The 55700-nt window shown below is 60.8% G+C and carries 56 protein-coding genes and 1 pseudogene (1 of these 57 running past the window's edge); 28 read left to right on the top strand and 29 right to left on the bottom strand.

Annotation, left to right across the window (positions count from 1 at the left end; translation table 11 throughout):
* Positions 1-164, top strand: the end of a protein-coding gene (locus AC0L2C_RS26135) for a glycosyltransferase family 2 protein (RefSeq protein ID WP_473524776.1). Its footprint begins 853 nt before the window's first position; the window shows 164 of its 1017 coding nt (coding positions 854-1017); its start codon lies off the left edge, out of view; its stop codon occupies positions 162-164.
* A complete protein-coding gene (locus AC0L2C_RS26130; protein WP_473524775.1) occupies positions 164-1948 on the top strand; it encodes an ABC transporter ATP-binding protein in 1785 nt (594 codons plus the stop codon). The genes AC0L2C_RS26135 and AC0L2C_RS26130 overlap by 1 nt, the downstream gene beginning before the upstream one ends.
* A 114-nt stretch (positions 1949-2062) precedes the next feature.
* Here AC0L2C_RS26130 and ftsH read toward each other — a convergent pair whose 3' ends face one another.
* The 9 genes and pseudogenes from ftsH to AC0L2C_RS26085 all read right to left on the bottom strand — a co-directional run bounded on the left by ftsH (position 2063) and on the right by AC0L2C_RS26085 (position 11954).
* Entirely contained in the window at positions 2063-3976 is a 1914-nt protein-coding gene (gene ftsH / locus AC0L2C_RS26125; protein WP_473524774.1) for an ATP-dependent zinc metalloprotease FtsH, read from the bottom strand.
* A 170-nt stretch (positions 3977-4146) separates the two neighbouring features.
* The gene (locus AC0L2C_RS26120; RefSeq protein WP_473524773.1) at positions 4147-4560 is read right to left on the bottom strand and encodes a GFA family protein; all 414 of its coding nucleotides are present in this window, start codon (positions 4558-4560) and stop codon (positions 4147-4149) included.
* Positions 4553-5467 (bottom strand): annotated as a pseudogene (locus AC0L2C_RS26115) (NAD(P)-dependent oxidoreductase). Before AC0L2C_RS26115 ends, AC0L2C_RS26120 begins: the two are co-directional and overlap by 8 nt.
* 110 nt (positions 5468-5577) lie before the next feature.
* Positions 5578-7308: an ABC transporter ATP-binding protein gene (locus AC0L2C_RS26110; RefSeq protein WP_473524772.1), complete on the bottom strand. Its 1731-nt coding sequence runs from the start codon at positions 7306-7308 to the stop codon at positions 5578-5580.
* A 44-nt stretch (positions 7309-7352) separates the two neighbouring features.
* Positions 7353-8465, bottom strand: a complete 1113-nt coding sequence (locus AC0L2C_RS26105; protein WP_473524771.1) for a glycosyltransferase family 2 protein — start codon at positions 8463-8465, stop codon at positions 7353-7355.
* Positions 8466-8606: 141 nt separating this feature from the next.
* A complete protein-coding gene (locus AC0L2C_RS26100; protein WP_473524770.1) occupies positions 8607-9563 on the bottom strand; it encodes a glycosyltransferase family 2 protein in 957 nt (318 codons plus the stop codon).
* Positions 9564-9600: 37 nt separating this feature from the next.
* Positions 9601-10557 (bottom strand): glycosyltransferase family A protein, encoded by a 957-nt coding sequence (locus tag AC0L2C_RS26095; RefSeq protein WP_353682544.1) that lies wholly within the window; start codon positions 10555-10557, stop codon positions 9601-9603.
* Positions 10558-10807: 250 nt separating this feature from the next.
* Entirely contained in the window at positions 10808-11581 is a 774-nt protein-coding gene (locus AC0L2C_RS26090) for a class I SAM-dependent methyltransferase (RefSeq protein ID WP_473524769.1), read from the bottom strand.
* A 49-nt stretch (positions 11582-11630) separates the two neighbouring features.
* Positions 11631-11954, bottom strand: a complete 324-nt coding sequence (locus AC0L2C_RS26085; RefSeq protein WP_473524768.1) for a hypothetical protein — start codon at positions 11952-11954, stop codon at positions 11631-11633.
* A 652-nt stretch (positions 11955-12606) separates the two neighbouring features.
* On the opposite strand from AC0L2C_RS26085, the gene AC0L2C_RS26080 reads away from it, so the two are divergent.
* Positions 12607-12819 (top strand): winged helix-turn-helix transcriptional regulator, encoded by a 213-nt coding sequence (locus AC0L2C_RS26080; RefSeq protein WP_473524767.1) that lies wholly within the window; start codon positions 12607-12609, stop codon positions 12817-12819.
* Positions 12758-12946, top strand: a complete 189-nt coding sequence (locus AC0L2C_RS26075; RefSeq protein ID WP_473524766.1) for a winged helix-turn-helix transcriptional regulator — start codon at positions 12758-12760, stop codon at positions 12944-12946. The genes AC0L2C_RS26080 and AC0L2C_RS26075 overlap by 62 nt, the downstream gene beginning before the upstream one ends.
* Before the next feature lie 49 nt (positions 12947-12995).
* Here the strand turns inward: AC0L2C_RS26075 and AC0L2C_RS26070 are convergent, their stop codons facing one another.
* Genes AC0L2C_RS26070 through AC0L2C_RS26055 form a run of 4 tightly spaced genes read right to left on the bottom strand, consistent with a single transcriptional unit; the run spans position 12996 to position 17363 of the window.
* Entirely contained in the window at positions 12996-13820 is an 825-nt protein-coding gene (locus AC0L2C_RS26070) for an ABC transporter permease (protein WP_473524765.1), read from the bottom strand.
* A 2-nt stretch (positions 13821-13822) separates the two neighbouring features.
* On the bottom strand, positions 13823-15103 hold the full coding sequence (locus AC0L2C_RS26065) for an ABC transporter permease (RefSeq protein ID WP_473524764.1): 1281 nt from the start codon (positions 15101-15103) through the stop codon (positions 13823-13825).
* Positions 15104-15108: 5 nt separating this feature from the next.
* Entirely contained in the window at positions 15109-16158 is a 1050-nt protein-coding gene (locus tag AC0L2C_RS26060) for an ABC transporter substrate-binding protein (protein ID WP_473524763.1), read from the bottom strand.
* A gap of 5 nt (positions 16159-16163) precedes the next feature.
* On the bottom strand, positions 16164-17363 hold the full coding sequence (locus AC0L2C_RS26055; RefSeq protein WP_473524762.1) for an ABC transporter ATP-binding protein: 1200 nt from the start codon (positions 17361-17363) through the stop codon (positions 16164-16166).
* A gap of 313 nt (positions 17364-17676) precedes the next feature.
* Between AC0L2C_RS26055 and AC0L2C_RS26050 the strand changes: the two genes are divergently transcribed.
* The 4 genes from AC0L2C_RS26050 to AC0L2C_RS26035 all read left to right on the top strand — a co-directional run bounded on the left by AC0L2C_RS26050 (position 17677) and on the right by AC0L2C_RS26035 (position 22665).
* Positions 17677-19065, top strand: coding sequence for an aminotransferase-like domain-containing protein (locus AC0L2C_RS26050; RefSeq protein WP_473524761.1), 1389 nt, complete (start codon positions 17677-17679; stop codon positions 19063-19065).
* Positions 19066-19107: 42 nt separating this feature from the next.
* Entirely contained in the window at positions 19108-20382 is a 1275-nt protein-coding gene (locus tag AC0L2C_RS26045) for an NAD(P)/FAD-dependent oxidoreductase (protein ID WP_473524760.1), read from the top strand.
* A 266-nt stretch (positions 20383-20648) separates the two neighbouring features.
* A complete protein-coding gene (locus AC0L2C_RS26040; RefSeq protein ID WP_023799140.1) occupies positions 20649-20837 on the top strand; it encodes a hypothetical protein in 189 nt (62 codons plus the stop codon).
* Between the two features lie 457 nt (positions 20838-21294).
* Complete coding sequence (locus AC0L2C_RS26035) at positions 21295-22665, top strand: thiol-disulfide oxidoreductase (RefSeq protein WP_473524759.1); 1371 nt, start codon at positions 21295-21297, stop codon at positions 22663-22665.
* 126 nt (positions 22666-22791) lie between these two features.
* Here AC0L2C_RS26035 and AC0L2C_RS26030 read toward each other — a convergent pair whose 3' ends face one another.
* Positions 22792-23211: a thiol-disulfide oxidoreductase DCC family protein gene (locus tag AC0L2C_RS26030; RefSeq protein WP_473524758.1), complete on the bottom strand. Its 420-nt coding sequence runs from the start codon at positions 23209-23211 to the stop codon at positions 22792-22794.
* Complete coding sequence (locus AC0L2C_RS26025; RefSeq protein ID WP_473524757.1) at positions 23208-23396, bottom strand: hypothetical protein; 189 nt, start codon at positions 23394-23396, stop codon at positions 23208-23210. The genes AC0L2C_RS26030 and AC0L2C_RS26025 overlap by 4 nt, the downstream gene beginning before the upstream one ends.
* 174 nt (positions 23397-23570) lie before the next feature.
* Here AC0L2C_RS26025 and AC0L2C_RS26020 point away from each other — a divergent pair, with 174 nt between their 5' ends.
* The 3 genes from AC0L2C_RS26020 (at position 23571) to AC0L2C_RS26010 (ending at position 25821) form a co-directional block, all read left to right on the top strand.
* Positions 23571-23891 carry a hypothetical protein gene (locus AC0L2C_RS26020; protein ID WP_473524756.1) on the top strand — a complete coding sequence of 107 codons (321 nt, stop codon included), beginning with the start codon at positions 23571-23573 and terminating at the stop codon, positions 23889-23891.
* 210 nt (positions 23892-24101) lie between these two features.
* Positions 24102-24824 carry a class I SAM-dependent methyltransferase gene (locus AC0L2C_RS26015; protein WP_473524755.1) on the top strand — a complete coding sequence of 241 codons (723 nt, stop codon included), beginning with the start codon at positions 24102-24104 and terminating at the stop codon, positions 24822-24824.
* Positions 24825-24828: 4 nt separating this feature from the next.
* Positions 24829-25821 (top strand): polysaccharide deacetylase family protein, encoded by a 993-nt coding sequence (locus AC0L2C_RS26010; RefSeq protein ID WP_473524754.1) that lies wholly within the window; start codon positions 24829-24831, stop codon positions 25819-25821.
* A 1082-nt stretch (positions 25822-26903) separates the two neighbouring features.
* Here the strand turns inward: AC0L2C_RS26010 and AC0L2C_RS26005 are convergent.
* A complete protein-coding gene (locus AC0L2C_RS26005; protein ID WP_473524753.1) occupies positions 26904-27611 on the bottom strand; it encodes a glycosyltransferase family 2 protein in 708 nt (235 codons plus the stop codon).
* 346 nt (positions 27612-27957) lie between these two features.
* On the opposite strand from AC0L2C_RS26005, the gene AC0L2C_RS26000 reads away from it, so the two are divergent.
* Entirely contained in the window at positions 27958-29010 is a 1053-nt protein-coding gene (locus AC0L2C_RS26000; protein ID WP_473524752.1) for an acyltransferase family protein, read from the top strand.
* 91 nt (positions 29011-29101) lie between these two features.
* On the opposite strand, the gene AC0L2C_RS25995 is transcribed toward AC0L2C_RS26000, so the two are convergent.
* Complete coding sequence (locus AC0L2C_RS25995) at positions 29102-30022, bottom strand: VOC family protein (protein WP_473524751.1); 921 nt, start codon at positions 30020-30022, stop codon at positions 29102-29104.
* A gap of 211 nt (positions 30023-30233) precedes the next feature.
* Between AC0L2C_RS25995 and AC0L2C_RS25990 the strand changes: the two genes are divergently transcribed.
* Both AC0L2C_RS25990 and AC0L2C_RS25985 read left to right on the top strand, forming a co-directional pair.
* Entirely contained in the window at positions 30234-31040 is an 807-nt protein-coding gene (locus AC0L2C_RS25990; protein ID WP_473524750.1) for a class I SAM-dependent methyltransferase, read from the top strand.
* Positions 31041-31178: 138 nt separating this feature from the next.
* Positions 31179-31484 (top strand): hypothetical protein, encoded by a 306-nt coding sequence (locus tag AC0L2C_RS25985; protein WP_023799134.1) that lies wholly within the window; start codon positions 31179-31181, stop codon positions 31482-31484.
* A 69-nt stretch (positions 31485-31553) separates the two neighbouring features.
* Here AC0L2C_RS25985 and AC0L2C_RS25980 read toward each other — a convergent pair whose 3' ends face one another.
* Positions 31554-31892: a hypothetical protein gene (locus AC0L2C_RS25980; protein WP_473524749.1), complete on the bottom strand. Its 339-nt coding sequence runs from the start codon at positions 31890-31892 to the stop codon at positions 31554-31556.
* Positions 31893-32068: 176 nt separating this feature from the next.
* Between AC0L2C_RS25980 and AC0L2C_RS25975 the strand changes: the two genes are divergently transcribed.
* Entirely contained in the window at positions 32069-34216 is a 2148-nt protein-coding gene (locus tag AC0L2C_RS25975) for an alpha/beta fold hydrolase (RefSeq protein WP_473524748.1), read from the top strand.
* 117 nt (positions 34217-34333) lie between these two features.
* Here AC0L2C_RS25975 and AC0L2C_RS25970 read toward each other — a convergent pair whose 3' ends face one another.
* Together AC0L2C_RS25970 and AC0L2C_RS25965 are read right to left on the bottom strand one after the other, a co-directional pair.
* Positions 34334-35188: an aldo/keto reductase gene (locus AC0L2C_RS25970; RefSeq protein WP_473524747.1), complete on the bottom strand. Its 855-nt coding sequence runs from the start codon at positions 35186-35188 to the stop codon at positions 34334-34336.
* A 158-nt stretch (positions 35189-35346) separates the two neighbouring features.
* Positions 35347-36357, bottom strand: coding sequence for an Lnb N-terminal periplasmic domain-containing protein (locus tag AC0L2C_RS25965; protein ID WP_473524746.1), 1011 nt, complete (start codon positions 36355-36357; stop codon positions 35347-35349).
* A gap of 404 nt (positions 36358-36761) precedes the next feature.
* On the opposite strand from AC0L2C_RS25965, the gene AC0L2C_RS25960 reads away from it, so the two are divergent.
* Together AC0L2C_RS25960 and AC0L2C_RS25955 are read left to right on the top strand one after the other, a co-directional pair.
* Entirely contained in the window at positions 36762-38012 is a 1251-nt protein-coding gene (locus tag AC0L2C_RS25960) for a PQQ-dependent sugar dehydrogenase (protein ID WP_473524745.1), read from the top strand.
* Entirely contained in the window at positions 37903-38403 is a 501-nt protein-coding gene (locus AC0L2C_RS25955) for a c-type cytochrome (RefSeq protein ID WP_473524744.1), read from the top strand. Before AC0L2C_RS25960 ends, AC0L2C_RS25955 begins: the two co-directional genes overlap by 110 nt.
* Before the next feature lie 44 nt (positions 38404-38447).
* Here AC0L2C_RS25955 and AC0L2C_RS25950 read toward each other — a convergent pair whose 3' ends face one another.
* From AC0L2C_RS25950 to AC0L2C_RS25940, 3 genes are all read right to left on the bottom strand, one after another.
* On the bottom strand, positions 38448-38840 hold the full coding sequence (locus tag AC0L2C_RS25950) for a VOC family protein (protein WP_473524743.1): 393 nt from the start codon (positions 38838-38840) through the stop codon (positions 38448-38450).
* 87 nt (positions 38841-38927) lie between these two features.
* Complete coding sequence (locus AC0L2C_RS25945) at positions 38928-39497, bottom strand: histidine phosphatase family protein (RefSeq protein WP_473524742.1); 570 nt, start codon at positions 39495-39497, stop codon at positions 38928-38930.
* Positions 39498-39594: 97 nt separating this feature from the next.
* Positions 39595-40833 (bottom strand): MFS transporter, encoded by a 1239-nt coding sequence (locus AC0L2C_RS25940; protein ID WP_473524741.1) that lies wholly within the window; start codon positions 40831-40833, stop codon positions 39595-39597.
* 407 nt (positions 40834-41240) lie between these two features.
* Between AC0L2C_RS25940 and AC0L2C_RS25935 the strand changes: the two genes are divergently transcribed.
* The 4 genes from AC0L2C_RS25935 to AC0L2C_RS25920 all read left to right on the top strand — a co-directional run bounded on the left by AC0L2C_RS25935 (position 41241) and on the right by AC0L2C_RS25920 (position 43661).
* Positions 41241-41876 (top strand): ankyrin repeat domain-containing protein, encoded by a 636-nt coding sequence (locus tag AC0L2C_RS25935; RefSeq protein ID WP_473524740.1) that lies wholly within the window; start codon positions 41241-41243, stop codon positions 41874-41876.
* Positions 41877-42024: 148 nt separating this feature from the next.
* Positions 42025-42432, top strand: a complete 408-nt coding sequence (locus AC0L2C_RS25930) for an ArsR/SmtB family transcription factor (protein ID WP_023799123.1) — start codon at positions 42025-42027, stop codon at positions 42430-42432.
* On the top strand, positions 42429-42962 hold the full coding sequence (locus AC0L2C_RS25925) for an SRPBCC family protein (RefSeq protein WP_473524739.1): 534 nt from the start codon (positions 42429-42431) through the stop codon (positions 42960-42962). Before AC0L2C_RS25930 ends, AC0L2C_RS25925 begins: the two co-directional genes overlap by 4 nt.
* A gap of 111 nt (positions 42963-43073) precedes the next feature.
* Positions 43074-43661: a dihydrofolate reductase family protein gene (locus tag AC0L2C_RS25920; RefSeq protein ID WP_473524795.1), complete on the top strand. Its 588-nt coding sequence runs from the start codon at positions 43074-43076 to the stop codon at positions 43659-43661.
* Between the two features lie 69 nt (positions 43662-43730).
* Here the strand turns inward: AC0L2C_RS25920 and AC0L2C_RS25915 are convergent, their stop codons facing one another.
* The 4 genes from AC0L2C_RS25915 to AC0L2C_RS25900 form a co-directional block, all read right to left on the bottom strand.
* Positions 43731-44480, bottom strand: coding sequence for a glucose 1-dehydrogenase (locus AC0L2C_RS25915; RefSeq protein ID WP_473524738.1), 750 nt, complete (start codon positions 44478-44480; stop codon positions 43731-43733).
* Between the two features lie 76 nt (positions 44481-44556).
* Positions 44557-45561: a sugar-binding protein gene (locus tag AC0L2C_RS25910; RefSeq protein WP_473524737.1), complete on the bottom strand. Its 1005-nt coding sequence runs from the start codon at positions 45559-45561 to the stop codon at positions 44557-44559.
* Positions 45562-45614: 53 nt separating this feature from the next.
* Positions 45615-46715, bottom strand: coding sequence for an ABC transporter permease (locus AC0L2C_RS25905; RefSeq protein WP_473524736.1), 1101 nt, complete (start codon positions 46713-46715; stop codon positions 45615-45617).
* 16 nt (positions 46716-46731) lie between these two features.
* Positions 46732-47472 (bottom strand): ATP-binding cassette domain-containing protein, encoded by a 741-nt coding sequence (locus tag AC0L2C_RS25900; RefSeq protein ID WP_023799117.1) that lies wholly within the window; start codon positions 47470-47472, stop codon positions 46732-46734.
* Between the two features lie 193 nt (positions 47473-47665).
* Here AC0L2C_RS25900 and AC0L2C_RS25895 point away from each other — a divergent pair, with 193 nt between their 5' ends.
* The 6 genes from AC0L2C_RS25895 to AC0L2C_RS25870 all read left to right on the top strand — a co-directional run bounded on the left by AC0L2C_RS25895 (position 47666) and on the right by AC0L2C_RS25870 (position 52942).
* Positions 47666-49117, top strand: coding sequence for an FAD-binding oxidoreductase (locus AC0L2C_RS25895; RefSeq protein ID WP_128246958.1), 1452 nt, complete (start codon positions 47666-47668; stop codon positions 49115-49117).
* 11 nt (positions 49118-49128) lie between these two features.
* On the top strand, positions 49129-49857 hold the full coding sequence (locus AC0L2C_RS25890; protein ID WP_128246959.1) for a FadR/GntR family transcriptional regulator: 729 nt from the start codon (positions 49129-49131) through the stop codon (positions 49855-49857).
* A gap of 2 nt (positions 49858-49859) precedes the next feature.
* Positions 49860-50297, top strand: a complete 438-nt coding sequence (locus AC0L2C_RS25885; RefSeq protein WP_473524735.1) for a VOC family protein — start codon at positions 49860-49862, stop codon at positions 50295-50297.
* A gap of 67 nt (positions 50298-50364) precedes the next feature.
* Positions 50365-51411 (top strand): ABC transporter substrate-binding protein, encoded by a 1047-nt coding sequence (locus AC0L2C_RS25880; protein WP_128246961.1) that lies wholly within the window; start codon positions 50365-50367, stop codon positions 51409-51411.
* The gene (locus AC0L2C_RS25875) at positions 51411-52187 is read left to right on the top strand and encodes an ABC transporter ATP-binding protein (protein WP_473524734.1); all 777 of its coding nucleotides are present in this window, start codon (positions 51411-51413) and stop codon (positions 52185-52187) included. The genes AC0L2C_RS25880 and AC0L2C_RS25875 overlap by 1 nt, the downstream gene beginning before the upstream one ends.
* The gene (locus AC0L2C_RS25870) at positions 52184-52942 is read left to right on the top strand and encodes an ABC transporter permease (RefSeq protein WP_287180427.1); all 759 of its coding nucleotides are present in this window, start codon (positions 52184-52186) and stop codon (positions 52940-52942) included. Before AC0L2C_RS25875 ends, AC0L2C_RS25870 begins: the two co-directional genes overlap by 4 nt.
* A gap of 100 nt (positions 52943-53042) precedes the next feature.
* Here the strand turns inward: AC0L2C_RS25870 and AC0L2C_RS25865 are convergent, their stop codons facing one another.
* Positions 53043-53516, bottom strand: a complete 474-nt coding sequence (locus AC0L2C_RS25865) for an SRPBCC family protein (RefSeq protein WP_128246964.1) — start codon at positions 53514-53516, stop codon at positions 53043-53045.
* A gap of 39 nt (positions 53517-53555) precedes the next feature.
* A complete protein-coding gene (locus AC0L2C_RS25860) occupies positions 53556-54425 on the bottom strand; it encodes an SDR family oxidoreductase (RefSeq protein ID WP_091599220.1) in 870 nt (289 codons plus the stop codon).
* A gap of 103 nt (positions 54426-54528) precedes the next feature.
* On the opposite strand from AC0L2C_RS25860, the gene AC0L2C_RS25855 reads away from it, so the two are divergent.
* A complete protein-coding gene (locus AC0L2C_RS25855; protein WP_287238517.1) occupies positions 54529-55419 on the top strand; it encodes a LysR family transcriptional regulator in 891 nt (296 codons plus the stop codon).
* The last annotated feature ends 281 nt before the right edge of the window (positions 55420-55700 follow it).

Raw genomic sequence — 55700 nt, 5'->3', positions numbered from 1 at the left:
AACTCAAGCTGTCGCACTGGCCGATCGTCGTCATGAATCTGCTCGGCGCGGCCAAGTTCGCGGTTCTTTCGTTGGCGAGACGGCCTCAGGCGCCGCAAGTGCGGCAGGATCAACAAGCACAGGATCAGCGGGCAAATGCCGAGGCGAGGGTGAATACGCCGTAATGCGACTGGTACCGCCGAGCCTGCCGATGCTGCGCCGCGCGCTTGGAAGTAAGCAACTGCGGCTGCTTCCTGCCGTGGTGATGCTGGGTCTTGCCGGCGCGGCCCTTGAAGGCTTCGGCATAGGCCTGATCATCCCCTTGCTGGGCATCATCATGGGGCAGGGGGATCAAACCGGAATGGCCGGCTTTTCTGCCGTGTTCCAGCATTTCGGATCCGACCTGAGCGAGCGCGACCGGCTGATCGTCATCTCGGCCGCTATTCTCGCCTCGATCGTCCTGAAGAACGTCTTCGCCTTCGCAAACACGCTGCTGACGACCTTCATCTATGGCAAGGCCAGCCATTCGATCCGCAGCGCACTGTCGGAGCAGTTGCTGCGGGTCGGTTATCCATTCTTCCTGCAGCAAAGTCCCGGACGGCTGCTCAACATCATCTCCAACGAATCCTGGCGGGCATCGGATGCGATCCAGATCATGCTGACGGCCATCGTCAGCGCATCGGCCGCTATCATTCTGCTGGCTTTTCTGCTCCTGCTTTCATGGCAGATGACACTGTTGGTCACGCTGGGGTTGGTCGTCGTTCAGATCGCGCACGCCATGCTGTCAGCCAATTTGAAGGCGCCCAGCCGCAGCGTCGCCTCGCGCAACAGCGATCTTGCATCGCAGATGCTCCACCTCGTGCATGCCGGGCGTCTGATCCGCATTTTCGGACAGGAGAGCCGCGAGAAGGCGACATTCGATCAGGCGTCGGACGCGGTTCGCCGGGCAGCTTTCGTCCTGCTTACCCGTCAGGGCGCATTGCCGCCGCTGACCGAGGTTCTCCACGCGATGCTGTTTCTGGCGGTGGTGATCGGCGCCTGGTTCGTGGGCGTGAGTTTCCCGCTGATCGTCGCGTTCGTCATCCTGCTCTACAGGCTGCAGCCGTATATGCGGGCCTTGCAAATGGCCTGGAGCCAGCTGCAAGGCTTGAGCGGATCGCTTGAAGAGGTGGTCTGGATGCTGGACCCGACCGACAAGCCCGAACCTCCGCGAGGGCACCGACCGTTCCAGGGCTTGGCGCAAGGGGTCAAGTTCGATGACGTGACCTTTACCTATTCCGGCAAGGACCAGCGTGCCGTGGTGCTGCATTCGGCGGCATTCGAGATCCGCAGCGGCCGCTCGACGGCGCTCATCGGCCGCTCAGGCGCAGGCAAGACGACGATCGTCAATCTCCTGTGCCGCTTCGTCGAGCCTGATGCCGGTAGAATTCTCGTCGATGGATCACCCCTCGACCAGATCGATCCCAGCCACTGGCGAAGGCATATCGCACTTGCCAGCCAGGATTTGGAACTGGTGGATGGCACCATTTTTGAGAACATAATCTACGGGCAGGACGCAGCCTCGGCCGGCGACGCCCAGCGTGCTGCAAAGCTGGCCGAAGCGCATGAATTCATTGAACATCTGCCGCAAGGCTACCAGACGGTCGTCGGCTACAGGGGCGTCAATCTTTCAGCGGGACAGCGGCAGCGGATCGCACTGGCGAGAGCATTGGTGCGCGATCCCGATATCCTCATCCTGGACGAAGCCACCAATGCGGTGGACGGACTGTCGGAAGCGGCAATCGTCGAGACCTTGAAGTCGAGGGCAGGCCGCCGCACGACCATAGTGATCAGTCATCATCACAGCACCATCTCATTCTGCGACGACGTGGTGATCCTCAGCGGCGGTCGCGTGAAAAAGCAGGCGCCTTTCGCCGCTCTGGCGACGCTCAGCATGGATGAGCTTTACCAGCATGACTCAATGGATTGATGAGGGATTGCGATTCTGCTTGCCGCGGCCACCTTCCCGCCGCAGGCAGTACCTCTCATGTGGGGCTGCGGCTTTCGGCAGTCGACCCCGGACGACGTCGGGACAGGAAGGCCGTCACTCGGCCCGGCGCGAAAAATTTGTCGCCGCAGCCTTGCCTCGTCGGATCGGTCGCTTTCCCGATTGCGGTTCGGGTGCCTCCGCGCGATCCGGCGCCGCGGCGTTTCCGACGAGCGATGCGAGCTCAGCCTCGCTGAGCGTCTCGATCTCGAGCAGCCTGCGCGCCGTCTTTTCCAGCAGATCCCGTCGCTCGGTGAGGAGCCCGACGGTTCGCGAAAAAGCTGTGTCGACGATGCCGCGAACCTCCTCGTCGATAGCCTCGGCGGTGGCCTCGCCGTAATCGTGCTCGCGCGGACCGCCGGCAAGTGGGTTGGGGCTCAGGAAGGAGCGCTGGTCCTTTTCCAGCGCCACATGGCCGAGCTTTTCCGACATGCCGTAACGCGTCACCATGGCGCGGGCGATATCGGTCACTTTGGCCAGGTCGTCGGCGGCCCCCGTCGACAGATGCCCGAACACGATCCACTCGGCCGCCCTGCCGCCGAGCAGCACCGCCATCTTGTTCTCCAGTTCCTCGCGGGTCATGAGGAAGCGGTCCTCGGTCGGCCGCTGGATCGTGTAGCCCAACGCGCCGACGCCGCGCGGGATGATCGATACCTTGTGCACGGGGTCGACGCCGGGCAGCGCCATGGCTACCAACGCATGGCCCATTTCGTGATAGGCGACGACCTCGCGTTCCCTCGGGTTCAACAGCCGGTTGCGCTTCTCGAGCCCGGCCACGATGCGCTCGACCGCATTGTTGAAATCGTCCATCGTGACGACATCCGCCCTCCGGCGCGTGGCGAGCAGGGTTGCCTCATTGACCAGGTTGGCGAGATCGGCGCCGGTAAAACCCGGCGTCAGCGCGGCGACTTTTTCGGCATCGACATCCGCCGCCAGCTTGGCCTTCTTCATGTGGACTTTAAGGATCTGGACGCGACCTTGCTTGTCCGGGCGATCGACCAGCACCTGCCGATCGAAACGGCCGGCGCGAAGAAGTGCCGGGTCAAGGATTTCCGGGCGGTTCGTCGCGGCGAGCAGCACGACGCCGATTTTCGGATCGAAACCGTCGAGCTCGACCAGGAGTTGATTGAGCGTCTGCTCCTTCTCGTCGTGGCCGCCCATCGTCGGGCCCGCACCGCGGGCGCGGCCCAGCGCGTCGAGTTCGTCGATGAAGATGATCGCCGGGGCCTTGGCGCGTGCCTGCTCGAACAGGTCGCGCACCCGGGCGGCGCCGACGCCGACGAACATCTCGACGAATTCCGAGCCCGAGATCGAGAAGAACGGAACTTTTGCCTCGCCGGCAACGGCTTTCGCCAGCAGTGTCTTGCCGGTGCCGGGCGGTCCGACCAGCAGCACGCCCTTGGGCATGCGCCCTCCAAGACGGCCGTATTCCTGCGGGCTTTTCAGGAAATCCACGATTTCCTGCAACTCGGCCTTGGCCTCATCGACGCCCGCCACGTCGTCGAAGCTGACACCGGTATTGGCCTCGACATAGACCCTGGCCTTGCTCCTGCCGATTTGCATCAAACCGCCCATGCCACCCGCCATTCGTCTCATCAGCAGCATCCACAAGCCAAAGAAGACGAGGATCGGGACGACCCAGGAGAGCAGGTCGCTCAGGAAGGTGCTTTCGATCTGGCCAGTGACGGTGACGCCGTGTTCCTGCAGCTGCCGCGCGAGGTTAGGCTCGACGCGCGTGGTAATGAACAGCGGCTTGCCGTCCTGCGGCTGCTTGAAGCGGCCCTGGATGAAGCGATCGGAAACCTGCACGTCGGCGATCTTGCCGTCGCGCAGCAGGGTTTCAAACTGGCTGTAGGGAATCTGCGCGACATGCTGGGTGGCGGTGTAGACGTATTGGAAGATCATCAGCCCGACGAAGGCGACGATCCAGTACCAGATATTGAACTGCGTCTTCCTGTTGCCCATGTCCATGGCGTGTCCTCCAGCGTCACATCGATGCAGGTCGCCGAACCGCCGCGGCTTCGAAGCGTACCTTGGGAGAACGTCGAGGAGCCCAAAGTGTTGCAAAGGAGGGCTGCGAGGGAAAGCGTATGATGCCGAGCCTGTTGCAACCCAAAGAATCGCGCTTGGTGATCCGCTGCTCAAGCGGCGGCGGCTTCGGGCACGCCCTCCAAGCAAAGCCATCTATGCTTTCTGTGAGGCCAATGGAGCATTATCGGGGGTGGGAATTCCGGGTCCTCCAGGCAGCCGACCGATACCGATAGCGCATCCTTCAGCCCTTCTGCCCGCATCAAGACGACCGAGCCGCATGTGGTGCAGAATGTCTGCTTCAGCCATTGTCCCGACGAGCCGGTTCTGCGCCAGGATCTGGTCTCGCCTTTCTGGCCGACGAGGGCGGAACCGGGGTAGATGGCCCGGTATGAGAACGCCGTTCCGGTGCAGCGCTGGCACTCCATGCAACTGCACGCATAGACGCGTCGCGGCTCGCCGGCGGGGACAAGTTCCACGCTCCGGCATGAGCAGGTCGCGGTTCGTTTCGTGTTGCTGCTATGCATTCGATGGCTCCCCGCTCTGGCGCGGCGAACCATTTCGAAACAGGGGTGCCAGAGATGCAAAATCATCTTCCATGCGCCCCAGCGAAAGTGCCGGTCGAAAGATCATATCCATGGCGCGCGGCATAGCCGCGTCGAGCCCTCGCTCCTCGCATGCCTCAAGCAGATGCTGGAAGGCGCTGTAGTGGGCGCCCAATGACGCCAGGGTCGCGTCGTCGCCGGCAAAACGGCGTGCATTCGTTCTATCCACCAGGTCGAACAGAGCGGCATCGACAACAGGCTTGAATCCGGAAAGATGGCTCCTGAACGTCGCCAGGTCGAGACCTTCGGCCTCGGCGACGGCCATGCCCTGGAGTGCTCCGAAGAGCCCGCCCCACATCTGCGTGAGCAGAGCAGTATCAAGCGCAGAGGCTTGGCCCGGCAGCTCCCCGACATAGCTCGTGGCGCCGCCGAGCGCGAACAGCAGCGGCTTGTGCTTCTCATAGACGTCGCGCGGACCCGAATAAAGCAGTGCGGTTTCGGGTTGGCCGATAAAATCCGGAGTGGCCATGATCGCCCCGTCCAGATAGCCGGCACCATGCCCCTCCACCCAGCGCGCTTCTTCTCGCGCCAGACGCGGCGATCCGGAGGTGAGTTGCACGACGGCTTTGCCGGCCAATGCCGAAGCGATGCCAACCCGCTTCAGCAAAGCGTCGCTGGCGGCATAGTCGAGAACATTGATGATCACGACGTCGGCCGCTCGGATTCAATCCTCCACTGACGGGGCGACCGTCGCGCCAAGGGCCGCCAATGGCTCGCACTTTGCCACGGTTCGATTCCAGACCCACGTTGGGTAGCCGCGGTCGAGCAGCGTTCGAGCAATGGACGAGCCCATTCGGCCCGCGCCGAGCACGCAGACATTCGATGTCATAATTACTTCTCCGATAGGCTGATGACCCTTTCGACGAGGGTCCGTTTTATGTTTGGCGCGCTCGATCGTAAGATATAAATTCTTGCTGCGTTGAAGAACTCCAATACCTGTTAGCGCGAAGCGCCGGCATGCTCCAACTTCCACATGTGGTAGAACGAGCTGTCTTTGTCGCTGAGCAATTCTCTAGGAGACCCCTGTTCAATAACTCGGCCCTGATGCAGAACAATAACGTGATCGGCAGACTGTATCGTGCTGAGGCGGTGTGCGATGATAACGATCGTCCTTTTGCCCCTTAGCTCGTTTATGCTAGTCTCTATTGCTGTTTGCAAAGCAGCGTCTAAGGCGCTTGTCGCCTCATCCAGGATCAAGATTTCTGATTTTTTTCTCAATGCTCGGGCAATAGCGATTCTCTGTCGCTGACCTACTGAAAAACGGTGACCTCGCCTACGGACTGGAGTATCAAGCCCATCCGGAAGGAGGGCAACAAACTCGTGAACCTGCGCTGCCCGCGCGGCATCTTGCACGCTGTCGCGATCCCAATCTTCTGCTCCATAGCTTATCACATCTAAAATAGTGTCCCCAAGAAGTTCAGCGTCCTGCCCGGCAAATGCGATCCGCTCTCTCCAGTCTGTTAACCTAATGGAACGAACATCTACCTCATCGACCGACATCGTACCCCGGGTGGGGTCAAAAAAACGGCACAACAGAGCTGCCACAGTACTTTTTCCAGATCCAGAAGAGCCGACGAATGCAGTCAGACGGTTCTTCACTATTTCAAAACTTGCGTCACAAATAGCTGCCGTGTCGCTACCCACGTAGGTGAAGCTCACGTTCTCAAATCGAATGCTCCTGGCCAGCCCACTGAATGCCCGTGACCCGCTTGATTCCTCCGGCTTTTGAAGCACGTCCCTGATATGATCCAGCGTCGGCAAAGCTCGGGACAATTCGACTCGCACATGATTCAGCATTCGAACGTGAGGCTGCAGTCGGTACAGAAGGACGAGAAAGGCGACTAGCGTACCCGCGGGGATACCCATGCTCCAGGAATAAGCTACGATAACCAAAAGAAGCGGCGCAAAAAGAACTTCCGTAATCGGGCCTATTATCGCGGCAGCTTTTTCCACGTCAACTGACGCTGCACGATCACGCGCTGCTATATTAGCGAATCTTCTAAACTCCCGCTTCTCTCGAGAAAATAGTTTAATTACCTTTAGAGCCTCCAACGATTCGATGAGCCTCGATGAGAGCTCTGCGCTGGTTTCTTTTGCGACAGCGGCTCGACGCCTCACTCTCCTAGTAAGAATGATAGTAACAATACCAATGAGCGTTAAACCGGCTAGGGAGACTACAGTCAGTCGCGGAGACAGAAGAAATAAAATTACGCAAAATGCAGTAATGGAGAACAGGCTAACTAATCCTTTCGCTACTGCAACCACGAACTCACCTGCGAGCCACGTCTCTCCCTGGACGATGTTGAACATTCGGCCAGAACTGCTACTGCTGACAAACTGAAAATCGGCACGAAGCAAACTGTCAAATAGTGACGCACGCAGGTCTAAAACAATCTTTTTGCTGATAATTAGCGCAACAAAAGAATATAAGTATTGAATAGCAGCTTTGCTTGCGAACAGGAACAATACACCAAATAGCAATGATAGCAAAACGGTTGTCTGATTAGCTGCCGGCCAGATATCTGTTGCGCGACCAAGTAAAGGGAATACTACAGCCACATCGGGCGATCGAAACAGGTAGGATATAAGGGGAACGAGTATCGCAACCCCGATGCCCTCAACTGCAGCAGAAGCTACGCCGAGCATGACCAGTGTTGGAAATGCCCACAAGTGTGGTCTCAGAAAGGATCTTAGGAAATATGCGTAGGCGCGGTTCACGATGTCGGTACCACGCCAGCAACGGCCAATCGTGCGGCTACCGCCCGGCGTCGGTCGTGCCTATCCGGAATACGCGGTTCAGTCTGCAATCCCTCCTCCGGCGATATTTCATGAAAATGGCGGATATGCTGTCTCTTGCTTTTGACGGGGTGATCTGAAGACGTCCAGCCGAACCAATCTTTCAGTCGGCGCGAGATCCCTCGCGTCAACGATCGCGCTATTCTCAAATTTAATGCGGATTGAGGATCGATCAATATCGTTCTCGCTAGAAGCGCCAGGCCTTGACGAAACTTCCCTTCACGCAGCGACCGCTCCGCTAGCCAGCTAGCGTTCTCGCCCGCCGCCCAGCGGAAGAGAAAGGCCGGGAGTTCGGGGTGCCGATTGCGTACTTCGCGCAGGACAATCTGCCGCGATTTAAACATTTTGAAGATATTGCTAGACATACTGCCATCCGAGAGGCGGTACCCCATGAGATAGAAATCGGCTATTCGTACCGTATATCGTTCCGAGATGGCGAGAAACGCCCTTGTGTCCTCTGCCCCTTGTGCTCCCCTGGCCCGAAGACTGGGATCAAATCCTCCTATCTCCAGCAGGCATTTCCGCCTTACCAATACCGCGCTGCCCCCGCCCATGAAATTGAACAAAACGAGCAATGGGTAAACGTACCCCTCATAGGGTGGGAAGTGTGGGCTTTTTATAATCGCTCCATCGGAATCGACCTCTCGGTACCTGCAGTAGACTATACCAGTGTCGGCGCCCCCGCGCTGCATGACCTCCATCTGCTTAGAAATCTTTTCACGGTGCCAGAGGTCATCCGCGTCGAGGAAAGCAACGTAATCGCCTTGCGCAGACGCGATCCCCGCGTTCCGGGCGACAGCGACGCCTCCATTCGCCTGATGTATCAATCGCACTCGCTTGTCGCGAGCAGCACACTCACGCACGACACTGGCGGTGGCGTCCGTCGACCCATCATCAACCACGATGATCTCAATTGAGGGCCATGTCTGCTCCGCTGCGCATCGAACAGCGTTTTCTACGAACCCACAGCCATTATGGACCGGTATCACCACGGAGACTAGCGTAGCGGATTCATCACTCAGATTGGCCATGGATCAACCGCACCTGAATCTAGTGGTGTATTTGCTGCCATCTTCGTGACATCAGCGTTCAGGAAATTCAAATCCAAAACCACACTACAATTCACTGGCTTCCCTGCCCTGGTATTGGTTTAGAAGCTCCGACCTAGCAAATCAGTCGCCTGCGAGAGGCGCGGCACCTGACGCCACCTGCTCAGCACGTCGATGGGGTCCCCGGGGATAACCTAGTGATGATGCTATCAGATCGATGTAAGCAGCTGGCGCGTGCTGGCCAGCCCACGCAAGGGTCAGAATTGCGCTCCTGAATTTCCCGCTTCTGTTTAGATCCCGCACGGCTGCCTTGATCATTTGCCTACCGTACAATCTTTTCCAAAAGCCTATGCCGTCTCTATAAGCTGCTTTATAGGATCGGTCGCTGCCGGTGTGCATCTTTTGGCGCCTTAAAACCAACAATGCGCTCCGCAGCATCTTTTGGTAATTACGTGACATGTTATAGTCGTGCTGGCGGTACTCGGCAACTATTTCGCTGTACACTTCGATCGGGTACTTTCGAGCAAGGCGCAGGTAAACGTCATAATCTTCGCAGGCTTCCAATCCCGGATCAAAACCCCCCTCCCGAACCAGGATAGAGCGATCGTAGAGTACTGTACCGTGCATCGCGATGAAATTGCCCCTAAGAAATGCTTTATAAGGATCGCCTTCGTATGCGGGCGACCGTTCCCACAGAGCAACTCTATCCAGCGACACCCCACGGTGCCCGCCACATACAAACGCGTATCCAGCCCGCGTGATGAGTGCCGCCACGCCCAGCTCGACTGCATTGGGCAACAGAATATCATCGGCGTCTAAAAACGTCACGTAGGCACCAGTCGACTTAAGCAACCCGGCGTTGCGCGCTGACGGCAATCCGGCGTTCCTCTGGTGAAGAACAATGGCATGTTCTAACTTGTTCGCTACCTCAAGCGAGTTGTCAGTCGACCCATCGTCAACCACCAGGATCTCGACATTTCGATAGGTTTGCCATCGAGCACTGTGAAAGGCATCTTGCAAAAAGGTGCCGTGGTTGAAGCATGTGATTACAATACTAACGAGTGGATCCCGCTCGCCCACGGTAAGCTTCCTCTCTATCTCTAGACGCACCTCGTATTCACGGCGCGCTCGAGCTCGTCAGACTACTGTACGCGCGGGCCAACCTTCTCGCGACTCGACTCATTACTGGGTGCCGATACCGCCAGAGTGCGCGCTGAAGTTTTCTCCACTCGTTTGATTGCTCCATCCCAACAGATATCATATGACCTTCCAACCAAACGAGAAACTGGTGCCGGTACTTATGAAACTCACCTTCTTGGTGTACGATTTGGCTGCTCGACGTAGACCTCTGTCGGTAATAGTCGCAACAGGCGCTGGAAACGTAAACAGGCGTCGAGGTGTATACCTTCGCCAGGAACACTTGGTCTGTGAATACCCGTTTGAATTCATCGTTCCAACCCCCAATTCGGTCGACAACATCCGATCTCACCAGCACAGAATTCATCGACGGCGACGCGCCTTCGCCCAAAGGGTACAACGCTGAGAGCAGAGCAGGAGGCCGCGCCAAGCTGTTCTGAGGTGCACCGACGAGCACAAACTCATCTTTGTCTTTGTCTTCAGCGCGACCCGTCCACCGATGCCAATATACCGTCGACCCAACCACCATACCGGCTTCTGCTATCATTTCAAAAATTGATAATTGTTGCTCCAGTCGATCTGGAAGCCAAACGTCATCGGCATCCAAGTATGCAATGTACTCGCCTGACGAATGTTCGCGCCCTAGATTGCGCGATGAACTCGCCCCCAGATTTCGATGCCCGAAATGCTCTAAGTATCGAATTTTACCCGGCGACTGCTCCGCGTAACGTTTGGCGACGTCTGTGCTCTCATCTGTAGAACCGTCGTCAATAAGCGCTAACTCCCAATTTGTGTAAGTTTGATCCAACACGCTCTCGACTGCCTCCTGTAAGAAGGAACCTGCGTTTAGAAACGGGGTTATGATCGAGACCAGGGGACGATGCGATTCCACCAAGTACTTCCGTTCCTGTTTGGCAAGTGGCGTTATGCTCGACATTTCCGAAGTGCCTCAATCATGGAGAGGTCCAATATCGGATGCGGGGTAGTATGCCGTTGGCAGTCCAGGAAAAGCAGGCTAAGCATTATAGCAAGTTGATGTGGTCTTCTCAACTAGGCGTGCAGTGGGTGCCAAGGATTGGAGGTGGAGCGAAGCGGAACCGAAGTGTTACCCGCGATACCTCAGGTGACGGCTATCTGAACCCATCCCCCCCGAATAGGAGGCCGCCTGCGAGCAGGTTGGCCAGATATCACTGACGTCTTTGCGGATGCTTTCGGATTGCAACAAGCACCGCGCTGTCGTCCAAGCTACATTCAACAGAACCTACCGCGGCCAGCGCGTTATTGGCATCCACCGAACCCCCACCCGGCCCAGGCCCTCTGATAACGAAGTGTCCTTTCTCACATGTGAAGTCCCACTTGTGCAGCTGCTTGTACGATTCCGTCTTACCTTCGTTTTCAGCATGATAAAGCACGACGAAACCATCATGTTTTGTGACCGAGAGCATTTGTTGTATTGCCTTGAGTGGACTAGCGGTGTGGTCTATACAATTCTGTCCATGAACAATGTCGAAACTGTAATCGCCAAATTGGGTGGTAAGGTTTTCGGCGTCACCAAAGACTGTTCGAACAATAGGTTGAATGCCAAAATCTCTCAGAACTTGATCATATTCTGATGCCAGAAGGTCAGTTGCAGTAATCCTGATCTCTTTCGAAGCATGCACTTTGCCGAGCTTCGTCAACGGGCCAGCCCCCACATCGAGTATGTGAACTGGGTTGGACGTCAACCTGTCGACATATCGCCCAACGTGATCCTGAATTGGTAAATTGGGGTCAAGACGTTCCTTGTAGTCCTCTGGCCAGAATGATCCCTGAGTGGAGAACCAGTGTCTCCAAAACAGAACTTCGTCTTTGAGCTGTTGGGATCGGCTGTCTCCCTCCAGCCAGCGCAGGATATTTCGTCCGAGCCGCCGAGCCCTAGTCAACACCGATGTCGATCTTCTCAGAGACCGTTCTCTAGCCATGACGGGACTCCTCGCGGTGAAGACGGTTTACGGTCCACTCTGGTCGCGTTTAGGCGTTGCTCGCCCTCGCCATGGCGTAAGCCCCTCCGGAAGTCAGGTCAAGTGCAACAAGCAGGTTGGGCATTGCGTTCCGCCATCCGGATCGGGATCCGAGATCGTCAGGTCCGAAAGGTCCCAGTCCTGCGGCCGGAGTGATGTCGACTTCGAGGTCCGGCTGCGGCCTCAGCCCTGCTTCCTCGTAGCTCCGCCCGACCAAGTCGATCGCCTTCTCGCGCAGGCCGGCCTCGACCGGAGCCGTCGGTTCCGGCCACGGTTCCGTCGACTCGCCGCCGCAGATCGCGATCCGGTAGGGTTCGCCGCTGCCCGAGTGCATCAATTGGCTGACGTTGATCTTTAACCATAGTCGCTCGCACGAAAGGCGTGTCGGTCCACTCCGTCCACGAGATCCTTTATCGAAAAGACGACATTGCGACCTCGGCAACCTCGTTCGAAATCTCGCTGCCGCAATGGACTTGATGGCGTAGCAGACGACATTGTCTGCAGGCGCGATGCCCGACACTTGGATTAACGGCCGCCAAACAAGACAAACTGTGCAGCCCTATAAGCTTCCGCTCGACGGCATCTGCTTTTCGATTTCCTTTAATATGTTGGTTGCGCGTGCGATGCGGCTATGCTTGGCCAGAAAGTCCGTCTCCGCCTGCAGCCCAATCTGATCCCGAAACACCTTGTTTTCGTGCAGGCGCTGAAGGGCTTTGACCCAGTCCGACCGGTTGTCTGGGGACACCAGAACGCTGTTAACACTATCCCTCAAAACTTCACGGATAACTGGCAGGTCGGAGGATACCGTCGGTTGCCGTGCGCCATATACTCGAAGATCTTGAGCGGCGACATTCCCTCAGCGATATTTCGACCGCCGCCCTGGCCCTCTACATTTCTGAGATAGGGCGCGAGTACTCAGAACTTCCGTTCGTTCTCTGAGAAGTACGCACCTTGAGAGCTATCGCCATCATGACAGGAGCTGCCAAATGAGGCGCAAGGAACCAGACAGCTGCGGTTTTGCTGCCGCGCTGCAGGCCATCGGCGGAAAGTGGAAAACCTCGCTGCTATGGGAACTGCACCTGCGGCCTTACCGCTTTGCCAAACTGCGCCGCTCGCTGCCTGGCGTCAGCGAAAAAAGTGCTCACGCAACAATTGCGGCAGATGGAAGCCGACGGGCTGATCAGCCGGCGCGCCTATGACGTAGTGCCGCCCCGCGTGGAATACTCGATCACGCCGCTCGGCTTTAGCCTGAACGATGCGGTGACGGCCATGTCGGCGTGGGGCAAGTACCACGAGACATGGAAATCGCACCGTAAAGCGGCCTGACGCGGGCAGCCTATGGAGGCTTTGGCCGACCGCCGCACGACATTCCTAGCTAGTCGATGCGCGGTCGCTGCTTGCCACGGCGGGCCAGAACATTGGCGACGATGAGCAGGATGATCGACAGTGCCATCATCAGCGTCGCGGCGGCGGTGATTGCCGGGCTCAGCTTCTCGCGCAGGCCGATGAACATCTCGAGCGGCATGGTGCGCTGATTGGCGCTGGCCAGGAACTGCACCACGACTACCTCGTCGAACGAGGTGACGAACGCAAAGGCCGCCCCTGACAGCACGCCGGGCAGGATCAGCGGCAGCATCACCCTGAAGAACGACGTAATGGGCCTTGCTCCGGAGATGGCGGCGGCGCGCATCAGATTGCGGTCGAAGCCGGAGAGGCTCGCCCCCACCGTGACGACGACGAACGGACTGGCGAGCGCGGTATGCGCCAGGATTATCCCGGCATAGGTGCTGGCGAGGCCAACGCGCGCATAGAACAGATACGAGCCGACGGCGGTGATCACCACCGGCACGATCAACGGCGACAACAGCAGCGGCATGACGATGCGGCGGCCGGGAAATTTTTCGTCGGAAAGTGCGATCGCCGTCAATGTGCCTAATATCGTTGCGATCAGCGTCGTCCCGAAGGCAACGATCAGGCTGTTGCCGATGGCTGCCTGCCAGCGCTGGGTTCCGAGCACGACCTCGTACCAGCGCGTCGAAATTCCCTCCAGCGGAAAGATGAAAAAGGCGCCGCTGTTGAACGACAAGGGAACGGGAATGAGGATCGGCACGAGGAGGAACAGGATCACCATGCCGCACCATAGCCAGAGCAGCGCGATGCGGATTCTTTCGCCAGTCGTTGGATAGGGAGACAGCAGCATGGCTACACCAGCTTGAGGCGGTCGAGGCCGAGGATGCGGGCGAAGATGCCGAACAGCGCCAGGGTGAAGACGAGCAGGATGAAGCTGAGCGCCGCCGCCATCTCCCAATTCAGTTCGACATTGACATAGCTGGCGATGAAATTGCTGATCAGCTGGTCGCTGGCGCCGCCGATCAGCGCCGGCGTGATGTAATAGCCGAGGCAAAGGATGAAGGTGAGCAGGCAACCGGCCATGACGCCCGGAAAGACCTGTGGAAGGTAGACGCGGCGAAACGCGGTGAACGGTTTTGCGCCGAGCGAATAGGCAGCCTTCATCTGCGAGGGCTGGATGGTGCGCATGACGCTGTAGATCGGCAGCAGGGTGAACGGCAGCTGGATGTGGGTCATGGCGATGATCAGGCCGATGCGGCTGTACATCAAATCGAGCCGGTCGTCGGCGAGACCGAGCCACAGCAGCAGGTCGTTGACCAGGCCGAATTTCTGCAGGAGCACCGTCCAGGCCGCGGTTCGCACCAGGATCGACGTCCAGAACGGCAGCAGCACCGCAACGATGAGGATTGCGGCGAGGCCCTTGGGCACGGAGGCGATGAGATAGGCGAGGGGAAAGCCCAGGACCAGCGTGGCCAGCGTCACGGCTGCGGCGACCAAAAATGTGCGCATGAACACCTGCACGAAGATCGCCTGTTCGGGTGGTACTCTTTCGATGCCGCCATCGGCATTCCAGCGCAGGTCAAGCGCGCTCAGCAGATAGAATGACGTCACGCTATGGGTGCCGCTCTCGATGACCGGCCATGTGCCCGGCGCCAACCAGAACGGCACCGCTTTCATCAACTCCAGCGGCGGCCGGTCGGCAGAATCCAGTTGACGCACCGTCTTGAGCACCTGGCTGCGCGCGCCGGGCAGGCGGGCGTTGAGGCTCTTGGCGAGTTCGTAGGCGGTGCCCTTGGCCTGATTGCTGCGGAGATCGGCGGCAAGGGCCAGGAACGCAGCATCGTCGGGCAGTCCGGTGCCGTTCCAGCCGCGCAATGCCTGGCTGGTCTGCGGCAGTGCGTTGGCAATCGTCGGATCATAGACGGCGCGCGACAGCAACAGGACGATCGGGATGCCGAAGCTCAGAGCCAGCAGCACGAGCAAAGGTGCTGCCAACGTCAGCGATCGCAGGCGATCGCCGAGATCGGCGCGGCGAAGTGCTGCCGCAACCGACTTTGCTGCGCCGGAATCGGCGGCCGACCAGTCGCGGCTTGCCCGCGGCCGGTCCAGTTTCGTGGGCTCGAGCGCCGACATTTTCTCTACTGCGCGAGCCAGGCGTTGAAGCGTTTGACCAGATCCTCGCCATAGTCGCCCCAGAATTCGGTATCGGCGACCAGGTAAGCGCTCATGTGGTCGGGTGCGTTCGGCAATTTCGGCAGGGCGTCCGGCGCGACGAAGGAGGCCGCATCGATGCGCACCGGCCCGTAGGTGATGTAGCTGGCGAGCTTGGCGTTGATTTCCGGCTGGCTGATATAGGCAAGGTATTTGTAGGCCAGATCCGGGTTCTTGGCGCCCTTCGGAATGGCGATCATGTCATATTCGAGGATCTGGTTGTTCCAGACGATCTTGAACGGCGCCCCGTCCTTGTCGATGGCGTTCTGGATACGGCCGTTCCAGGCGGTGGTCATCACCACTTCCTTGGATGCGAGGAGCTGCGGCGGCTGTGCGCCGGCATCCCACCAGACGATGTCCTGCTTGATGGCGTCGAGCTTCTTGAAAGCGCGGTTGACGCCTTCGGGGGTTGCCAGCACCTCGTAGACATCGGCCGCCGCGACCCCGTCGGCCATCAGTGCCCATTCGAGGTTCTGTGCCGGAAACTTGCGCATCGCGCGCTTGCCCGGAAACTTCGTCGTGTCGAAGATGTCGAGGACCGAGGTTGGCGCCTCCTTCAGCACGTTGGGGTCATAGGCAAGGACATCGCCATAGGCGTCGAGACCGACGCCGCAGTCGAGCGCCGAACCTTCGATGAACTTTTCACGGGGGGCGATCCTGGAATAGTCGAGCCGCTCGAGAATGCCGGCGTCGCAACCCTGCAGCACAGTCGCCGTCTCGACAGTCACCAGATCGATCGGCACGTTGCCGGTATCGACCATCGCTTTGACCTTGCCAAGATCGCCAAGATATTCCTGCTCGACGATCTTGATTCCGGTTTCCTTGCTGAACGGCTCGAACCATGCCTTGCGCTGGGCATCCTGCCAGGCGCCGCCGCTGGCCATGATCGAAAGTTCGTCGGCGAAGGCGGCATTTCCCATGGTGATGAATGCTGTGGCTGCCACGAAGGCGAACAGCCGGGCTTTTGTGATCTTCATTGTTCTTATTCCCCTGTTTTCGAGATGGAACCGCCCGTTCCGGCATTGGCCGGAAAGGCACGGCAGTCGGTGGGCGCGCAGGAAACCGTGACCGGCTCCCCGTTGCCTATGGTCGCTTCGGGGCCGACCTTGACGGTCAGCACCTGGCCGCTTTCCAGCCTGGCCAGAAGACGCTGATGGTCCCCGAGATAGATGCGGCCTTCGACCGTGGCGGCTAACGCATTTGCGCCGTTCGAAGCGGGCGCGAGCTTCAACCGTTCCGGGCGGATGGCGACATGGCAGGCCGCGCCTTCGGCGACGCCGATGGCCAGCGCGGCGACCGAACCGCCGCCGTACAGCGCGACGCGGCACTCCTTGCCGGAGACGCGCTCGACCTTGCCTTCCAGCGTGTTGTTCTCGCCGATGAAGCTGGCGACGAACGAGCTCTCCGGCGTGTTGTAGAGATCGTCGGGCAAACCGAGCTGGACAATCCCGCCATTGTTGAACACGGCAACGCGGTCCGACATGGTCAGCGCCTCGCTCTGGTCGTGCGTGACATAGACGATGGTGACGCCGAGCATGGTGTGCAGCTGCTTGATCTCGATCTGCATGTGCTCGCGCAGCTTCTTGTCGAGCGCGCCGAGCGGCTCGTCCATCAGCACCAGGCTTGGCTCGAACACCAGCGCGCGGGCAAGCGCGACACGCTGCTGCTGGCCGCCGGAAAGCTGTGCCGGCCGCCGGTCGCCGAACTGCCGCAGCCGCACCATGTCGAGCGCGCGGCCGACGCGGGATGCCACGTCCGCTTTGGTGGTCTTGCGGACCGAGAGCGGGAAGGCGACGTTCTCCTCGACGCTCATGTGCGGAAACAGCGCGTAGTTCTGGAATACCATGCCGATGTTGCGTTCGTAGGGCGGCAGCCTGTCGACCGACCGGCCTTCAAGCGTGATGACGCCGTTGGTCGGCCGTTCGAAGCCGGCAAGCATGTTGAGCGTCGTCGTCTTGCCCGAACCTGAGGGGCCGAGAAGAGTGAGGAACTCGCCGCGCGCCACGCTGAGGTTCAGCCGTGTCACCGCGAACGTGCGGCCGTCATAGGATTTCTCGACATCGACGAACTCGACAAATCCCCGGCCACCGGTATTGGGGCCACCAGCATTGGGGCTGCCGACGTTGACCTCCGGTGCCGGACCGGCGCTGTCGCGTGACAGGCCTGTCGCTTCGGCGGTCACGGGCGGAATTCCGTTGGGCGCCGGCAATGCCCGCTTGTCGAAACGAGGTGGTGCTTGCCGTCCATGTGCCGGTCTCGCTTGACGCTGGCCGCGCAAAGCGGCAAAACCAAACTTGTATGCTCACACAATCGATCGCTAAAGAACCATAGATGCAGACAAGTTTGCCCGTCAAGCGGCATTCTTCGGTGTTGTGTGAGATTTTTCAGCCCGGATTTTGGAATCAGGCACCGGACAAGCACTATTGTCCGGAGGATTGTCTTATGCTAGATGCGCCGGTAGCCAGAGCCTCAACACATCGAAACCGCCAATCCGCATGCTTCAGGACCTGCAACTCGCCTCGGAGGAAGGCCCAGTCTACCGGCGCCTTGCCGACGCTATTGCCGAACGGATTACCGCCGGCACGCTTGCGGTTGGAGACCGACTGCCGCCGCAGCGCGAGATTGCCCGCGCGCTTGGCATCAACGTCACCACGGTGACGCGGGCGCTGTCGACGCTGCAGCAGCGCGGCCTGCTCGAAGCGCGGCCCGGACGCGGCACCACGGTGGCTGCCCGCAATGGCGGCGAAGGACCCGGTTTCGTGTCGGCGCCAAGCGACGACAGCGGCGTCATCGACCTTTCCGTCAACCGGCCGGCAACCTCGGCCTATCTCGATGCCCTGGCCCTGCTGCTGCCGCGCCTGGCCAAGGACCGGCACTACGCTACGCTTCAGGATTATCACCCGCCCGAGGGGCCGCTGTGGGCGAGGGCGGCGATCGCCGAGTGGATGCAGCCGGTCGCCGGCGCCGGCGATCCCGGTCGGGTGGTGCTGGCGGCGGGCGCCCAGCATGGGCTGGATTGCGTGCTTGGCGCGGTGACCAGGCAGGGCGAGGTCGTGCTCGCCGACGAAGTGACCTATCAGGGCATCAATGCACTGTGCCGGGTGCATGGGCTCGATCTCAGAGGCATCGCCATGGACCTTGGCGGCATGCGGGCGGACGTGTTCGAGGCGGCCTGCGTGCAGCTGCGCCCGCGCGCGGTCTTCCTGGTGCCGACCCTGCACAACCCGACCACCATCACGCTGGGCGAGGAGCGCCGGCACGAGCTGGTGACTGTCGCCCGTCGCCATAATGTCCTTATCATCGAGGATGACGTCTATCGGCCGCTGGCGGACAATCCGCCACCGTCGCTTGCCAGTCTCGAGCCCGAATTGACGGTTCACATCGGCGCCTTGTCGAAATGCCTTGCCCCGGGACTGCGCCTCGGTTTTGTGATCGCGCCACGCGCCATAGCCGGCCAGGTCGCTGGGGCTTTGCGCATAAACTGCTGGAGCATCAGCCCTCTGACCGCGCTGATCGGCGCACGGCTGATAGAAGAGGGCTCGGCGGCGCGTATCATCGAAGCCCAGAAGCAGGAGCTTCGCCAGCGCCAGGCCATCCTCACCGAAATCCTCGGCCGCTACGATGTCCATAGCCACGCCACCTCGACCCATGCCTGGCTGCGCCTGCCGGAGCCGTGGCGGGGCGCGGGTTTCGCTCGCACCTGCCTGGAACGTGGCGTTGCCGTTCTTCCCGGCGATGCCTTCGCGGTCGGGCGCGAGCCGGTACAGCACGGGGTGCGCATCAATGTCGGCGCCGCGCGCTCGCTCGACGATCTGCGCACCGCGCTGAACACCATGGCCGAACTGCTCGCGGCCGGGCATCTGCAACTGCCTGGCTTCGTCTAGACCATGATCCCGAAAAGTGGGGGCCGGTTTTCGGAAAAGATCATGGTCAAACAAGAAGATACGGTCGTGGCAGCAGCGGAAACCGTTGAAATCGCCATTGTCGGCGCCGGCATTGTCGGATTGGCAACGGCACTCCGGCTTGCGGCCGAGGGGCGCGAGGTGCTGCTCATCGATCCCAACGAGCCGGGCTCCGGCGCTTCGTTCGGCAATGCCGGAACGATCGCCGAATATGCCTGTATGCCGGTCGGCAATCCGGCCGTTCTGCGCGCGCTGCCAAAACTGCTGCTCGATCCAGACAGCCCTTTTTCGCTGCGCTGGCCGGCTCTGTTCCAATTGGCGCCGTGGCTGGTCAGTTTTGTCAGAGAGTCGCTTCCGGCGGCCACTCGTGCCAATGCGCTGGCGCTCGCCGGGCTTCTGGCTGAGGCCCTGCCGGCCTGGGAGGAGATGGCGAAAGAGGTCGATATGGCCGACCTGCTGCGCCGCAACGGCTGCCTCTACCTGTATCGTCGCGAGAGCGGTTTCGCCAGGGCGGCCGGTGGCAGGGCGCTGCGCGCCGGGTTTGGCGTGCATCAGGAGGTTCTGACGCCGGCAGAGGTGGCCGCGCTGGAGCCGAGCCTGCCGACGACCGGGGCCCGCGGACTGTACTTCCCGGATTCGATGAATGTCACCGATCCAAAGACGCTGATGCGGCGGCTGCTCGATGCCGCAACCGCCCGCGCCGTGTCGGTGGCACAGGCCGCTATATCAGGGCTGCAGGTCGAGGCGGACGGTGTCAGGCTCAGCGGTTGCGGCCTTCGCGTCAAGGCGAATACGGTGGTGATCGCCGCGGGTGCGCAATCGCGGGCGCTGGCCATGCAGGCAGGCGACGGCATCCCGCTCGAGACCGAACGCGGCTATCATCTCGAATTCCCGACCGAAGCGCCTTTGCTCAATCGTCCGGTCTGTCCCGTCGATCTCGGCTTTTACATGACGCCGATGGCCGGCCGGCTGCGTGTCGCCGGAACCGTCGAACTCGGCGGGCTTGCAGCGCCGGCAAATCCGCGCCGGCTGGCGCTGCTGGATCGCGGTGTCAGGCAGTTCTTCCCCTCACTGGGCCGGCCCTCATCCGAATGGCTCGGGTTCCGGCCGTCGCTGCCCGATTCCCGGCCCGTCATCGGTCGGTCACGTGGCAGCCCCAGGGTGATCCATGCCTTCGGCCATGGTCATCTCGGCCTCACCCTGGCGCCGATCACCGCCCGCTTGGTCGCCGACCTGATTGCTGGACGCGGCGATCCTGACTGCCTCGCGCCCTTTGCGGTGGGCCGCTTCGCTGCTTGACGCTAGGTCGGCTCCGCCGCGGCAGCGTAGCGCGTGAGCATTGGACAGGCAGTTCGGCGACATTCAAGCAGAAACCCGCCCCGGTCTCCGGAGCGGGTCTGTTGCCTGAGGCGGAACTCAACACATGTCCGCAGCCGCAAGGTCACCTCGCGATGCTGAAGATCTGGTTAACCCGCCATATTTGATTCAAATCCAGCTGTGGATGTTCGCCTTTGGGTAAATCGAAATGGGCCATCGTTGTCCAGCGGCGGGCAAAAGGAGAATCCATGACCAGTGACTTTGCCGCAGCCCACCTCCATCTTGAACGAGCCTGTCACTATTTGCGCGGCGATGACGAGACGAGCAGCGCGGCGCGCGCCGCCCTGGACATCCTGATCGATGCAATTGTCGCAGCCCAGTACAAGCGTCCGCCCGCTGACGTGGTGGAATTTCCCAGAACGGCAAAGCAGCGTTAGTCGGCGAAGCGCGGCGCATCCGCAAGATTAATGCGCCGCTTCAAGTTCTTGTTTTCATACATGTCGTTGTGTTGACATGTCGTTGTCTTGATACTGCTGCGCGCCCTCGGGTCAGGCCCGAGGGCATGCCCTTGGGCGACATGCAGTCGCGGGCGAAACAAATGGAGCGGGATGGCCAGTTCAAATTAAACGCATCCCGCTTTGGGTCCGCCGCACCTCTCCCAATGGCTGATGCTCGGCAGCAGGAGCTACCGACGACGGCGGATTGACTCTTACTCTGCGCTCGTGCTGATGTTGCAGTGCAACATAGGGCAGCGGGGGCTAACTGGTGTTTATTGGGCAGCAGCAGTATTCAAGCGCGACGCCGATATGGAACGTTGGTCGCAGCAAGATCACGAAAGTCAGAGGACGGGACGATACATTTGACGGATTGACCGCATTTGCCCCGTTCTGGGCAATGGCGGCGATCTTCAGTATCGCCGGTGATATCTACTCCATGCTTGGCTACAAGGGGCCGCTGTTTGCCGCTCTGAGCTGGTCGGTCGTCCTGTTCAGCCTGCTACTCCTGCTGTACCCGCGGCGAACCGAGTTCTTGATCGGGCTCGTGATGGTATCGCTTGTGCTGTACGCGCTGCGCATGCCGGTCGCTTCGAACAACAAGACGATCACGGCGGTGATGAACGGGGCTATCCTGCTCAGTGCGGCAGTGCTCTATCTGCGGGCCGCCGGCCGCGGCGCCGCGCTGGCCCGGATGGAGCTTTATCAACAGATCCGGATCGTCGCCCGGGCGCTGCTCGCCATCATGTATTTCTACGGCATCTTCCACAAGATCAACACCGATTTCCTCGATCCTTCCGTGAGTTGCGCGGTAGGCCTCTACGCTCCGCTGGCTCGTCCGTTCGGCCTCGAGGACAATCTGTTTGGCCGGTATCTTGCGATCTTCGCCACCTTCGTCATTGAGGCGATCGCGATTGTGTCCCTCTACTGGAAGCGCTATTTCGCCGTGGGGTTCATCCTCGCACTCGTCTTCCATTACGTGATCCCGATCTCGGCCTATTCCTGGTACATGGACTTTTCCAGCCTGGTGTTCGCGCTGTATGTGCTGAGCATCCCCACGCCCGCCAGCGAGGCGCTCTATCGCACCTCGCTGGAGTTTACCAATCCGCTGCGCGAGACGTTCGGCCGGGTCGGGATCTTGCTGCCGGGCGCGGCCGTGATGCTGGTCGCGGTCACTCTGGTCATTGTGCTCACTTATGCTTTTCCCGGGCGCTCCTTCGACATGATGGTCCACTCCGTCTGGATCCTCATTTGGGGGGTAGTGGGCGGCGCGGCGATGGTCGTGCTGTCCTATGTGGCCCTGCAGAACCTGCCTTGCCGGACCGTCTCCTCGCCGCGCCAGCCGCTCTGGGTCTATTTGGTGCCGGGCCTGTTCTTCCTCTCCTGCCTGTCACCCTATGTCGGGCTCAAGACGGAGAGTTCCATCAACATGTTCAGCAATCTGCACACCGAGGCCGGCCAGACCAACCATCTGCTCTTTCCCAAGCCACCATACATGTTCAACTATCAGAACGAGGTGGTGAAGATCGTTGATTCCTCCGAGCCCCATCTCGTCCGGCAGTCGCGGGCGGGCAATCACCACGTGCTCCTCGATGTGAAGAAACAACTGCGCCGGAAGCCGGAGGCTTGGGTGACGTACGTGAAGGATGGCGAGACGATTACCCGCGCCAACGCCTCGACATTCGCAGGCGAAATGCCCAGCCTCCTCGAACGCAAGTTGCTTATGTTCAAGCTGGTGGATTTCTCGCGGCCGAAGGCCTGCACCCACTGAACGCCGCTTTCACGAACGAACCTAATAGATGTCGACGGGCAGTCGACCTAAGCGCGTCGCGTTTGTAAGGGACACGCGTCGCTTTAAGTTCATGTCGTTATCGCAAAACCGCTGCGCACCCTCGGGTCAGGGTCCGAGGGCATGCTTTTGCCGTTCGAGATCGGCAGGGATCAGCGAGCGGCCGCGAAGCCGCAGGGTGGCCCGGCGTCCGAGCTTGAGCGCCGGATAGATCAGCCGCGCGGCCGTCCTGTTTGAGAGAATCCTGCGGTTGAGCCAGCCGAAAAGCGTCGAAGAGGAACTGAGGATCGCCAGGAGATTGATGGCTTCCTCGCCGTGGTAGACGCGGTCCTCGAAAACGAAGAGCATGCCCTCATTCAGGTCGAAGCCCTGGCGCTGAAACTCGGCAACGCGCGGGTCGCCGGAGCGCGCGTCGAGCAGTTCGACAGGACCGACCGCGTCGCGCAGCCGGGCAAAGCGGACATAGCTCTGGCAGAAGATGCAGTCGCCGTCATAGACGATAAGCGCCGTCTTGCCGGGGGGCTTCATTGCAGCGTCGGATCCTGACTGTGCCCGGTCGGTGCTTCTACGGAGCTATCGATCGCGCAATTGCCGTAGAACGCGCAGCCGGAGACGACGGGCAGATTGCTGAAGGCGTCGAGGATGGCGACGAGCACCAGCCCGACAATGCCGAGCATCAACATTTTCTTGTAGGCGGACAAGTCGCGAAGCATCTTGGTCCTTTGCTGCTTGAATCGGACCTGGTCGATCCGAGGTCAAAGCGCGATCGATTTCAACAGCCGGCCGCCTTTCGCAAAAACGGTAACCGGCGCCGGTCGACGTTTCCTATTGAAAGGCCTTGAACTGACACATCGGCACTACCCCGATATTGTGCAGCGCAACAATGGGTGAAGATCGGCGGAAAATCAAGCGGAATGCTGAATTTTAGTCTGCGCGGTCTGGGGTTCAGGGACGCGGCAAACGCATGGATTTCAACTTATCAGGACCAGCGCAAACGCGAAACGGAGCTCCAGCTGGTTCTCGCCAAACTGGCCGCGCGCATTGCTCGCGGCGCCGCCGTCGTCGAATACCTTGGCGAATTCGATGCGCTGCTGGATGATGGCGGGCCCTACATCAGCCCGGAACTCGGTGGAACGAATGCCGCGCGCGCCGCGCTCCGAGGCGCGGGGCACTCGCCAGGTTACGAAGGTCTTGCGCCCCGCGACTGACACCCGTAACATGGGGTTGCAATCACGTCGAAAGGTGGTCAGGCCGAGTTCGCATCCCTCGGGAGCTAGGTCGATGACCAAGGTACGGTGCTCACCGTTCAGAGGGCAGCAGCCCCAGTAGCGCGAGGCCAAGGCGTGAAACCATTTGGCAGGACCCGACAGTATGTGATGCCTGAGAGCGCCTGGGGAGTTCGCTACGCAAAATGTAGAATGTTTGCCCATCGCCTCTTGCCGAAAATCGTCAAGAAACGATTGAGGCGGCTGATGAGATATGACCGACCCGGCGTCGGAAGGGTGCGTTTTGGCGACTTTGAGCGGACCGATCCGATCAGTCGAAATTTCGGGTATGATCGCGGAACACCAATCGATCGTATCTACATCGAAAGATTTCTGGCGGAACACGCGTCAAGCATCCACGGTAGAACGCTTGAAGTCGTCGACGACGACTACACGGCTCGCTTCGGAGGACCGAGAACGACGCAGCGTGATATCGTCGACTTGCGCCCTGAAAATACCCGCGCGACGATCGTCGGCGACCTCACGAACCTGGGCGCAGAATGGAACGATAAGTTCGATGCGATCGTACTGACCCAGACTCTGCATCTCATCTTTGATCTGCAGAAGGCCGTTTCTGCGCTCTTCCGGCTTCTCAAGAGCGGTGGAACCGTACTTGTAACGGTGCCAGGCCTGACGCCCATTGATCATCATCAGGAATATGAAACCTGGTATTGGTCGCTGACGGAAGCTTCCGCTCGCCGATTGTTCTCGGATGTCTTTGGGGCGGACTCGACGCATATTGCTGTCTATGGAAACGTCTGCTCTGCGGTATGCTTTCTCGAAGGTATTGCTGCGGAAGAGCTCAAGCCAGAAATGCTACACGAGCAGGATTATCACTTTCCTGTCACCATCGGGATATGCGCCACAAAGGGCTAATAGAATGGCTTGGACGCTCAAGACAAGGTTGCGCCGCGTTTTGCGTCGCTGCGTCTTCAAGCCGGTGATCCTGATGTACCATCGCATCGCTGCAACGGACCTGGACCCGTGGGAACTCGCCGTTTCGCCAACCAATTTCGAGAAGCAGGTGCGGGACCTCGCAAAGACGAGACGTGTGCTGCCGTTGCACGAGTTCGCATCGAGGCACATTGAAGGAAGCCTTCCACCTGACGCTGCAGCCATTACTTTCGACGACGGCTACGCGTGCAATGCCTTAATCGCGGCGCCTGTCCTGGAAACGCTCGGTCTTCCAGCTACGTTCTTTCTGGTAACGTCCATGCTCGGGAAAACCGACGAGTTCTGGAACGATGCTCTCGAACGGGTTATCTTCGATCCTAGGGCCGCAGGACCAGCCTCCATCGTCGTCGCCGGTCGCGATGCTCATGTTGATCTGGGTGAACAGGCCGATGACTATCAATTGGGCCGAGGGTGGCGAGCTATGCACGAGCCGCCTCGAACTGCGCGCGAGCAGGCCTATCTCAAGCTTTGGAAGGTTCTGAAGCCGGCCTCTTTTGATGTGCAGTACCAAGCAATCGTATCACTCGCTCGCCAGGTCGGCAGTGACTTGGCGCCTCGAACCAGCCACCGACCCATGAAGATTGATGAAGCCCGAATGCTCTCGCGAAGGTCGCGCTTGGACATTTCAGGTCACACGGACACCCACGTTTCCCTCCCATTGTGGGATCGGCACATCCAGCTGAAGGAGATCCAAAAAAGCTGCCGGACGTGCGAGGACCTGTCGCGCCGCCCATGCACCACATTCGCCTACCCCTATGGCGACTATTCCGACCTGACCATCGAATGCGCAAAAGAGTCGGGGCTGGTCTGCGCCGTGTCGGCCTACCCCAGACCTGTGGCGAACACGGACCTCCCTCTGGTGCTGCCGCGGATCATGATGACGAACGAGAGCATTGTCGGATATCTGGACGCAAATTGATGTATAAGCCCATTTCGGCGAGCGCGGTCGCGGCGTCATTGTTCAGTTCGTGATCTGGCCTTCAGTCGGGTCGAGATCACGCCTGTCTCCACGATCGGAAGTACGAAATTCTGCGCCATCACGGCTTGGCAGATCTGCTTCTTGAGCAAAGGGCCCACCGAGCGCTCTCGTAGAAACCTTGTAAAAGATGAGATAAGTTTCTTCTGAACTATTAAATGTGTGGTCGCTCCAAAAACCATAGAAAACGGAGCTCTTTTGAAGTAAGTCGACAACACCTCTCTTAAGTACCGCTCGATGATCATCTCCCTAACACGTGCACTAGAGAAATTCTGGTCAAGGAGGACTTCCAATTGTCCGACCTCGGCTCGCTCGGGGCGAACGACGGCAATGAAAGACCTGATGCCTGGACCAAGCTTGATCTGCGGAATGGCTCCGGGAATTTCGGACGACCCGCGAGGCCACACTTCCGACAATGCCGATGGTGTCGGACGCATTAGCGGTAGCGGCGAGACGTTCTGTATGGTCCAGCACGTCGTTCACGAAAGAAGGCCCGCAGTGAGCAATCGTGCCAATTTTTTCTAAGAACTCTTGAAGGTGAGGTTTCAGTGTAGGCCAGCAGGTTTCCCAATTGGGCCTGAAGTCGCCTAATCCGATGGGAATGGCGTCGAACAAGGCTGCTCCGATATCAGAAGCTGCCAAGGGCTCGGCAGGAAGAACTTGCATTCCTCTCAAGACGCCCTGGAGTGAGTGCTTGCGTGCGATTGCAAGACCCGCCAACCAACTGGCAAAGCGATATGCCGCAGCGGGGAACTCTGCAGGGGATACGCCTTCGGCATACATGGGATGGGGTCTTGGAACTCGGGGATCGGGGCCGTGCCCGCGGGCGATGACGATGAGACCGTCTCGAAACCCCTGCTCGTAATAGGTACTGAGCGAGGATTCTGTTTGGCGATAAAAGGCCACGAACTCATCAACGCCCCTGCAGAGGGCGCCAGACCGGATGACACGTTGCCAGAGATCCCAGTCTGCGCAGCCCATCAATGTTTCATCAAAACCGCCAAGCTCGTGAAAGGTCGAGTTTTTCAAAATGCATGCATGGACCATAAACGTTGCGTTGATGCAAGGCGATGGAATAAGTCGCCCCCGGGCAGGTGTACCTGCGATCGATTCTGGCTGCGGCTCCCGCACACGCGAAGGCCTAAGGCGTGCACAAGATGCACATCCTGGCCGGCAACGCGCAATAGGGAGCCAAGGACATTAGGAGCGAGCCAGTCGTCGCTGTCGAGAAAGAGCAACCAATCTGCCTTTGCTTTTGCCGCCCCTGTGTTTCTGGCCGAAGCAGCACCTCGCTGTGCCTGCAACCAGAGCGAAATTCTGGGGTCATGGGACGCGAGATTCTGAAGCACGGCGGGTATTCCATCGGTTGACCCGTCGTCAACGAGAATGGCTTCCCAGTCGGCGAGGGATTGCGCCTTAAGTGAAGCCACCGCTTCGAGGATTAGCATGGGCTGATTGTGTACGGGATGACTATGGAAACCTGCGGCATAGTGGTCCTGTCCAAGGCATCCGGACGCTCGTGACCTTTTGAGGATATCGCGAACAGGATGGTGAGGCGCCTTCGCGGCGGCCATTAGTCCGTAGAAGGTTAACTTTTTCTGGGAGCGGTTCAACATGGCAAAAGGCAGCTCAGCGGCCGATGGTGCGTCGAGGGAGTATTCCGGCGTGTGGAGGTAGCCACTTAGATCCCGCGCGAACGCCAGGATCCGACTCTCCGCGGCCGCATCGATCATCACAACAGCTGTGGAGCCTCGCCGACGTCCGAATGGGGTCGCGACTTGCCCTGCCTCCGAAACTTGAATGTCGCCAACGGGTCAGCAGCGCTGGTCGCGCGCATGTCGGATTTTTGAACGGAAAACGGCCCCCGAAGGCCTCGGAAGGGCTCTTTCCGGATGTTGACGCCCCCTACGAACATGTAGGCGTAGAAGCCGAATGGCATCGCCCGACTGAATGGGACTATCGGCAATCCGGAGCATCCGAGCCAATTCGCACTTGCCACAAAGTATGATGCGGTGCACAATCGCCATCGAAACCGAAGGACCGGGCCGGCCGATAAGCCGTATCCAGGAAACGCTGAAGTTGAACCTGCCCATACGTGAGACCTGGCTGGACACCGCCAAGGGCTTGGGAATCACCCTCGTCGTCATGGCCCACGTCCTCGACCACAGCACCTGGCGATGGGCGCACCCGATTTACTTTGCGGCATCGCTGTTCTTCATGCCGTTCTTCTTCATTATATCAGGCTACCTTTTTGCCGTGACGGAGAGGAAGGCGCTTTTCCGCAAGCGCGTCCAGGGCCTGCTCATTCCCTATGTGATGTTTCTCGGCGCGATCATGGCGAGCGTGCTCGTTGTGGACTTTTTGCGCGGGGACACCCCGGCGCCCTGGCAGATCAGGGAACTCATCACCGACGCGCTGCTGGGCGGACGGCACCTGACGCGCGAACTCGGCGTGTTCTGGTTCGTCACCTGCCTCGTCGCCACGCAACTTGTCTATAACGAGGTCGCGATCAGGACCAGCGGGCCGACCGATCCCGGCATGCTGGTCTTCGTCGGCGCATCCGTCGGCCTCGCCTATTCAATCCAGGCCTACTGGCAGGAGGTGCGCGCGCCGCTGGCTCTGACGAACGTGCCGCTCGCGATCGGCGCATTCTGGTTCGGACATTTCCTGCGCGAACGCGGCATGAGCGCGCTGTGGTCGGCGGTGTTTGTCGTGGCGGTTGCCGGGGTCGCGCTCGCGGCGGCGCGGACGGGTTCCGACTTTACCTTCAGCATGAAGAACGCCATCTTCGGCCCGCCGCTTCTCGGCCTGCTCGTTGCATTGGCGATCTCGACCTTTATCCTCGGCCTCGTCCGCTTCATGGCGATGCCGAGCTTGCGCATCGCTCCGCTGGCGGAAATCGGCGCAGCCTCCCTGGTGATCATGTTCGTCCATCAGTTCGTTCATTTCACGCTGCGGGACTTCGGAATGTCTTCCGAGTTGGTGCTGATCGCCCTGTCGCTCGGACTTCCCTATCTGCTCTATCGCGGACTGAGATCGTCCCGGATACTGTCGCCCTGGTTCATCGGAAGCGGAGACCTGGCGCTCAGCATCCAACTGATGAGGCGAAGCCTCGCCTTCCGGGCAGGCTGAGCACGAACTCGTCCGGTGACGGCAGCCGCAGGCGATTTCCTTCCGGATCGGAGATCCTTGTCGGACGGCAAGCTAGGGTTGCTGGAAGCCGCTAGCGGACCGATGGCCAATCAGTCCCTGCGGCCACCATTAGCAGGCGATTTCCTTCTGGATCGAAGACGTCCAGCGCCCGCTCCGCCTGCCTAGCGGGGATGTTGGCATGGCGTAGCCGCTGCGCGACCGCTGCCATATCCTCCTGGGAAGGAAGCACGACTGTGAAATGCTCGAGCCCCGCCGAGCCGGGCGGAGGTTCCTTCAGTTCGGCGCCGGCCCAGATGTTGAATGCGACCATGTGCCGGCGTTCGTCGGTCCCGCAGTCAAACAATCCGAACGATCCGGACTGGATGTGCGGCTTGAAACCAAGCACGCCCAGATAGAACGCCATCAGCGTTTCGGGCGAGCGTGCGCGCATATGGACGTGGCCGATGAAGGCATCCGCCGCCAGCGGGGCTTCGACACCATCCGCACTGTCGAGCTCGAGCAGCAACCGGTCGAGGTCCAGCGGCTCGAGGCCGGAATGCGTGGTGCCGTCCCTGGCAACAAGCGCGACGCTGCCGTCCGCCGTCACCGCGCTGGATGCAAAGCGATCGGGCGTATCGAAACAGACCTCGATGCCGTTGCCGGAAAGATCGGAGACGTACAGGGATTCTGATACCAGGTGATCCTGGGCGCCGTGCCTGACGCCGGACGCCCGAAGCCGGGCGGCAACGCGGGCCAATTCCTTGCGCGTCGTCACGTGGACCGCAACATGAAAAAGGCCGCGCGACTTTGGCGGCAGGGCGGTCGTCGCTCCGGTGTGCAGCACAATCAGGGATTTGCCGTCGACGCCGAGATCGGCCGTCCCGCCATCATTGGCGAGGACAGCGAGACCGACCACGTCACGCCAGAGCGGCAAGGCAGCTGGAATATCGATGACGCGCAGATGAACCGGGCCGAGACGGGTGGCGTTGGCGAGCAGATCTTCGCTTTTCATCGAACACCGTCCGGATTGCGGCCTGAGAAGATTAACCGCGAACGGTATAGCTGTCTTGCGCAAAGTTCGGGTTGACCGCTCCTGGGTGGGCGGGCCAGTCGAGGCATCCGAGTACGACCCGGGTTACACCTTCCTGGCCCCCTGTTCCCGCGAGAGCGGCGGGCGTATTCTCGCGGTCCGACGGGTCGAAATCATCAGGGAGGAGATTGCGATGGCTGAGGCAACGCGCCACGACGCCTGGCAGGCCGGGGATAGCTACGACCTCTATATGGGGCGATGGAGCCGTCAGATCGCTCCACCGTTCCTGGATTGGCTCGATCCGGCGGAGGGTCTGGACTGGCTGGAGGTGGGTTGCGGAACCGGGGCGCTGTCGGCAGCCATCCTGGCCCGTTGCAATCCCAGGAGTTTGGTGTCCATAGACCCATCGGAGGGGTTTCTCGCCAAGGCGCGGGCAAACGTGCCGGACAAGCGTGTCGCGTTTCTCGCAGGCGATGCGCAGGCCCTGGCAGTCGAATCGGGCAGCAAGGACATGGTCGTGTCGGCGCTTGTTCTCAACTTCGTCCCCGACAGGCAAAAGGCGCTCGCCGAGATGCGGCGAGTGGCGCGCCCTGGAGCGACGATCGGCTTCTATGTGTGGGATTATCCTGGCGGCGGGGTGGAATTCATGCGGGCCTTCTGGACCGCTGCAACGGCGCTTGACCCCGGTGCCATCGACCTTACCGAGGACAGGCGTTTTCCATTTTGCACACAAGATGGATTGACCGATCTCGCGGAGAAGGCCGGCCTGGGCTCCATCGACTCCACCCGGATTGAAATGCCGGCCGTGTTCAAGGACTTTGAGGACTACTGGCACCCCTTCACCCTGGGTGCGGGACCGGCGCCCGGCTACTGCATGAGTCTCGACCCCGCTGCTCGCCAGAGATTGATGGAGAGGCTCCGCGACAGTCTGCCGCGCGGCGAGGGCGGGTCCATTCCCCTGAAAACCAGAGCCTGGGCAGTCAAGGCGAAGGTGCGCTGATGACCGGCAGCCCATGTCGCGCCAAACCGGCAGGCGGCCAATCATAGACTGCCGGCGCAAGTTCGGGTTGACCGGCCTTGTGCGCGAAGCGACTATTCGTCTGGACAGACGAGATGCAGATTGCGCGAGGAGATTACGATGGACGAGCCCGATCGCTGGCGTCACATGTCGAGCGCGCCAAGGGATGGCAGCCGAATCCTTGTCACGGTTCGGCCGTCTGAACAGGGGCCGGCGGAAGTCGACCTGGCTTACTGGTCTCGAGCCGACCAGTTCGGCAGCGAAGGCTGGCGCGCTTCCGACTCCTCGCCCGGACGCGTGGTTGAATACGCCGAACCCGAGCTGAAATGCTGGATGCCACTGCCGACAGCCAATCTGAGCAAGGGTTCATTGCCGAGCCCCTGGGACGAAGAAGATGTCCCGCTGCTGGATGGGTCGGGGATATGAGGCTGAGCGCGAAGGGGAGTTTTCACCGTAAAAAGGCCATTGGGATCGAGCCGAAACCCGCTGTCGTGCTCACCGGCGCCAGAACGAGTTGCTTATCTCTGCTTCGATCTGCGCCAGCCTCAAGCCGATATCGTCGGTCAAGTTAAGTGCATTTTTCATAGCGATGCGCGGTTTGAATGGATGCAGTCGCCGGAAAAAATCACGCCCAAGTCGCGCGATCAGCGCGCATGCGCGGATCGCGGTGGTCCGGAAATCGAACGAGCGGACCGTTGATACCCGGCAGGCCCGCTGCTTCTCGAGATAATGCGTAAGTGCAATATCGTGGCGTAACGGGCCGCCGCGCGGCTGCTCATTTTGACCGGGATCATTATGCCAGATGGGCCATTCGGACGAATTCGGGCGTAGCATAGTGTCCTCCTGAAATAAGGGCTGCTCGTCCGGACAATCTCCACCACCGCCGTGAGAGGCGCGTTGGAGCCAGCGTGAAGGATTCGTGAAAACGCCAGGCCGATGAAAATGACGGTTGAATTAGGGGCAACTACAGGAAAGGATCGCAACCAAAGTTGTGGCCGTGGGCGGACCCGATGTCGCACTCTCATCTCTGTCTGCTTGGCGGTTTCGACTTCGCCGGAGGCGCAGCGGCGGTCCCGGTTTTCAGCCGCAAGGCGCGCGCTATGTTGGCCTATCTCGCTCTGCAATCCGGACACTCCCAGTCACGCGAGAAGCTCGCAGCGCTTTTGTGGGGCGGCAACGGTGAGGCCCAGGCGCGGATGAACCTCCGGCAGGCCCTATCGGCTATCAGGAAAGGGTTGGACGGATCCGATGGCCGAACGTTCCTCACCGACGGCGACAGCATTACCCTCAATCTCGACGATCTTGATTTCGATGTCGTGCGGTTCGAGGCGCTGGCCGCCGGTTCCGAACCGGAGCAACTCGAACAGGCGCTTGTCGTCTATCGCGGCGACCTGCTCGACGGCTTCGGCCTGAAGGAGGAGCCGTTCGAGGATTGGCTGCGGGTCGAGCGCGAGCGCCTGAGGGCGATGGCCGTCGCGGCACTTGACAAGCTCGTCGCGCATTACTGCACTGCGAACGATCCTGCCTCATGCGTGCGCTCGGCAACGCGCCTGCTCGCCATGGAGCCGCTGAGGGAGGATATCCACCGCGCCCTGATGCGAGCCTATGCGGCTCAGGGCCGGCTCACTCTCGCGCTGAAGCAATATGAAAATTGCCGCGGTGCGCTGCAGCGCGAACTGAACCTGCAGCCCGAGCCGGAAACCCGACATCTCTATGAAGACCTGCGGACGCGCCGCATGGCACCGCAAGCCGCCTCCCAGGCAGCTGCCTCGGCGTCGTCTTCCCAGACACCGCCACCGTCGCCAGCCCGAACCGGCGAGCGGCCGGCGTTCCGGGCCGAGCCGATGCGCCCCGCGACCCATTACGTCAAATCGGCCGGGATCAACATCGCCTATCAGGTGACCGGCGACGGCCCGCTCGACCTGATCTATGTGCCTGGATGGGTCTCCAACCTTGACCTTGCCTGGTCGTCGCCGCGGCTTTCGCATGTGCTCCATCGCCTCGGCGCCTTCTCGCGCCTGATCCGCATGGATAAGCGCGGCACGGGGCTGTCCGATCGAAATGTCGGTTTGCCAACGCTGGAAGAGCGAATGGAAGACATGCGGGCGGTGCTGGATGCGGTCGGCTCGAAGCACACGGTTCTGTTCGGCGGCTCCGAAGGCGGCCCCATGTGCATGCTGTTCGCGGCGACCTATCCCGAGCGGACAGCGGCTCTCGTCCTCAACGGAACCTATGCCAGAGGTCGATGGTCGAAGGATTACCCCTGGGCAAGGACAAGCGAGCAGGTGGAAGAAGATCTGGCCGCCGTCGAGAGACAGTGGGGGGAGCCGGCAGATATGAGCAACGCCGCGCCCAGCCTGATGAATGATAGTTTCGAGAGAGAATGGTTCGCCGCGTATCTCAGGAATTCGGCCTCGCCTGCCGACGCGATCGCGCTGTGGCGCTGGGGCACCGAAATCGATGTTCGCGCCCTTCTCCCAGCCATTCACGTCCCGACACTGATCGTGCAGACGGCAGGCGACCGCTGGGCAAAGCTGGAAGAGGGGCGCTATCTGGCAACGCAAATCGAAGGCGCCAGATACATCGAGCTTGCTGGCCGTGATCACGTAATCTGGGGCGAGAATTCCGATCGGCTTGTCGACGAGATCCAGACCTTCGTCACCGGCGCCTTGCCGGCAGCGCCGGGCGAAGGGGTTCTGGTATCGGTGCTGTCCCTGGAGATAGCCGGCCCCCCTTCTAGTGTCGGCGCAGATCTGATCGAGCGATACGCCGAAGAGATCCGCGGCGAACTGCTCGCTGCCGAAGGCAGACAGATCAGGCGCTCCGCAAGCGGATTTTTCGCCGTGTTCCAACGGCCGACGCGGTCGATCCAGTGCGCGATCGCAATCCGTCATCGCCTGAGGCATTCCGGTCTCGATGTCCGCTCGGCAGTCCATACCGGCGAATGCCAAGTGCGCGGCGATGACTTCACTGGCGTTGCAATCGAGCTGTCATCGCGGCTGCTCGATCACGCGCGGCCGGGCGAGATCATCGCGTCGCGGACGGTGCGCGATCTGGTAGTCGGCTCCGGCCTGACTTTCGAAGAGCATGGCGAACTGGAAGCGAGCGGGCTGCCCGGCAGCCTGCAGCTTTTTTCCGTCAGTAAACCGGCTGTCTGACATTGGCCGGCAACAAATCGCGGCGTGCAGGCTCGGCGTCGGGCAGTCGACCGTCGCCAAGCGGCCGCTACCCTCACGCCATCCGCCTTCGCTGATCTGGCCGAGTCCCGTCGCTGGTTAGAACAGGAACGCAGCCGTGGCCGGGTTCGCGCCCGTACGGCCGTCTGATGAATCCATGCTTCGGATGAGCTCGAGGTCCTTTGAATCCAGCTCGAAATCGAAGACGTCGAAATTGGCGGCAATCCGGTCCTGGTGGATCGACTTTGGAATGACGATCAGCCCTTCCTGAAGATGCCAGCGGATGATCACCTGCGCCACGGACTTGCGGTGTTTTCCGGCGATCTTTTCGAGGGTCGGGTCGCTCAACAGCCGGCCGCTGCCCAGCGGGCTCCAGCTTTCGATACGGATGTTGTGCGTGCTGTGAAATTCTCTGGTCTGGCGCTGTTGAAACCGGGGATGGAGTTCGATCTGGTTGACTGAGGGTGTGACACCAGTTTCGCCGATGATCCGCTCCAGATGGTCGTGGTTGAAATTCGAAACGCCAATCGACTTGGTCCGGCCGGATTGCCTGAGTTCGATCAGCGTCTTCCACGCCTCGACATATTTGCCCTGGCTGGGCACTGGCCAGTGGATCAGGAACAGGTCGATCTGCTCGATGCCCAGCTTGTTCATCGTCTCGTCGAAAGCCCGCAGGGCGGCGTCACGCTGATGCGCGCCGTTTCGCAGCTTCGAGGTGATGAACAGTTCGCTTCTCGGCACGCCAGCCGTGCGGATCGCCTGCCCGACGCCCTCCTCGTTCTGGTAGCCTTCGGCGGTGTCGATCAGTCTGTAGCCGGCCTTGATTCCCCAACTCACGACTTGGGCCGTAATGGCTGGATCGACCTGCCAAACGCCAAGGCCGATCTGGGGAATGGCTGAGCCATCATTCAATGTGATCTGCTCAACTTTAGTCAGGGTAATTTGTTCAGGCATGCTCAGGTCCTTCTGCATCGCTCCGCCCCGGCGCAGTGCTTATCTAGGCGCGGCGTCCGCCAATGCGAGTCGACAGGAGGAGAAAGTAGAAGTCCGCCGTGAAGCCGGGATGAGATCCGGTTCGAACCGCCCAGCGTTTCCAAACACGATTCCAGAGATCAATAAATTGGACCGGGGGATGGCACGCCAATCCGGATCGATCTCGAAAAGTCTGGCGAAAGGCCCGACTCCCGCGCACGGCCGTCAATGTGGGCTGCCTCCCTCAAAACCGACATCGGCAAGCTGACATCGAGCGCACCCCGTGCATACGCATATTCGGGAAGATAGCCGTTAACGATGAGGCGCCAGTCAAGAGGCACCACGTCACCGACGGCTCGCATCATCTTGACGATCGTGGTCGTGCAGTTCGTCGTGATGGAATTATAGAATTCTGGAGTCGTGGAAAGTGCATTTGCGTCCAAGACGTATTCCAGCAAGAGCGCCCGGGCCGCTTCCGGTGACACTTTTAGCCGATAGATTTGGACATCCTCTCCACGAACGTTTGACCTGACGCCGACGACGTCTCGCTCATCAGCCGCAATAATGACCAGGGGATTGCTCTTGAACAGGTCTGCCATGGGTGAAAACTTGCCGCCTCCATGGCGCCGCACCTCAATCGACCAGGCAAGATAGTCACCTCCTGCAAAGCCGAAGCTTATGATGACATGGGCGATTTTGGTCCCGGACCAATAAGACATGAAGAGATCCACCGTCTGAACGTTGGAGAGGTCGTAGGTCCGCGTTGTCCAGCGTTCGGTGAAATCAGTAGCGCTACGCCACTCGAAGTCGCGCACATCAGTCAGCGTCAACAGGTTTCCGTCGCGTGTGCCGGTTACCTGACGGGCGACGTCGGGCGCCCAGTCCGCGTGATCGAAAGGCCTGATGGTGCTCCACCAAACCAGAACCACAGCTAACGCAGCTGCAAACAGGACAAGCGCCCTGATGCGAAACCGGCTGAAGAGGGCGATGATAGTGGCGAGGCCGAACAAGATGAACAGGACGCCGGCCAGAGCCCGTCCAAGCTCAGCCACAGGCAGACGATACCACATGGCAAGTCCGGCCCAGGCAGTCAGGATTGTGACGGCCAGCGAAAGGATGATGGCAAGCGAGATCCGAGCGATGCGACGCATTTATTCCCCCTCTGGCGGGCCGCTCTGTGGTGGCCTAGAATTGCCTGGATGCCATTTTTTCACCGGACGTCCGAAGGCAGCTCTACATGGCGATATTGGAGCACATTCGGGCTGTTGCGCCAACTCGGCGCACGCCCGGCCAGCCGATAAGAGGACTGGTTGAAAAGCCCCGGCCAGCTTGCCGTTCATCGTTGGTACCCGGCGGGCCGACATGTTATGCTGTGGCGGCAACCGCTGCAGCCCCAGGTGACTGTCAGGGGGATTGAGTTAGGCAACGCTTTCGGTCGTTTGGTCCCGACCGGAAGATCGTGCTCGGCGCTGGAAATTTCGCACAAAAGCAACCGCCCGCAACGTTGTGTCTGACTGCCACAGATGCCCCGAAGCTGGCCACGTGGGAGGATATCGTGATCAAGAAACTGGCTTTCGTTTTGTCATGCGCTGCCGCCCTTTGCGTAACGTCCGCCTTTGCGCAGGACGAAAATCTCGAGAAACTTGGCGGCTTCAAGACGACCGGCACACCGATGATGGAGCCGATCCCGCAAACCGGAGAAAACGCCGAAGCCCTCAAGGCCATTGCAGCCAAGGTCAAAGTCCCGGATGGTTTTAAGATCTCTCTCTATGCCATCGTTCCCGACGCGCGTCATATCGCCGTAGGACCGCAGGGCGTGGTGACCTTCGTCGGTACCCGCAAAGAGCTGGTCTACTCCATGACCGACCGCAACAAGGACCGCGTCGCCGACGACGTGAAGGCCTTTGCGCCTTCGATCAAAATGACGGTTCCGAACGGCGTCTGTTTCTCGAGGGATGGCCACCTCTACGTCGTCGAACAGAACCGCGTATTGTGGTTCCCGGCGGCCGAGTTTTTCTATGAAGGTCCCGATGTCGCGGCTTTCCCGATCGTGAAGCAGGGCGAGCTGATACCCGCATCCAACGAGAGCTACAATCACACGGCCCGAACCTGTCGCGTTGGGCCTGACAACCGCATCTATATTACCATCGGCCAGCCGTTCAATGTGCCAGCCCCCGAAGTGCTCCCGGAATTCGAGAAACTCGGCATCGGCGGCATCATAAGCATGAAGCAGGACGGTACCGACCGCAAAATTTATGCGCGCGGAATGCGCAATCCCCTCGGCCTGGATTTCAACCCAAAGGACAAGACACTGTGGGTGAACGACAATCAGGTCGACGGCATGGGCGACACCATTCCCCCAGGTGAAATGAACCGTGTTACCGGACCGGACCAGAATTTTGGCTTCCCCTGGTATGGCGGCGGCAAGGTTCGTACGGTTGAGTACAAGGACGCAACAGTCCCCGAAGGTGTGATCTTCCCGGAGGTCGAGCAAGAGGCTCACGCGGCCGATCTCGGGCTGTCGTTCTATACCGGCAAGCAGTTCCCCGAAAAATACCGCGGCGGCATCTTCTCGACCCAGCACGGCTCCTGGAACCGCGTGGACCCGGTGGGGGCACGGGTGATGTTCACCTCGCTCAAGGCGGACGGCACGGCGGACAAAGCTGAAGTGTTCGCTGACGGCTGGCTGAACGAGAATGGCGAGTATCTCGGCCGTCCTGTCGATGTTCAGATGCTCAAAGACGGTTCGCTGCTGGTGTCCGACGATTTGGCCGGGGCCGTCTGGCGGATTTCCTACGGCGATTAAGCGACTGGCCAGGCGGCAGCCTTCTGCTGCTGCCTGGTTTGCTTCTCTATGGATAAGGGAGTTCGGGGTGAGGCGTTTGATCGTCAGTCTGGCTGCGCTCTTTGCCTGTTCGTCGCTTGCGCAGGCTGGAGGTGATGCCGCTTCGGGAAAAAAAATCATGCTGAAGTGCCAAGTCTGCCATGGCAAGGACGGCATCGCCAAGCTGCCTGACGCGCCGAACATAGCAGGGCAAAAGGAGGCTTATCTTGTCAAGGCGCTGAACGCCTTCAAGACAGGCGAGCGCAAGAACGAGCAGATGACTGTCGTGACCAAGGGCTTGAGCGATGAGGATATAGCTGATGTCGCCGCCTATTATTCATCGATCAAGATCACCGTTCAGGTTCCGCCATGAGGCCAGCTCGCAGACGTCCGCCGCCTGGCTACGCCACCGAGCGATCACGGGTTCCATCCGCCGCTGCCGTACTGACGGGTAATGATCTCGAGTAGATGACCGTTGGGGTCCTCGAAATAAACGCCGCGGCCGCCGTCGTGGCGATTGATCGCGCCCAGCTGCGTCCGGCCAGGATCAGCCCAGTACGGCAGGTCCCGTTCACGAATCCTGCCGAAGATCTCGTCGAACTCGGCTTCGCTGACCAGGAAGGCGTAATGCTGCGGCCTGATTTCGCCTGAGGTATCCATGTAGTCGAGGTTGGCACCGTTTTCGGTGGTGACCATCTGGAAAGGCCCCCAGCGCCTCGGGGCGGAAAGGCCAAGCATTTCCGCCAGGAACTTTGCCGACGCCTCGCTGTCGCGGGCCGGCAGTATTGTGTGGTTGAAATCGATAGCCATGCCATCACTCCCTTCGATCTCTCCTCGCATGTCGTTGTTCCACGACTGAAGCGATGCTGCACGAGATGGGGTCGAAGGCCATCATGCTCAAGCCGGCGTGGCAACCTGCCCGATGACCTGCACGGGGTCAGCTTGGTGAATACGGACGATGATCATTTCGCCGCTCTCCGGCACCTCGCCGGTCAAGCCGGTGATGTTGACCTGATGCGTGACAAGCACCACAGGTCCGCCGAAACGCTGCCCGCGGAGCCAGGCCAGAGGGGCAGCGGTGCGCACTTCTGCGGCCGAACTGTCGCCAAAGACCGAATTGAGCAGCTCAAGGGGCACGACGTCGCCGATCCCGAGCAGGCGAGCGGTATCGAGGCAGCGACACCACTGGCTCGAATAGACGGCTGCCGACGAGATGCCGTTCGCACGGAACAGGTCGCCGATCGCGCGGGCCTGCGCACGACCTTGTTCCGACAGATTCCGCTGGGTGCTGCAATCACCGAGCCTGAAGCCAGGCGGATCGCCGGAGCCTGGGGCCGCGGCATGGCGCAGCAGCGCAATGGCTTCTCCGGATCGCAGGGCTGCCCAGAGTGGCCCGGAGGCTTGGGCTGTGCCGAAGGCAGCCGCTCCGAGCGACAGGACAAGAAATCGCCGACGTCCAATTCGCATCTTGCTTCTCACCTTTCCGATTGGCAGCCTGACGCGGACCAGCACTTCATTCCGCAAGTAGCGACATAAATGTTGGTGTCGACGATTTCAGGACCGATCAGGAGCTGGAAAGATACCAGCCGCGAGACAGGCCCCGCGTCAGCTTCCGCGATACCCGCCACATCAGCAAGGCGGCGGCCAGGCTGTAGACGCCCATCAAGGCCAGTTGCAGCGCGTAGTCGACGCCGGCGTCGATCAGGTATCCGGTGATGCCGGGGCCCATCGCCGAGGCCAGAACCATCACGGCTACCACAACCGAGCGGATCGCGCCGAGATGCGCGGTGCCGTAGATCTCCGGCCACATGGCGCCCTCCAGGGTCGAGGAGAAGCCGTAGCTGATGCCAAGCAGCGCCATGAAGACGAAGATGGCGAAAGGCGCCGTCAGATAGGCAGCCGCGAAGCATGCCAGCGCCAGCGGCAGAAGGAATAGAGGCAGCAGCTGGACCGCCGAGAAGCGGTCGATCAGCCACCCGGCCAGAAGCGCAAAACCCATCGTCGTGGCGGACAGGACGGCAAAGCCGCCGGCGAAGAGTGGCAGCGGCCAGCCCCGGAGCTCGGTTAGATAGACCTGGTGAAAGAAGATAGTCGTGCCGACGAAGGCGGGAGCCAGGACCCCCAGGCAGATGGCGTAGAAGGTGGAATCGCGCAGGACTTCCGCCCGCGTCCAGTGCTTCACTGCGCGTTGCGCCCTCGGCTGGTCCTCGCTCTGCGGATTGCGTTCCTTCCGGACCAGCGCACAAACCAGAGGCAAGGCCACGACCAGGATGAAGGCTGCGCAGACGAACCAGCTTCCCCGCCAGCCGACGATGCCAGCCACGAGGACGAACAGGAAAGGCAGCAGAGCGCCGCCGACATGAAAGCCAAGCGTGACGACCGAGACGGCGCGGCCCCGGTTCGCGGCGAACCAGCGGCCTGTTGCCGTCAGAGCGGTCTGGGTCATCATGCCCTGGCCAAAAAGGCGCAGCAGGTAGAGCGCAAGGAGCAGCGTTGGCAGCGACCCGGCGAACCCCATCGCAATGCTGGCGCAGGCAAGCATGAGCATCGTCGCGATCGCCATGGTCACTGTCGAATACCGGTCCAGCGGCCGCCCCAGGAACGGCAGGGTCGCCGCGCTAAGCAGCGTTGCCAGCATGTAGAGCCCGCCGAACTCGCCGTGACTCAACCCGAACGTCTCGCGGATATCGCCGTTCGACAAGGCGATGAAGAAGGTCTGCCCGAAGGACGAGACGAGGGTCAGCAAAAAGGCGCCCGCGAGCCAGCGGACATTGTTGACGACGAATGCACTGAAGGACTGCATGATCCCTTTGTTTCTCGATAGAGTGCGCGCTTACTGTTCGTCTTTATCGGCCTCCGCTGCCGGAGGATATCGGCCAGTTCCGCTTTGATCAGAGGCCTGGCTTCACGTTCGAGCCGGTCGAACTTCCATGCCGATTACCAACCAGCCAGTCCGACTTCGGCGTCCTCGCCACTCTGCATGCGAGTGAAGTCAGTCGGACGCCGTTGCGCTCTTAGGTCAGGCACTCAAAGGCATCATGCCTCTCGCTCAAGCTCAGGTTCGCTATCTTCTCCTTCTTCCCCTCTCGGATTGTATTTGCGGACACCGTCGAATGAGAAAGGCTTTTCGATGGAAGCCGGTCATTCGGTGGATGTCGGCCGAACCGGAACAATGGTATCCTGCAGGGAGCATTCGGGGAGGCGACTGCATTGACCGAGAGCTTGGAAGTCGAAGGGGCGAGAGGTTGGTCGAATCTGCTGATCGCGGCAGAAAGCGGCGATGCGGGGGCCGTTCGAGCGGAATTGGCGGCCGGCGCCAATATCAACGAGGCGGACGGCGGCGGCTGGTCAGCCCTTCATCTCGCAGCCCTCAATGCCCGCACCGCGGCGGTCGAGGCGTTGATCGAACACCCAGCAATCGATGTGAATTCCAGAAACAAATGGAAGAGCACGCCTTTGAGCCTTGCTTCGGCCAAGGGCCACTACTCCTCTATTTTAGCCCTCGTGAAACATCCCGAAATAGAGATTAATGCAAGAGCCGACTACTACGGCAGAACGGCCCTTATTGAAGCAGCAAAGAACGGGCATCTGGATATCGTTAAGTTGCTTGTCGAGAATGGCGCCGACGTGAATCTTACTGACAAGACCGGAAGAAACAACGCGCTTATCGAGGCTATCAAGGGACGGCACCACGAGGTCGCGGGATACCTGCTTGATTCCCGGAAAATGAACTTTCTCAACAAGGATATGAGACTGAACGCCTTGATCTGGGCTGGAAGCTGCCATAACCCTCAACTCATCGAAAAGCTGGAAGTCTCGATTCATACTTTCTTCGAAGGCAAGTGAAGGTCCCGCTTCCGCCGCGGTGACCATGTCCGCGGCTCTTGCACTTGCCGAATGTCTTCGATCGCCGCAGACCGCCTGTGGAACTCCCTTCCAAGATCATTCAACCAATCGGTTGACAATTCGAAAGCGTGCCTCTATATTCAACTACATGGTTGAATTAGAGACACCCCAGATCGACGCGGTTTTTCACGCGCTTGGCGACGCCACCCGCCGGCACATGCTTCGCGACCTCGCCGGCGGCGAGCGAACGGTGAGCCAGTTGGCGGAACCCTTCGCCATGTCGTTGGCGGCCGCCTCCAAACACATCAAGACGCTGGAGAATGCAGGGCTTATTCGTCGCGAGGTGAGGGGCCGCACACATCTGTGCCGCCTCGAACCCGGACCGCTGGCCAGCGCCCACCAATGGCTCGGCTTCTACGAGCGCTTCTGGACCAACCGTCTCGATGTCCTCGAGCGTCTGCTTCGCGAGCAGGACGCACGCAAAGCCCCGGGTGATTCCTGGGCCCAGGATGATTCCAGGAAATCGCCCGCCTCAAAAGAAGGAGACGACCAATGAACCAGATGAAAACCATCGAAGCCTATGGCGAGCTGACCGAGCCCGCGACGTTCACCATCCAGCGGCTTTTGCCCGGCCCGATCGAGCGGGTCTGGGCCTATCTCACCGAGAGCGACCTGCGCCGGCAGTGGATGGCTGCTGGCCAGATGGAAATGAAGGCCGGCAAGTCGTTCGAGTTGATCTGGCGTAACGACGAACTGACCGATCCGCTCGGCCAGCGCCCCGCGGGCTTTCCCGAAGAGCATCGGATGGAGGGCCGGATCACCGAGCTCGATCAACCTTACAAGCTCGCCATTACCTGGGGAAACACCGGCGGGGTTTCCTTCTTGCTGGAGCCGAAGGGCAATGATGTGCTGCTCACCGTCATCCATCGCCGGCTGCCGGAACGCGCAATCCAGCTCAACGTCACCGCCGGCTGGCACATGCACCTCGACATGCTGGCCGCCCGCCTCGCCGGAAAGACGCCGACCTCGTTCTGGGATGGCTGGAGCCGCCTGCGGGCAGAATACGACCGCCGCCTGCCGGCCTGACACGACCGCGTCGGCTGAAGTCACCGCCCAGCCTCCACCGGCATTCGCCCGTGGAGGCTCGCACACCAGCAACGATGAAACGATGAAACGTGCTTGCATTGGGCAAGCCTGATGGAGGAAGTCATGCGCAAATTGATCGCCGGAATGAAGATTTCCGTCGACGGCAAGATGGAGGGACCCGAGGGTTACGCGGAATGGGTCGACGCGTGGTCGGAGGAGTATGGGCTGATGCCGCAAATCGATGCCTGCCTGCTCGGGAGCATCATGTACGCCGGCTACGAGCGCTACTGGAGCGCGATCCAGGATGAGCCGGACAAGCCGTTGCCGATGACCGGCAAATTGCCGACGCCGGCGGAGCTCGAATGGGCCCGCTTTGCCGATCAGACCCCGCACTATGTGCTGTCGAACACGATGACTTCGGCGGCCTGGCCAAAGACGTGCTTCGTCCGGAGCCTCGAAGACATCGCTGCCCTGAAGCAGCAGCCAGGCAAGGATATTTATCTCATGGGCGGTGCGCGAATGACCGCGAGCCTCATCGATGCCGGGCTGGTGGATGAACTACGGCTTATCCTCTATCCACTGCTCGTCGGCGAAGGGAAGGCGCTGTTTGGAGCAACGCAAAATCGTCGCGGGCTTGAACTGCGGAAGGTTCAGCAGCTCACAGATGGGCGCGTGAGCCTGGTCTTTGGAATTGGCTAACTCAGCCGGTCTTCGCAGATTTCGCAGCGCTGCCCGGCTGAAATTTATTCCTGAAAGGCACGTCGCCGGTCAGAGGGAAACCGACAGCCCACCGTCGACGGCCAGCACATGGCCGTTGACGTAGGCGGCAGCGTCTGAGGCGAGAAACACCACGGCTCCGCCGAGTTCCTCAGGCTGGGCCCAGCGGCCCGCCGGGGTTCGTGCCTCGACCCGTTTGGTGAAGGCCTCGTCGCTCATAAGTGCGGTGTTGAGCTCGGTGGCGAAATAGCCGGGGGCGATCGCGTTGACGGTGATGCCGTGGCGGCCCAGTTCAGCGGCGGTCGAGCGTGTCAGCCCGTGCAGGCCCGCCTTTGCCGCCACATAGGCGTGAATGGTGGGACGGCCAAGGATCGCCGCAACCGATCCGGTGTTTATTATGCGCCCGAACTTGTTTGGCAGCATCAGGCGCACCGCGTCGCGCATCAGACGGAAGCAGGCCGAAAGATTGACGGCAATCACATGGTCGAAATCCTCGTCCTGCCATTCGACCAACGGACTTCGATGCTGGATGCCGGCGTTGTTGACCAGAATATCGAGGCGGCCGTGGCGTTCGACAATCCCTTCGAGCGACGCCCTCGAGATCGCCGCGTCGGTGACATCGAACGGCAGGGCTTCGGCACCGATCCTTTCGGCCGCCGCGGACAGCGCCGCCGGATCGCGGGCATTGACGATCACCGTCGCGCCGTTTTCCGCAAGTGCCTTGGCCATGGCGAAGCCGAGGCCACGCGAAGCACCGGTGACCAGCGCGACACGGCCGTTGAGCGAGAACAATTCCGACATTGATATCCCCCAAGAAAAGGGCGGGCTATGAAAAGGGCGGGAGTTTGCTCCCGCCCAATTAACGCTATTTGGAGCACTATTTGGCGATGCAGGTATCCGCTGTCTCCGGGGTGCAAATGTCAAGGCCGGTGTAGGTCGGGTCGGCCGGCGGAGCCTTGCCGTCCTTCATGTCCTTCAGCGCCATCATCGTCTTGTAGCCCATTTCGAAAGGCCGCTGGCCGACCTGGCCAAGCGAGAAACCTTCGTTCATCTGGTCGATCTGCACCGGAAGCGTATCGGCGACGACCAAGGCCAGGGCCTTCGAGGCTATCTTTTCCTTGTACGGCGCGACCGCGGCGCGGTTGGCATCGGGGATGAACTGCGGGAAGCCGCCGGTTGGGATGAACGCATCGAGGTTCGGGTTTTTCGCCATGATGTCCTCGAACTGCTGCACCGAGCGCGGGAAGTCGTCGTCGGTGTAGAGTGGGCAGCCCTCGATTTCGGTCCAGCCGTTCTGTCCGGTCAGGCGGTCGCCGGGTGAGGCCGCCGATTTGGTCCCCGAAAGCGTGTCGCGAATGCCCTGCATGCGCTCATTGTGGTTGGCCGCCGCCGCGCCGCCCGACTGGATACAGATCGTGCCGCCCTTGGGCTTGATCTGCATGGCGAGCTTGGCGAGGTTCGTGCCGATCTCATAATTGTGCGTGCCGATATAGGCGACGCGCAGGTCCTTGTTCTCGGGCAGCAGATCGGAGTCCCAGGTGAGGACCGGAATGCCCGCGTCCTTGGCGGCCTGCAGCGCAACCGCCATCGCCGCAGCGTTCGATGGCGATACGGCGATGCCCTCCACCCTCTTGGCCACGAGATCCTGCACGATCTGTACCTGCTCGTCGCCGCCGCCATGCTCGCCGGGGCCGATATACATGCACTCCAGGGCACCATTCGATTCGGCTTCGGCCTTCTTGCAGCCGTCGCGTGCCTGGTCGAAGAAAGGATTGTTCATGTTCTTCGGCACCAGGGCGAAGGTGTATTTCGCCTCGGCACCGGAAACGGCAAGCACCATGGCGCCAAGCGCGACAGCCGCCGTCAGCAGATGTTTCTTCATGTGAAGTTCTCCTCCTTGGTGTGACGTCCCGCAGGTCTCCCGCCGGCGGGTTTCTAGCGGTGCTTTTTGGGCATCAGGACTGCCAGCGACGCGGCGAGGATCGACTTGCCGCCGGTTTGCATGCCCAAAAGAACCGCAAGAACGATGAAGGCGCCGACGAAGGCACCCTGCCAGTTTGAATCGATGCCGGCCATCAGCAGCGCATTCCTGATCACTTCGAGGAACGCCGAGCCGATGACCGCACCGAAAGCCGTGCCGGCGCCGCCCATCAGGCTGGCGCCGCCAATCACTGTCGCCGCAATGACGCGCAGTTCGTAGCCCTGGCCCATCGCATTGATGGCCGAGCCGTTGTAGCCGAGCAGCAGGAGCGAGGCGATCGAGGCGGTGAAGGCAGAGAAAAGGTAGGCCTGGAATTTTATCCAGTCGACCGGAACGCCGGTGAGCCGTGCCGCCTCCTCATTGCCGCCGATTGCGAACAGATGCCGGGCCCAGGCAGTGAAGTTGAACACGAAGCCGACAATCAGCGCCAGGACCACCATGGTCCAGAATTGCGACGACAGTTCCGGTATCCAGTGCGGCGCCCAGTCCTCGGGTCCATGCCGCGGCCATTTCGCCTGGCCGATCGCCTTCACGATCGGAGCATCGGGCCCGAACTGGTAAAGCATCTGGTTGGCCGAGAAAACCACCGCCAGCGAGCGCGCGACGGACAGCATGCCGAGCGTGACGACAAAGGACGGCATTCCGACATAGGCGACAAAAAATCCGTTGACCGCGCCGCAGGCCAGGCCGGAAAAAAGACCCATGGCGAAAGCGGTGTACCAGGGATAATGCCAGGTGAGGAACAGGCCGGCGACGATGACCACGAGGCCCATGATCGAGCCGACCGACAGATCGATGCCACCGGTGATGATGACGACCGTCATGCCGAGCGCCATGATGCCGAAAGGCGCAAGATTGCGCGTCACATTGGCGACGTTTTCGGAGGTGCCGAAGCTCGGCTCCATCGCTGTCATCAAGATGACCAGCGCGATCAGCGCGATCGTCACCCAGAAGGGCTGACTTGAAATCACGCGTTGGAAAGCTGTCTGTTCCTTGGTCGGGACGAAGTCCGACATGGCCGGCTGGCCGGCTTTCTCGGCTGACTCCTGAACCATAACCGGCTCCTGAACACTATTCGCCACGGATGGCCCCTGTTATCAGTCCTGTGATTTCCTCGGGTGATGTGTTGCCGGTGTCCTTGTCGGCAACCTTGGAACCTCGCCTGAGCACGATGATGCGATCTGCGACGGCAAAAACGTCAGGCATGCGGTGGCTGATCAGCATGACGCCGACGCCCTGCGCTTTCAGGCGCCGGATCAATTCGAGCACTTCCGCCACCTGGCGCACCGAGATGGCGGCGGTCGGCTCGTCCATCAACACCAGCTTGGCGTTTGAAAGCCGGGTTCGCGCAATGGCTACCGCCTGGCGCTGCCCACCGGACATCTTCTTGACCAGATCGCGCGGCCTGGTTTCCGATTTGAGTTCCCTGAACAGCGCTGCCGAGCGGTCGATCATCGCCTGCTTGTCAAGCACTCTGATCGGCCAAAAGCCTTTCTTGATCTCGCGGCCCAGGAAGACGTTCTGCGCCGCCGTCAGATTGTCGGCGAGCGCCAAGTCTTGATAAACGACTTCGATCCCCTTGGCGCGGGCCTGGACAGGTTTATGGAAATGGCAAACCTCGCCGTCCACGACAATTTCGCCGTCGCTCGGCGGGAAATTGCCAGCCACGGTCTTGACCACGGTGGACTTGCCGGCGCCGTTGTCCCCCATCAGACCCACGACTTCGCCTCGCTCCACCTGGAAGCTGACGTCGCTCAGGGCCTGGATGGCCCCGAAATTCTTCGAAACGTGGCGAACCTCAAGCACCGGCATCGCGGTCCTCCCCGGACAACATTTGCCAATCTTGTCCCGGACTTATGCAAGATAGCTAATCAGCGAAATGTATTCGACACAATCCTTATTCGAAGGAGACCGGCATCCGTTGTTGGAGGGGGGCAGGTGGACCCTGGAGCATCGAGAAGAATAGGACTTGCGAAGTTGTAGGATGACCGTATGATCTGACCCGATGATCACGGATCGCCCCTCTCAACGCGAAGCTTCCGGCGCAATTGCTGAGCTGCCTGCGCAGTTGGCGGGTGATGCGCTGATAGACGGCCGGTCGCCCCAGGCGGAGCGCTACCTCATCGATTGGAGCCGCGACAGGCGCGGAAGTTCCCGCTTCATCGTGCGTCCAGGATCGGTGGAAGACGTCCAGGCGTTTGTGAGATGGTGCTCGCAGAGCGGTATCGCCATCGTCGTGCAGGGTGGCAATACCGGACTTGCCGGTGGCGCCATTCCAGACAATTCGGACTACGCAGTGCTGTCGCTTGAGCGTCTCAATCGGATACGCCGCGTCGACCCGCTCGACTTCACGCTGCAAGCGGATGCCGGGGCCGTGCTGCAGGACGTCAAGGACGCCGCTGAAGCATCCGAGATGACCTTCCCGCTCGCGCTTGGCGCACAGGGATCGTGCACGATCGGCGGCAATGTCGCGACCAATGCCGGCGGCATCAATGTGCTGCGCTACGGCATGACGCGTGATCTGGTGCTCGGGCTTGAGACGGTCCTGCCGGACGGGACACTGTGGAGCGGCATGAACGGGCTGCGCAAGGACAATCGCGGCTACAGCCTGAAGCAATTGATGATCGGCTCGGAAGGGACGCTGGGAGTCGTCACCGGCGTCGAGGTAAGGCTCTCGCCCCGGCCGACGCAGGTCGAGACCGCCTATGTCGGACTGGGCAGCTTCCGCCAGGCGTGCGAGCTGTTCCGGACGGCAAGGCATCTCTGCTCTGACCTTCTCAGCGCGTTTGAGGTCATCGGCGAGGAGTGCCTGCCGCTGGTCCACCTCATCGATCCGAACCTGCGCTCGCCGCTGACGCAAGAATGTCCGGTTCATGCGATCGTCGAACTCGCCTGTGGGCCAGGGATAGATGCCGGCGGCCTTCTTGAAATTATGCTGGCGCGCGCCCTCGAGGCCGACCTGATCAGGGACGGCGTCGTCGCGCAAAGCCGCTCGCAGGCTGCCACATTCTGGGCCATCCGTGAGGGCCTGGTCGAGGGGCAGGCGCGGCGCGGCTATCATGTCCGCACCGACCTGTCGGTTCGTCTCAGCCAGGTGCCGACGCTGATCGAGCAAGCACGCGCGTGTGTCTTGCGAGACTGGCCTGGCTGGACATCCCTGACCTATGGCCATGCGGGCGACGGCAACATCCATTTCAACGTGCTGCCTCCCATCGATTGCGACCCCGGCGAAGCGAGGACCGTGGGGCAGGCGGTTTTGACCCGGCTCTACGAGCTGGTCGGAGCGCTCGGCGGCTCGTTCAGCGCCGAGCATGGCGTCGGTCGCAGCCGCAGTCACGTGTTCTGGGCCGGCCTGTCGCAGCGCGAGCGGCAGCTTCATTTCGCGATCAAGGCAGCCTTCGATCCGGCAGGCCTGTTCAATCCGACATGTCTCATTCCTGATCCGGGCGATTTGTAGGGGAAAGCCGCATGAAGCAGCGTTCGTCCATCATCGGCAGCGTGGAGGCGCTTCCGCATCGCGTCGCTTCGCATCTGAGCCGCGAGATCGAGGGCGGCGACATCATCCCGGGAGCCCGGCTCCCCACCGAAAGCCAGCTCGCCGACAAGTTCGGCGTCAGCCGAAATGTTGTCAGGGAAGCGATCGCGCAGCTTCGCGCCGATGGCATGATCGAGGCGCGTCAGGGCGTAGGCGCATTCGTCATGGCGCCGGAACAGCGGACCGCCATCCGGATCGACCGTGAGGCGCTGAAAGACCAGCGCAACATGGAGCAGCTCTTCGAGCTGCGCAGCATCCTGGAGACCGAGTCCGCCACGCTGGCCGCGGCGCGCTGTACATCCGATGATCTTGACGCAATCAAGGCTGCGCTGGACCGCATGGGCGGCGAGGAGCGCTGGGAGGATGGCAGCATCGAGGCCGATCTGCTTTTCCATCGGGCGATCGCCCGGGCGACCGGCAATAGTTACATCTACACCTTCATTTCCTTCGTCTGCGAGCAGATCCGCCAGTCGATCCACTATGCCCGCCTCACCAACCCGCTCCACGACCTGGTCGAGGTCAACGTTGCCGAGCACGTGCGGATCTACGACGCGCTCGCCGCGCATGATCCGCAGGCTGCCGGCGAGGCGATGCGCCGGCACATCGAAGGCGCCGCATCGCGCGTAGGCGTCGAGCTCACCGCCATCAATCGAGGCAAATGACCATGTCGCTCGGGCAGATCAAGGCAATCACCGATATCTGCCTGCTTGTAGAGGATATCGACCGCACCATCGACTTCTACACGCAGAAGCTTGGCTACCGGATCAGACGCCGCGCCGAGGGCTTTGTCGATTTTCATTCCGAGCGCGTGACGCTCGCTGCATGGCAATTGGACCACATCAATCGCCACTGCGGCGTCTCGAATGTCCGCTCACCGAAGCAGGCGCACAAGGCATGCGTCGCCATGGAACTCGAAAGCGCCGGCGAGGTCGACCGGCTCTACGCCGAACTGTCGGACAAGGGCGTGCCGTTCGTCGGGCCGCCCGGCGACTATGTCTGGAACGCGCGCTGCGCCTACTTCCACGATCCCGACGGGACGCTGTGGGAACTCTATGCCTGGACCGGCGCCGGACCGGGCGACTATCACGACACGCAAGTGTGATTGGATCGCGACGGCCTCGCAAGAAGGGCCGCGCCGCATGCAAACAGTCCAACAAAGGAGCAAGAAGATGAGTGGGAACGCATCGCAGTGGAATCGCAGATTGATCCTGAAGGCCGGCGCCGCCGGCCTGGCGGCTTTCGGGCCGGGACTTCAGCTGTTTGGCGCCAGCGCCTCGGCAGCCGCCAAGCTCGTGGTCCAGTATGACTGGCTGATGTCGAACGGCCAGATCGGCGACGTCGCAGCCGTCGCCAATGGCTACTTCAGCGAAGCCGGGCTTGAAGTGGAGTTCAGCCCCGGCGGGCCGAACGCCGCCACCGTGCCGCCGGTGGTGTCCGGTGCCGCCCAGCTCGGCCAATTCTCGGAATCGCCTCAACTCTATGCCGCGCGGGCGAGCGGCGTTCCGGTGAGGATAATCGCCTGCGGCTATCGCACCGGACCCTATGCGCTGACGTCGAAACCGGAGAAGCCGATCCGGTCGGTGGCGGATCTGAAGGGGATGCGGATCGGCACGCAGCCGACCGCGCGCTTCGCCATCGACGCGATGCTCGCGAAGAACAAGATCGACCCTTCCGAGGTCACCATCGTCAATGTCGGGTTCGACAAGGCGCCGTTGGTTCGTGGCGACGTCGATGCGATCGGCGGCTGGATCACCAACACGCAGGCGCTCAGCGTCGTCGGTGACGATCGCATCGATCTGCTGTTGTCGGAGCTCGGCCTGGCGTCCTATGCCAACGTCTACTTCGCGACCGACAGCGCCATCGAATCCGATTCCGCGACCCTGGCGAAATTCATCGGGGCGGTCGCCAAGGGGTGGGGCTGGGTCCACGCCAATCCCGAGCAGGCGGTCGACAAGCTCGTCGCGGCCTATCCCGAGATCGACGCAGGCTGGGAAAAGAAGACGATTTCCCTGGTGCTGAAACTGTCGTTCGACGACAACACGAAAAAGGATGGATGGGGCACCTTCGATCCTGCCTCAATCGAGAGCCAGATCGCGCTGCTTGACCAGATTGGCCAGTATCCAAACGGCAGGCCGAAGGCCGAGGACGTCTATACGACGAAGGTGCTCGAACTCAGTGCGGCTGATCGGCCGAAGCTCGGCGCGCCCGCCTCTTGATGGCCGCGCCGGCCATCGAAACTTCCGGGCTCGACGTCGGCTATCCCGGCCGGCGCTCGCGCGTGACGGTGATCTCCGGTCTCGAACTGACAGTCGAGGCCGGGACATTCCTGTCGATCCTCGGGCCTTCGGGGTGCGGAAAGTCGACGTTTCTGCGGGTTGTCGCCGATCTTCTGGCGCCGCTCGCGGGCACGATACGCGTGATGGGCGAAACGCCGTCGGCGGTGCGCTCCGGCCGGGGCGTGGGTTTTGTCTTCCAGGACTCGACCCTTTTGCCGTGGCGCACGGCGCGCGAGAATGTGCGGCTGCCGATCCAGGTGGGCCGCCGCAGCCTGTCGCGCATGATAGACGACCGCGCCGACGAGCTGCTCGAACTCGTCGGGCTGTCGGCGCTTGGTGAGCGCCTGCCGCATCAGCTTTCCGGCGGACAACGCCAAAGGCTGGCTATCGCCCGGGCGCTGCTTGGCGAGCCACGTCTGCTTCTGATGGACGAGCCGTTTGGCGCGCTTGACGAGATCACCCGCGATCGCCTCAACGACGAACTGCTGAACCTTTGGCGGCGGACCGGAACGACCGTGCTGTTCGTCACGCATTCCATTGCCGAAGCCGTCTATCTCGGGCAGCGCGTGATCGTGCTTGCCGCCCATCCCGGACGGATCGTCGCCGACCACGACCTTCGTCCGCTGAAGGGGCCGGACAACAGATGCTCGCGCGAGGATCCGGCGATCGTCGCGGCAATGGCCAGGATGCGCTCCGCCCTCGGAGCGGCGTCGTGAACCAGGGCGCGCTTTCGCCATTCGCACAGGCTGCGCTGCCGATCCTCGGCGCCGGCTCGCTTATTCTCGCATGGCAATTCCTGCTGCCGCTCGCCGGCGTGCCCGCTTACATCGTTCCGACGCCGACCGCGATAGCGGGCGTGTTTGCCGGGAACGGATCGCTTCTCCTGTCGAACCTCTGGCCGACGGCCATCGAGGCGCTCTCCGGCTTCGTGCTCGGCAACCTCGCCGCAGTGCTGCTGGCGGTCGTCTTCGTTCACAGCCGTACGCTGCAGGCGGCCTATTTTCCGGTCGTGCTGTTCTTCAATACGATCCCGGTGCTGGCGCTGGCCCCGGTCGTCATCCTCATCTTCGGCCTCGGCATGCTGCCCAAGATCGTGATCGCGGCGGTGATCTGTTTCTTCCCAACGCTCATCAACATGATCCGGGGTCTGGAATCGGCGAGCCCCAGCGAGCACGAGCTGTTCCGCGTGCTGTCGGCGACGCGCTGGGAAGTATTCTGGCGCCTGCGCCTGCCGCGCGCGCTGCCAATGCTTTTCGCTTCGCTGCGGATCGCCTCGGCGACCGCGGTGATCGGCGCGATAGTCGGCGAGTGGATCGGCTCCGACAAAGGTCTCGGCGCGCTGATCATCCAGGCGACCTTCAACTACCAGTCCGACCGGCTCTACGCCGCCATCGTGCTCTCATCGCTGTTGTCGATCGGGTTCTTCATGACCGTCGTCGCCGCTGAGCGATGGTCGGTTCGATACCGTTAGAGGCGGCTGAACGCGTCGGCGACGGACGTAGCATCATTTGTTCCCGCGAAGGCAGGGCGCCTCCTTGAGAGCCGCCCTGTTGCTTGTGGTCTGGCGAAGATTAGAGCTTTCCCGCTGCGAGCAGTTCGCGGGTCCGCTTCAGCGTCGACAGCAGGGCGGCCTTGTAGCCGTTTTCGCTGCCGAACTGAGCCTGCTCGGCCTGCTCCTCGCGACCGTTTGGCTCTTTGCCGCGCAAGCCAATGTAGCAGTAGAAGCGAAGCTGCAGTGCGCCTTCTCCATCTTCGAACAGTTCGTTGACAATCGCTCCCTCGCGCGGACCGGATGCCTGGAAGAAGGTGACCTTGCTTTCCGGCTCGAGCGTGACGATTTCGCGCAGGTCGTGGCCACCGATCGTGGCCTCACGCACGAAGTGGGTAGCGCTTTCCTCCACAACGTCGCAACGGGTGCAGAGACCCGTGACAAGGAACAAGCGGGCGTCGCGTGCTTTCAGCTCGAGACCCTTCCACACTTGAGCGCGCGTCAATGGGACTTCGCCTTCCGGGTTCACCGGAACTGTGGCAGTTGAATAAATCATGATGACAGTCCTTGTGATCAGACAGGGGCTGCGCTTCCGTCAGGCGGAGGCAGCGGTTTCCGAGGCGAAGGCTCGATATGGGCGCAGTGGACGTCCGAGCAGGGCAGTCAGGCGCTCGACGTCGCCGGCCCCAGGCAGCATCCCGTCGGTGAAGAAGCGCTCGCCCATCAGACGCATGTCGTAGGCCATCCAGGCGGGCACGAACTGCTTGAGATTTTGCTCAAAATCCTCGGTATTGTCGCCGCCGTAGTTGATCGGGCGGGCGAGCACGTCTGACCAGATGGCGGCGATATCCGCCCCAGTCAGTGTCTCTGGACCGACGAGGTTGATCCAGTCGATCGCAAGCGGCTCTGCGGCCTGTTCACGGCGCAGCAGCTCAAGGGCGGCGATCTCGGCGATATCACGGACGTCGATCATGGCGAGACCCTTGTCGCCGATCGGCATTGTGTAGGTGCCATAGCCGGTGATGACGTCTTTGATCATCAGATCGTTCTGGATGAAGTAAGCTGGGCGCAAGATCGTAGCCTTGAAGTCCATCTGCTCGATCATTCGCTCGACGCCGAATTTGCCAGCGAAATGGGGCACGTTCACGTAGCCGTCAGCGTGGATCACCGACAGATATACGATCCGCTCGATACCGGCCGATCGGGCGACGTTCAGCGCGACCAAAGCTTGGGTGAATTCGTCCGGAACTACGGCGTTCAAAAGGAACAGAGTGGAAACTCCAGACATGGCTTTGCGCAGCGAATCGACATCGAGAAAGTCGCCTTGCACGACGGAGACGCCTGCCGGGAAGTTGGCTTTCGACGGATCGCGGACGAGAGCACGTACATCAGCGCCGCGCTTGACGAGGTGTTCGACGACTTGGCGGCCAATATTGCCTGTGGCCCCGGTAACGAGAATGGTCATGAAATTTCTCCTGTTGGGTTGCTTGACACGGCCAATATGTGTGGCTCACTGAGGGTCCAATAGGCTGAAATTTTAGACGCACCGTCTCGCTGGTGGAACACACATGGATCTTCTTGCCCTCGCCGATTTTAATCTCGTTGCCCGCCACGGTGGTTTCGGCAAAGCGGCAAGGGCCACCGGACGGCCTAAGGCGACCCTGTCCCGGCGCGTTGGAGAATTGGAAAGCAGCCTTGATCTGCGCCTGTTTGAACGGGGTGCGCGTAGCCTGAAGCTCACCGAAGAAGGACGGGCGCTCTTCGAGCGGACAGGGGCGCTGCTTGCCGAACTGGACGAGACGGCTTCGGCGATTGCCTCGGGCGGTCAGAGACCCAGGGGCAGATTACGGATTAGCGCACCTTTGCTTTTTTCTCAGACCGCAATGGGGAGGATTGCTGCGGGGTTTGCCCTTAAATATCCGGAGGTGAGGCTGGAGGTTACGACTGAGGATCGGCCTGTTGACATGATCGAGGAAGGCTACGATCTGGTAATCCGAGTCAATCCAGATCCCGACGAAAGCCTTGTTGGACGGGCGTTTCTCCGCGACCGCCTGGTCGTAGTGGCGAGCCCTGACCTTCCTCGCGCGAGTGGTGGACTCGCCGCTCCTGGCGTCGCGCGCTGGGCGGGCGATCGGCAAACATGGCACGTGAAGACACAAGGTGGCCGGTCAACAATTGCAATCGAGCCTGTCCTCGCTTTGTCGATGCTCGTCATGGTCCGGGATGCGGTGCGAGCCGGCGTCGGTGCAGCACGTCTTCCCATTTCGTTGGTGGCCCACGACTTGGCTGACGGCACGCTGGTACTATGGGGGGATATCGACGGCCCCGAGATCGCTCTATGGGCGCTCTACCCATCTCGGCGGCTACTCAGCGCGCGAGTGTCGGCGTTCTTGAATTTTCTAAAACAGGCCTTCCCAAATGGGACGCCGGACGAACTAGCCGCCTATATTGGCAGGTGATGACCGAACCCGCGTTCGGGCGTAGAAAGTCCTATGCAACAAAAAAACGAAAACTGAGAAGCGCTTTGCCAGCGTCATGGATGAACTCACGTCCCATGCCAGCCTGCTTAGCAAAATGTGCTGGAACTATGGCCTGTCTTCCGATGCACTTTGTCAACAGAACCTAGGGGTGAAAGTCTGACGCTTGGTGCCGGTGGACGGCAAGAACCGACCCGTTGACGACCTTGGGCGTTGCAGACTTGAACCTCCAAATCGAGGTCGGGAACCTGACCTTCAGCGCA

Source organism: Mesorhizobium sp. WSM4845, assembly GCF_055811455.1.
The sequence above is the reverse complement of the archived record's forward strand: the minus strand, read 5'-3'. Positions and strand labels throughout refer to the sequence as shown.

Excerpts from the sequence above, each read along its gene's own strand:
- AC0L2C_RS26130 (WP_473524775.1), top strand. The coding sequence starts at position 164 with ATGCGACTGGTACCGCCGAGCCTGCCGATGCTGCGCCGCGCGCTTGGA.
- ftsH (WP_473524774.1), bottom strand. The coding sequence starts at position 3,976 with ATGGACATGGGCAACAGGAAGACGCAGTTCAATATCTGGTACTGGATC.
- AC0L2C_RS26120 (WP_473524773.1), bottom strand. The coding sequence starts at position 4,560 with ATGCATAGCAGCAACACGAAACGAACCGCGACCTGCTCATGCCGGAGC.
- AC0L2C_RS26105 (WP_473524771.1), bottom strand. The coding sequence starts at position 8,465 with ATGGCCAATCTGAGTGATGAATCCGCTACGCTAGTCTCCGTGGTGATA.
- AC0L2C_RS26095 (WP_353682544.1), bottom strand. The coding sequence starts at position 10,557 with ATGTCGAGCATAACGCCACTTGCCAAACAGGAACGGAAGTACTTGGTG.
- AC0L2C_RS26090 (WP_473524769.1), bottom strand. The coding sequence starts at position 11,581 with ATGGCTAGAGAACGGTCTCTGAGAAGATCGACATCGGTGTTGACTAGG.
- AC0L2C_RS26085 (WP_473524768.1), bottom strand. The coding sequence starts at position 11,954 with ATGCACTCGGGCAGCGGCGAACCCTACCGGATCGCGATCTGCGGCGGC.
- AC0L2C_RS26080 (WP_473524767.1), top strand. The coding sequence starts at position 12,607 with ATGAGGCGCAAGGAACCAGACAGCTGCGGTTTTGCTGCCGCGCTGCAG.
- AC0L2C_RS26070 (WP_473524765.1), bottom strand. The coding sequence starts at position 13,820 with ATGCTGCTGTCTCCCTATCCAACGACTGGCGAAAGAATCCGCATCGCG.
- AC0L2C_RS26065 (WP_473524764.1), bottom strand. The coding sequence starts at position 15,103 with ATGTCGGCGCTCGAGCCCACGAAACTGGACCGGCCGCGGGCAAGCCGC.
- AC0L2C_RS26060 (WP_473524763.1), bottom strand. The coding sequence starts at position 16,158 with ATGAAGATCACAAAAGCCCGGCTGTTCGCCTTCGTGGCAGCCACAGCA.
- AC0L2C_RS26050 (WP_473524761.1), top strand. The coding sequence starts at position 17,677 with ATGCTTCAGGACCTGCAACTCGCCTCGGAGGAAGGCCCAGTCTACCGG.
- AC0L2C_RS26045 (WP_473524760.1), top strand. The coding sequence starts at position 19,108 with ATGGTCAAACAAGAAGATACGGTCGTGGCAGCAGCGGAAACCGTTGAA.
- AC0L2C_RS26040 (WP_023799140.1), top strand. The coding sequence starts at position 20,649 with ATGACCAGTGACTTTGCCGCAGCCCACCTCCATCTTGAACGAGCCTGT.
- AC0L2C_RS26035 (WP_473524759.1), top strand. The coding sequence starts at position 21,295 with ATGGCGGCGATCTTCAGTATCGCCGGTGATATCTACTCCATGCTTGGC.
- AC0L2C_RS26030 (WP_473524758.1), bottom strand. The coding sequence starts at position 23,211 with ATGAAGCCCCCCGGCAAGACGGCGCTTATCGTCTATGACGGCGACTGC.
- AC0L2C_RS26025 (WP_473524757.1), bottom strand. The coding sequence starts at position 23,396 with ATGCTTCGCGACTTGTCCGCCTACAAGAAAATGTTGATGCTCGGCATT.
- AC0L2C_RS26015 (WP_473524755.1), top strand. The coding sequence starts at position 24,102 with ATGTTTGCCCATCGCCTCTTGCCGAAAATCGTCAAGAAACGATTGAGG.
- AC0L2C_RS26010 (WP_473524754.1), top strand. The coding sequence starts at position 24,829 with ATGGCTTGGACGCTCAAGACAAGGTTGCGCCGCGTTTTGCGTCGCTGC.
- AC0L2C_RS26005 (WP_473524753.1), bottom strand. The coding sequence starts at position 27,611 with ATGATCGATGCGGCCGCGGAGAGTCGGATCCTGGCGTTCGCGCGGGAT.
- AC0L2C_RS25995 (WP_473524751.1), bottom strand. The coding sequence starts at position 30,022 with ATGAAAAGCGAAGATCTGCTCGCCAACGCCACCCGTCTCGGCCCGGTT.
- AC0L2C_RS25990 (WP_473524750.1), top strand. The coding sequence starts at position 30,234 with ATGGCTGAGGCAACGCGCCACGACGCCTGGCAGGCCGGGGATAGCTAC.
- AC0L2C_RS25985 (WP_023799134.1), top strand. The coding sequence starts at position 31,179 with ATGGACGAGCCCGATCGCTGGCGTCACATGTCGAGCGCGCCAAGGGAT.
- AC0L2C_RS25980 (WP_473524749.1), bottom strand. The coding sequence starts at position 31,892 with ATGCTACGCCCGAATTCGTCCGAATGGCCCATCTGGCATAATGATCCC.
- AC0L2C_RS25975 (WP_473524748.1), top strand. The coding sequence starts at position 32,069 with ATGTCGCACTCTCATCTCTGTCTGCTTGGCGGTTTCGACTTCGCCGGA.
- AC0L2C_RS25970 (WP_473524747.1), bottom strand. The coding sequence starts at position 35,188 with ATGCCTGAACAAATTACCCTGACTAAAGTTGAGCAGATCACATTGAAT.
- AC0L2C_RS25965 (WP_473524746.1), bottom strand. The coding sequence starts at position 36,357 with ATGCGTCGCATCGCTCGGATCTCGCTTGCCATCATCCTTTCGCTGGCC.
- AC0L2C_RS25955 (WP_473524744.1), top strand. The coding sequence starts at position 37,903 with ATGGCGAGTATCTCGGCCGTCCTGTCGATGTTCAGATGCTCAAAGACG.
- AC0L2C_RS25950 (WP_473524743.1), bottom strand. The coding sequence starts at position 38,840 with ATGGCTATCGATTTCAACCACACAATACTGCCGGCCCGCGACAGCGAG.
- AC0L2C_RS25945 (WP_473524742.1), bottom strand. The coding sequence starts at position 39,497 with ATGCGAATTGGACGTCGGCGATTTCTTGTCCTGTCGCTCGGAGCGGCT.
- AC0L2C_RS25940 (WP_473524741.1), bottom strand. The coding sequence starts at position 40,833 with ATGCAGTCCTTCAGTGCATTCGTCGTCAACAATGTCCGCTGGCTCGCG.
- AC0L2C_RS25930 (WP_023799123.1), top strand. The coding sequence starts at position 42,025 with ATGGTTGAATTAGAGACACCCCAGATCGACGCGGTTTTTCACGCGCTT.
- AC0L2C_RS25925 (WP_473524739.1), top strand. The coding sequence starts at position 42,429 with ATGAACCAGATGAAAACCATCGAAGCCTATGGCGAGCTGACCGAGCCC.
- AC0L2C_RS25920 (WP_473524795.1), top strand. The coding sequence starts at position 43,074 with ATGGAGGAAGTCATGCGCAAATTGATCGCCGGAATGAAGATTTCCGTC.
- AC0L2C_RS25915 (WP_473524738.1), bottom strand. The coding sequence starts at position 44,480 with ATGTCGGAATTGTTCTCGCTCAACGGCCGTGTCGCGCTGGTCACCGGT.
- AC0L2C_RS25910 (WP_473524737.1), bottom strand. The coding sequence starts at position 45,561 with ATGAAGAAACATCTGCTGACGGCGGCTGTCGCGCTTGGCGCCATGGTG.
- AC0L2C_RS25905 (WP_473524736.1), bottom strand. The coding sequence starts at position 46,715 with ATGGTTCAGGAGTCAGCCGAGAAAGCCGGCCAGCCGGCCATGTCGGAC.
- AC0L2C_RS25900 (WP_023799117.1), bottom strand. The coding sequence starts at position 47,472 with ATGCCGGTGCTTGAGGTTCGCCACGTTTCGAAGAATTTCGGGGCCATC.
- AC0L2C_RS25895 (WP_128246958.1), top strand. The coding sequence starts at position 47,666 with ATGATCACGGATCGCCCCTCTCAACGCGAAGCTTCCGGCGCAATTGCT.
- AC0L2C_RS25890 (WP_128246959.1), top strand. The coding sequence starts at position 49,129 with ATGAAGCAGCGTTCGTCCATCATCGGCAGCGTGGAGGCGCTTCCGCAT.
- AC0L2C_RS25885 (WP_473524735.1), top strand. The coding sequence starts at position 49,860 with ATGTCGCTCGGGCAGATCAAGGCAATCACCGATATCTGCCTGCTTGTA.
- AC0L2C_RS25880 (WP_128246961.1), top strand. The coding sequence starts at position 50,365 with ATGAGTGGGAACGCATCGCAGTGGAATCGCAGATTGATCCTGAAGGCC.
- AC0L2C_RS25875 (WP_473524734.1), top strand. The coding sequence starts at position 51,411 with ATGGCCGCGCCGGCCATCGAAACTTCCGGGCTCGACGTCGGCTATCCC.
- AC0L2C_RS25865 (WP_128246964.1), bottom strand. The coding sequence starts at position 53,516 with ATGATTTATTCAACTGCCACAGTTCCGGTGAACCCGGAAGGCGAAGTC.
- AC0L2C_RS25860 (WP_091599220.1), bottom strand. The coding sequence starts at position 54,425 with ATGACCATTCTCGTTACCGGGGCCACAGGCAATATTGGCCGCCAAGTC.
- AC0L2C_RS25855 (WP_287238517.1), top strand. The coding sequence starts at position 54,529 with ATGGATCTTCTTGCCCTCGCCGATTTTAATCTCGTTGCCCGCCACGGT.